The organism is Kocuria palustris, assembly GCF_007666205.1.
GTDB lineage: Bacteria > Actinomycetota > Actinomycetes > Actinomycetales > Micrococcaceae > Kocuria > Kocuria palustris_A.
Window position 1 is genome coordinate 338,166 of record NZ_VDOR01000001.1, and the last position, 55,549, is coordinate 393,714.

53 protein-coding genes and 2 pseudogenes (2 of these 55 only partly in view) are annotated in these 55,549 nt (G+C 72.1%); 37 read left to right on the forward strand and 18 right to left on the reverse strand.

Features of this window, described 5'->3' with window-relative positions; genetic code table 11:
- The 3 genes from FSY66_RS01530 to FSY66_RS01540 all read left to right on the forward strand — a co-directional run.
- Positions 1-1,595 carry the 3' portion of a glycoside hydrolase family 13 protein gene (locus FSY66_RS01530; protein ID WP_144790562.1) on the forward strand. Its footprint begins 136 nt before the window's first position, so 1,595 of the gene's 1,731 nt are visible here — the last part of the coding sequence; its start codon lies beyond the left edge, outside the window; the stop codon is at positions 1,593-1,595.
- Between the two features lie 52 nt (positions 1,596-1,647).
- Positions 1,648-2,010, forward strand: coding sequence for a 5-carboxymethyl-2-hydroxymuconate Delta-isomerase (locus tag FSY66_RS01535; RefSeq protein WP_144790564.1), 363 nt, complete (start codon positions 1,648-1,650; stop codon positions 2,008-2,010).
- Between the two features lie 74 nt (positions 2,011-2,084).
- Positions 2,085-3,569: an NYN domain-containing protein gene (locus FSY66_RS01540; protein WP_144790566.1), complete on the forward strand. Its 1,485-nt coding sequence runs from the start codon at positions 2,085-2,087 to the stop codon at positions 3,567-3,569.
- 74 nt (positions 3,570-3,643) lie between these two features.
- Here the strand turns inward: FSY66_RS01540 and FSY66_RS01545 are convergent, their stop codons facing one another.
- A complete protein-coding gene (locus tag FSY66_RS01545; RefSeq protein WP_144790568.1) occupies positions 3,644-3,979 on the reverse strand; it encodes a hypothetical protein in 336 nt (111 codons plus the stop codon).
- A 20-nt stretch (positions 3,980-3,999) separates the two neighbouring features.
- The gene (locus FSY66_RS01550; protein WP_144790570.1) at positions 4,000-4,569 is read right to left on the reverse strand and encodes a hypothetical protein; all 570 of its coding nucleotides are present in this window, start codon (positions 4,567-4,569) and stop codon (positions 4,000-4,002) included.
- 284 nt (positions 4,570-4,853) lie between these two features.
- Between FSY66_RS01550 and FSY66_RS01555 the strand changes: the two genes are divergently transcribed.
- Positions 4,854-5,786, forward strand: a complete 933-nt coding sequence (locus FSY66_RS01555) for a DUF2382 domain-containing protein (protein ID WP_144790572.1) — start codon at positions 4,854-4,856, stop codon at positions 5,784-5,786.
- Between the two features lie 295 nt (positions 5,787-6,081).
- Here the strand turns inward: FSY66_RS01555 and FSY66_RS01560 are convergent, their stop codons facing one another.
- Positions 6,082-7,515: an amino acid permease gene (locus FSY66_RS01560; RefSeq protein WP_260853322.1), complete on the reverse strand. Its 1,434-nt coding sequence runs from the start codon at positions 7,513-7,515 to the stop codon at positions 6,082-6,084.
- 151 nt (positions 7,516-7,666) lie between these two features.
- Here FSY66_RS01560 and FSY66_RS01565 point away from each other — a divergent pair, with 151 nt between their 5' ends.
- The 4 genes from FSY66_RS01565 (at position 7,667) to FSY66_RS01580 (ending at position 13,508) form a co-directional block, all read left to right on the forward strand.
- Positions 7,667-8,329: a TetR/AcrR family transcriptional regulator gene (locus FSY66_RS01565; protein WP_144790574.1), complete on the forward strand. Its 663-nt coding sequence runs from the start codon at positions 7,667-7,669 to the stop codon at positions 8,327-8,329.
- An 88-nt stretch (positions 8,330-8,417) separates the two neighbouring features.
- Positions 8,418-10,886, forward strand: a complete 2,469-nt coding sequence (locus tag FSY66_RS01570; protein WP_144790576.1) for an MMPL family transporter — start codon at positions 8,418-8,420, stop codon at positions 10,884-10,886.
- 304 nt (positions 10,887-11,190) lie between these two features.
- Complete coding sequence (locus FSY66_RS01575; protein ID WP_144790578.1) at positions 11,191-11,760, forward strand: Dps family protein; 570 nt, start codon at positions 11,191-11,193, stop codon at positions 11,758-11,760.
- Positions 11,761-12,005: 245 nt separating this feature from the next.
- Entirely contained in the window at positions 12,006-13,508 is a 1,503-nt protein-coding gene (locus FSY66_RS01580) for an MDR family MFS transporter (protein ID WP_260853323.1), read from the forward strand.
- Positions 13,509-13,532: 24 nt separating this feature from the next.
- Here the strand turns inward: FSY66_RS01580 and FSY66_RS01585 are convergent, their stop codons facing one another.
- Positions 13,533-16,406 (reverse strand): FAD-binding and (Fe-S)-binding domain-containing protein, encoded by a 2,874-nt coding sequence (locus FSY66_RS01585; protein ID WP_144790580.1) that lies wholly within the window; start codon positions 16,404-16,406, stop codon positions 13,533-13,535.
- A gap of 96 nt (positions 16,407-16,502) precedes the next feature.
- Here FSY66_RS01585 and FSY66_RS01590 point away from each other — a divergent pair, with 96 nt between their 5' ends.
- Both FSY66_RS01590 and FSY66_RS01595 read left to right on the forward strand, forming a co-directional pair.
- A complete protein-coding gene (locus FSY66_RS01590; RefSeq protein ID WP_186304345.1) occupies positions 16,503-16,808 on the forward strand; it encodes a hypothetical protein in 306 nt (101 codons plus the stop codon).
- 48 nt (positions 16,809-16,856) lie between these two features.
- Entirely contained in the window at positions 16,857-18,860 is a 2,004-nt protein-coding gene (locus FSY66_RS01595) for an alpha-amylase family protein (RefSeq protein WP_144790582.1), read from the forward strand.
- 39 nt (positions 18,861-18,899) lie between these two features.
- On the opposite strand, the gene FSY66_RS01600 is transcribed toward FSY66_RS01595, so the two are convergent.
- On the reverse strand, positions 18,900-20,165 hold the full coding sequence (locus FSY66_RS01600; RefSeq protein WP_144790584.1) for an MFS transporter: 1,266 nt from the start codon (positions 20,163-20,165) through the stop codon (positions 18,900-18,902).
- On the reverse strand, positions 20,166-20,648 hold the full coding sequence (locus FSY66_RS01605) for a DUF1801 domain-containing protein (RefSeq protein ID WP_260853326.1): 483 nt from the start codon (positions 20,646-20,648) through the stop codon (positions 20,166-20,168).
- 72 nt (positions 20,649-20,720) lie between these two features.
- Between FSY66_RS01605 and FSY66_RS01610 the strand changes: the two genes are divergently transcribed.
- Entirely contained in the window at positions 20,721-21,455 is a 735-nt protein-coding gene (locus FSY66_RS01610) for a Crp/Fnr family transcriptional regulator (RefSeq protein ID WP_260853327.1), read from the forward strand.
- 92 nt (positions 21,456-21,547) lie between these two features.
- On the forward strand, positions 21,548-22,189 hold the full coding sequence (locus tag FSY66_RS01615) for an SRPBCC domain-containing protein (RefSeq protein WP_144790590.1): 642 nt from the start codon (positions 21,548-21,550) through the stop codon (positions 22,187-22,189).
- 4 nt (positions 22,190-22,193) lie between these two features.
- Here the strand turns inward: FSY66_RS01615 and FSY66_RS01620 are convergent, their stop codons facing one another.
- The 4 genes from FSY66_RS01620 to FSY66_RS01635 are packed head-to-tail and all read right to left on the reverse strand — an operon-like array spanning position 22,194 to position 24,630.
- Positions 22,194-23,132: a patatin-like phospholipase family protein gene (locus tag FSY66_RS01620; RefSeq protein WP_260853329.1), complete on the reverse strand. Its 939-nt coding sequence runs from the start codon at positions 23,130-23,132 to the stop codon at positions 22,194-22,196.
- A gap of 10 nt (positions 23,133-23,142) precedes the next feature.
- Complete coding sequence (locus FSY66_RS01625; RefSeq protein ID WP_144790594.1) at positions 23,143-23,901, reverse strand: GntR family transcriptional regulator; 759 nt, start codon at positions 23,899-23,901, stop codon at positions 23,143-23,145.
- Between the two features lie 31 nt (positions 23,902-23,932).
- Complete coding sequence (locus FSY66_RS01630) at positions 23,933-24,403, reverse strand: PTS sugar transporter subunit IIA (RefSeq protein WP_144790596.1); 471 nt, start codon at positions 24,401-24,403, stop codon at positions 23,933-23,935.
- Positions 24,400-24,630, reverse strand: coding sequence for a PTS sugar transporter subunit IIB (locus tag FSY66_RS01635; RefSeq protein WP_144790598.1), 231 nt, complete (start codon positions 24,628-24,630; stop codon positions 24,400-24,402). The genes FSY66_RS01630 and FSY66_RS01635 overlap by 4 nt, the downstream gene beginning before the upstream one ends.
- 164 nt (positions 24,631-24,794) lie before the next feature.
- On the opposite strand from FSY66_RS01635, the gene FSY66_RS01640 reads away from it, so the two are divergent.
- From FSY66_RS01640 to FSY66_RS01675, 8 genes are all read left to right on the forward strand, one after another.
- Positions 24,795-26,060, forward strand: coding sequence for a PTS transporter subunit EIIC (locus tag FSY66_RS01640; RefSeq protein ID WP_144790600.1), 1,266 nt, complete (start codon positions 24,795-24,797; stop codon positions 26,058-26,060).
- On the forward strand, positions 26,061-26,840 hold the full coding sequence (nagB, locus tag FSY66_RS01645) for a glucosamine-6-phosphate deaminase (protein ID WP_144790602.1): 780 nt from the start codon (positions 26,061-26,063) through the stop codon (positions 26,838-26,840).
- A gap of 7 nt (positions 26,841-26,847) precedes the next feature.
- The gene (locus FSY66_RS01650; RefSeq protein ID WP_144790605.1) at positions 26,848-28,008 is read left to right on the forward strand and encodes an N-acetylglucosamine-6-phosphate deacetylase; all 1,161 of its coding nucleotides are present in this window, start codon (positions 26,848-26,850) and stop codon (positions 28,006-28,008) included.
- A 48-nt stretch (positions 28,009-28,056) separates the two neighbouring features.
- Positions 28,057-29,442 (forward strand): aminotransferase-like domain-containing protein, encoded by a 1,386-nt coding sequence (locus FSY66_RS01655; RefSeq protein WP_260853330.1) that lies wholly within the window; start codon positions 28,057-28,059, stop codon positions 29,440-29,442.
- Positions 29,382-29,732: a PH domain-containing protein gene (locus FSY66_RS01660; protein ID WP_260853331.1), complete on the forward strand. Its 351-nt coding sequence runs from the start codon at positions 29,382-29,384 to the stop codon at positions 29,730-29,732. Before FSY66_RS01655 ends, FSY66_RS01660 begins: the two co-directional genes overlap by 61 nt.
- 252 nt (positions 29,733-29,984) lie before the next feature.
- Positions 29,985-30,863: an excalibur calcium-binding domain-containing protein gene (locus FSY66_RS01665; RefSeq protein WP_144790609.1), complete on the forward strand. Its 879-nt coding sequence runs from the start codon at positions 29,985-29,987 to the stop codon at positions 30,861-30,863.
- A 201-nt stretch (positions 30,864-31,064) separates the two neighbouring features.
- Positions 31,065-31,781, forward strand: coding sequence for an excalibur calcium-binding domain-containing protein (locus FSY66_RS01670; RefSeq protein ID WP_144790611.1), 717 nt, complete (start codon positions 31,065-31,067; stop codon positions 31,779-31,781).
- 157 nt (positions 31,782-31,938) lie between these two features.
- Entirely contained in the window at positions 31,939-32,562 is a 624-nt protein-coding gene (locus FSY66_RS01675) for a class F sortase (protein WP_144790612.1), read from the forward strand.
- Positions 32,563-32,565: 3 nt separating this feature from the next.
- Here the strand turns inward: FSY66_RS01675 and FSY66_RS01680 are convergent, their stop codons facing one another.
- Both FSY66_RS01680 and FSY66_RS01685 read right to left on the reverse strand, forming a co-directional pair.
- Complete coding sequence (locus FSY66_RS01680; protein ID WP_144790613.1) at positions 32,566-33,087, reverse strand: GNAT family N-acetyltransferase; 522 nt, start codon at positions 33,085-33,087, stop codon at positions 32,566-32,568.
- Positions 33,080-33,772 (reverse strand): hypothetical protein, encoded by a 693-nt coding sequence (locus tag FSY66_RS01685; protein WP_260853334.1) that lies wholly within the window; start codon positions 33,770-33,772, stop codon positions 33,080-33,082. Before FSY66_RS01685 ends, FSY66_RS01680 begins: the two co-directional genes overlap by 8 nt.
- Positions 33,773-33,923: 151 nt before the next feature.
- Between FSY66_RS01685 and FSY66_RS01690 the strand changes: the two genes are divergently transcribed.
- Entirely contained in the window at positions 33,924-34,760 is an 837-nt protein-coding gene (locus tag FSY66_RS01690) for a CDP-alcohol phosphatidyltransferase family protein (protein ID WP_260853335.1), read from the forward strand.
- Positions 34,761-34,764: 4 nt separating this feature from the next.
- Positions 34,765-35,805 (forward strand): phosphatidate cytidylyltransferase, encoded by a 1,041-nt coding sequence (locus FSY66_RS01695; protein WP_144790614.1) that lies wholly within the window; start codon positions 34,765-34,767, stop codon positions 35,803-35,805.
- A gap of 107 nt (positions 35,806-35,912) precedes the next feature.
- Here FSY66_RS01695 and FSY66_RS01700 read toward each other — a convergent pair whose 3' ends face one another.
- A complete protein-coding gene (locus tag FSY66_RS01700) occupies positions 35,913-37,025 on the reverse strand; it encodes an LLM class flavin-dependent oxidoreductase (protein ID WP_144790616.1) in 1,113 nt (370 codons plus the stop codon).
- Positions 37,026-37,250: 225 nt separating this feature from the next.
- Between FSY66_RS01700 and FSY66_RS01705 the strand changes: the two genes are divergently transcribed.
- Genes FSY66_RS01705 through FSY66_RS01715 form a run of 3 tightly spaced genes read left to right on the forward strand, consistent with a single transcriptional unit; the run spans position 37,251 to position 40,161 of the window.
- Positions 37,251-38,165 (forward strand): ABC transporter permease, encoded by a 915-nt coding sequence (locus tag FSY66_RS01705; protein WP_144790618.1) that lies wholly within the window; start codon positions 37,251-37,253, stop codon positions 38,163-38,165.
- A gap of 35 nt (positions 38,166-38,200) precedes the next feature.
- Complete coding sequence (locus FSY66_RS01710; RefSeq protein WP_260853336.1) at positions 38,201-39,055, forward strand: ABC transporter ATP-binding protein; 855 nt, start codon at positions 38,201-38,203, stop codon at positions 39,053-39,055.
- 32 nt (positions 39,056-39,087) lie between these two features.
- Positions 39,088-40,161 carry a taurine ABC transporter substrate-binding protein gene (locus FSY66_RS01715; protein WP_144790620.1) on the forward strand — a complete coding sequence of 358 codons (1,074 nt, stop codon included), beginning with the start codon at positions 39,088-39,090 and terminating at the stop codon, positions 40,159-40,161.
- On the opposite strand, the gene FSY66_RS01720 is transcribed toward FSY66_RS01715, so the two are convergent.
- A complete protein-coding gene (locus FSY66_RS01720; RefSeq protein ID WP_144790622.1) occupies positions 40,110-41,159 on the reverse strand; it encodes an arsenic resistance protein in 1,050 nt (349 codons plus the stop codon). The genes FSY66_RS01715 and FSY66_RS01720 overlap by 52 nt on opposite strands.
- A gap of 94 nt (positions 41,160-41,253) precedes the next feature.
- Here FSY66_RS01720 and FSY66_RS01725 point away from each other — a divergent pair, with 94 nt between their 5' ends.
- From FSY66_RS01725 to FSY66_RS01735, 3 genes are all read left to right on the forward strand, one after another.
- Positions 41,254-41,580: a GNAT family N-acetyltransferase gene (locus FSY66_RS01725; RefSeq protein WP_186304346.1), complete on the forward strand. Its 327-nt coding sequence runs from the start codon at positions 41,254-41,256 to the stop codon at positions 41,578-41,580.
- 63 nt (positions 41,581-41,643) lie between these two features.
- Complete coding sequence (locus tag FSY66_RS01730; protein ID WP_144790626.1) at positions 41,644-42,666, forward strand: pirin family protein; 1,023 nt, start codon at positions 41,644-41,646, stop codon at positions 42,664-42,666.
- 64 nt (positions 42,667-42,730) lie between these two features.
- Positions 42,731-43,282, forward strand: coding sequence for a methylated-DNA--[protein]-cysteine S-methyltransferase (locus tag FSY66_RS01735; RefSeq protein WP_186304347.1), 552 nt, complete (start codon positions 42,731-42,733; stop codon positions 43,280-43,282).
- 15 nt (positions 43,283-43,297) lie between these two features.
- Here FSY66_RS01735 and FSY66_RS01740 read toward each other — a convergent pair whose 3' ends face one another.
- Positions 43,298-44,143 (reverse strand): PhzF family phenazine biosynthesis protein, encoded by an 846-nt coding sequence (locus FSY66_RS01740; protein WP_144790630.1) that lies wholly within the window; start codon positions 44,141-44,143, stop codon positions 43,298-43,300.
- A gap of 156 nt (positions 44,144-44,299) precedes the next feature.
- Here FSY66_RS01740 and FSY66_RS01745 point away from each other — a divergent pair, with 156 nt between their 5' ends.
- A complete protein-coding gene (locus FSY66_RS01745; RefSeq protein WP_144790632.1) occupies positions 44,300-45,301 on the forward strand; it encodes a zinc-dependent alcohol dehydrogenase family protein in 1,002 nt (333 codons plus the stop codon).
- Between the two features lie 102 nt (positions 45,302-45,403).
- Here the strand turns inward: FSY66_RS01745 and FSY66_RS01750 are convergent, their stop codons facing one another.
- Positions 45,404-46,033: a LysE family translocator gene (locus tag FSY66_RS01750; RefSeq protein WP_144790634.1), complete on the reverse strand. Its 630-nt coding sequence runs from the start codon at positions 46,031-46,033 to the stop codon at positions 45,404-45,406.
- Positions 46,034-46,145: 112 nt separating this feature from the next.
- Between FSY66_RS01750 and FSY66_RS01755 the strand changes: the two genes are divergently transcribed.
- Positions 46,146-46,595: an Lrp/AsnC family transcriptional regulator gene (locus FSY66_RS01755; RefSeq protein ID WP_144790636.1), complete on the forward strand. Its 450-nt coding sequence runs from the start codon at positions 46,146-46,148 to the stop codon at positions 46,593-46,595.
- A 75-nt stretch (positions 46,596-46,670) separates the two neighbouring features.
- Here FSY66_RS01755 and FSY66_RS01760 read toward each other — a convergent pair.
- Positions 46,671-47,444: pseudogene (locus FSY66_RS01760) on the reverse strand (LLM class flavin-dependent oxidoreductase); the annotation flags it as partial.
- A gap of 34 nt (positions 47,445-47,478) precedes the next feature.
- Between FSY66_RS01760 and FSY66_RS01765 the strand changes: the two are divergent.
- From FSY66_RS01765 to FSY66_RS01800, 6 genes and pseudogenes are all read left to right on the forward strand, one after another.
- Entirely contained in the window at positions 47,479-48,915 is a 1,437-nt protein-coding gene (locus tag FSY66_RS01765; RefSeq protein ID WP_144790640.1) for a recombinase family protein, read from the forward strand.
- 394 nt (positions 48,916-49,309) lie between these two features.
- Positions 49,310-49,558, forward strand: coding sequence for a helix-turn-helix domain-containing protein (locus FSY66_RS01775; protein ID WP_035123395.1), 249 nt, complete (start codon positions 49,310-49,312; stop codon positions 49,556-49,558).
- Between the two features lie 318 nt (positions 49,559-49,876).
- The gene (locus tag FSY66_RS01785) at positions 49,877-51,298 is read left to right on the forward strand and encodes a Rep family protein (protein ID WP_144790642.1); all 1,422 of its coding nucleotides are present in this window, start codon (positions 49,877-49,879) and stop codon (positions 51,296-51,298) included.
- Positions 51,295-51,885: a hypothetical protein gene (locus tag FSY66_RS01790; RefSeq protein ID WP_035123391.1), complete on the forward strand. Its 591-nt coding sequence runs from the start codon at positions 51,295-51,297 to the stop codon at positions 51,883-51,885. The genes FSY66_RS01785 and FSY66_RS01790 overlap by 4 nt, the downstream gene beginning before the upstream one ends.
- A pseudogene (locus tag FSY66_RS13080) lies at positions 51,882-52,343 on the forward strand (relaxase/mobilization nuclease domain-containing protein); the annotation flags it as partial. The gene FSY66_RS01790 and the pseudogene FSY66_RS13080, both read left to right, overlap by 4 nt.
- A 412-nt stretch (positions 52,344-52,755) precedes the next feature.
- Positions 52,756-53,643 carry a hypothetical protein gene (locus tag FSY66_RS01800; protein WP_396350865.1) on the forward strand — a complete coding sequence of 296 codons (888 nt, stop codon included), beginning with the start codon at positions 52,756-52,758 and terminating at the stop codon, positions 53,641-53,643.
- A gap of 370 nt (positions 53,644-54,013) precedes the next feature.
- Here FSY66_RS01800 and merA read toward each other — a convergent pair whose 3' ends face one another.
- Entirely contained in the window at positions 54,014-55,438 is a 1,425-nt protein-coding gene (gene merA / locus FSY66_RS01810; protein WP_061225165.1) for a mercury(II) reductase, read from the reverse strand.
- 106 nt (positions 55,439-55,544) lie between these two features.
- Here merA and FSY66_RS01815 point away from each other — a divergent pair, with 106 nt between their 5' ends.
- Positions 55,545-55,549 carry the start of a heavy metal-responsive transcriptional regulator gene (locus tag FSY66_RS01815; protein ID WP_042529932.1) on the forward strand. The gene runs 385 nt beyond the window's last position, so the window shows 5 of its 390 coding nt (coding positions 1-5); its start codon is at positions 55,545-55,547; its stop codon lies beyond the right edge, outside the window.

Sequence of the window (55,549 nt, forward strand, 5' to 3'; positions counted from 1 at the left end):
GCGGCGTGACGCGGCGCGCCGACCACCTGCGGGACCTGGGCGTGGACGCGGTGTGGCTGAGCCCCTTCTACCCCTCGGAGCTGGCCGACGGCGGCTACGACGTCGCGGACCACCGGGCCGTCGACCCGCGCCTGGGCACGCTCGAGGACTTCGACGAGCTCGTCGAGGCCCTGCACGAGCGGCGGATCAAGGTGGTCGTGGACATCGTGCCCAACCACAGCTCCGATCGGCACGAGTGGTTCCAGCAGGCTCTGGCCGCCGGGCCGGGCAGCCCCGAGCGGGCCCGCTACATCTTCCGGGAGGGCCGCGGCGAGCACGGCGAGCTGCCGCCTGCCGACTGGACCTCCATGTTCGGCGGCCCGGCCTGGACCCGGGTCACGGAGCCCGACGGCACGCCGGGCCAGTGGTACCTGCACCTGTTCGCGCGCGAGCAGCCCGACTTCGACTGGTCCCACCCGGACGTGCACCAGGAGTTCCTGACCACGCTGCGCTTCTGGTCGGACCGCGGGGTGGACGGCTTCCGGGTCGACGTCGCCCACGGCCTGGCCAAGGACCTGGGGGATCGGCTGCCCGATCAGGCCGAGCTGCCGGACGAGTTCGTCAGCCACGGAGCCCACCCGTTCTGGGACCGCGACGAGGTCCAGGACATCTACCGGGAATGGCGCGAGGTCCTCGACGAATACGATCCGCCGCGCTCGGCCGTGGCCGAGGCCTGGGTCCACCCCGACCGCCTGGCCCGCTACGCCAGCTCGGAGGGCCTCGGACAGGCGTTCAGCTTCGACCTGCTGGAGGTGCCCTTCGAGGCCGAGGAGTTCCGGCGAGCCATCCGCAAGAACCTCTCGGAGGCCGCCCGGTCCGGGGCCTCGAGCACGTGGGTGCTCTCCAACCACGACGTCGTCCGCCATGCCACCCGCTACGGGCTGGACCGCGCGGCGCTGAAGGAGGTCATCGGGCAGCTGCCGCGCAACGCGGCCGGCGGGGAGGACCTCAAGGTCGCCGCCGAGCAGTGGCTGCTGCTCGCGGACGGCGAGCGCATGCTGGACCGCGAGCTCGGGGAGCGCCGCGCCCGGGCGGCGGTCCTGCTGCTGCTGGCCCTGCCCGGCTCCGCCTATCTCTACCAGGGGGAGGAGCTCGGCCTGCACGAGGTCGTGGAGATCCCCGACGACCAGCGCCAGGACCCGTCCTTCTTCCGCAATCCCGGGGCGGACCGCGGCCGCGACGGGTGCCGCGTGCCCCTGCCGTGGGATGCGCACGAGCCGCACCTCGGCTTCGGCGGCCCGCCGCACCTGCCGCAGCCCGAGTGGTTCGCGCGGCGCGCTGCCGCCCAGGAGGCGCAGGACCCGGAGTCGTTCCTGAGCCTCTACCGGCGCGCTCTGAGCCTGCGCCGGCGGCTGCAGGGGGACGAGGTGCTCGAGTGGGGCGATCGCGACGACGGCGCCGTCGTGCATCTCGTGCGCCCCGGCGGCTGGGAGTCGGTGACGAACTTCGGCGCCGAGCCGGCCGAGCTGCCCGAGGGCGAGGTCCTGCTGGCCAGTCGCGAGCTCGAGGCCGGCCGCCTTCCGGGCGCGGCCACCGCCTGGCTGCGGCGGGGGTGAGCCCTCCGCCGCAGCTCTGGCGCCGTCCGGGCCCCGGTGGCATGCTCAGCCCATGCCGCATCTGATCATCGAGACCACCGTCGACATCGCCGCCCTGCCCGGCTTCGCGGCCCAGGAGCTGATCCGGGCGGGCATGGGCGCTCTGAAGGAGCTCGGCGAGTTCGACATGACCGCCGCCAAGGCGCGTGCGCGGGTCCTGGAGGACTACGCCGTGGACCACCCGCACGACGGCACCGGCTACGTCGCCGTCCAGCTGCGGATCCTGCCCGGGCGCTCCGAGGAGCTGAGGGCCCGCACGTCGGAGGCGATCCTCGAGGCCGTGGCGGGAGCCGTCCCGCAGGGGGCCGCGGGCACCGTCTCCGTGGAGATCGTGGAGATGGTGCGGGAGACCTACGTCAAGAAGCGGCTGGGCTGAGCCCTTCGAGGATCGGGCTCCGCCCGCCCGGCCGGTCGGGGGGAGCCGTCGCCGGCGCGTAGGGTGCTCGGGTGATGACCAACCCCCCGGAGGCACCTGTGGATCAGCGCCGCTCTGCCCTGTACATCGACTTCGACAACTTCTTCGGCGGCCTCCTGCGCTCCGACCCGCAGGCCGCCGTGCGCATCGCCGAGCGACCGCAGGTGTGGATCGAGGGGCTGACCAATCCGGAGGGCGCTCCCTCGCGCCGGTGGCTGCAGCTGCGCTGCTATCTCAACCCGGGCGGCAGCGTCCCCCACCCCACCGAGCCGGGGCAGCGGATCCGCTTCGACGCGTTCCGTCCGTACTTCACGCAGGCCGGCGTGGAGGTCGTGGACTGCCCGGCGCTGACCAAGCAGGCCAAGAACGGCGCCGACATCCGCATCGTCGTCGACGTCATGGCCTCGCTGAACCAGGGTGCCCTCTTCGAGGAGTTCGTGCTGGCCTCCTCCGACTCGGACTTCACCCCGCTCCTGCAGGTCCTGCGCGCCGCGGATCTGCGCACCTGCGTGATCGCCACCGGCTCGACCGCCATCGCCTACGAGGCCCTGGCCGACGAGTACCTCGACGAGCAGAGCATCTTCGATCTGCTGGCGGCCACGGAGGGCGCCGAGCAGGCCGAGGAGGAGGCCGACGCCGCCGACTCCGAGCCGGCCGATGACGAGGAGGAGGACTGGGAGGACGACGATCCCGCCGTCGTCGAGGACTCCGACGACTACGACGACGACGAGATCGACGAGTTCGACGACGAGGACGACGAGCCGCGTCTGCGCCCGGAGCGCGGCACGCGGCGGGGCCGCTCGCCGGAGGGGCCGCAGGACGCCGACTGGGAGGACTTCCGCTCCTTCGTGACCCGGGCCTACCGGCGCTCGACGACGCCGCTGACCTACACGCATCTGTCCCGCGTGGCCCTGGACGAGCTCGGGGACGGCCTCAAGTCCAGTCGGTGGTTCGGAGCCGGCTCGTTCAAGAAGGCCCTCGAGAAGGTCGGCCTGCCCCACGCGCGCTTCGACGACCGCTGCGTCTGGGACGACACCCGGCACAAGGCGCCGAAGGCCGGCTCGGGATCCTCGTCCGGCTCGCGCGGCGGGGGCCAGGAGACCGCGAGCTCGACGCTGGAGGCCAAGGCGCAGCACCAGGTGCGCGTCCCGGAGCCCGTGGGGCGGTTCTGCACGGTGGCCAAGGCGCCTCGGCTGTCGCGCAAGCAGTGGAACGCCGTGTTCACGGTGCTCGAGGAGTACTCGCGCACGGCGGAGAGCTTCAGCCTCTCCGAGGCCACCACGTGGTGCCAGCAGCGCGCCAAGCAGCTCGGCCACCACCAGATCTCGCGCGAGGACCTGCTCTACGCCATCCGCGGGTGCACGGATGCCGGCATCGACCTGGCCGGCGACGATCAGCCGAGCAGGGACGTGATGCGCAGCGCGGTGCACGCCTCCATCGTGGAGCAGGCCCGCCGCGTGGGATTCAACGCCAGCGCCAAGGACACGCGTGCGCTCGCGGACTGGATCGGCCTGGACTGAGGGGCCCCGCCGCGCGGGGCGGCGAGGCCGGGCCGGTGCTGCGCGATCGCGGAAGTCGGATCACCACGGCCGGATCACCACAGCCCGGTGCGGCCGAGGATCGGCAGGAGGACCACGAGCAGCGCGCCCGCGGCGGTGACGCCCAGCAGCACGCGCAGCGCGACCCGGTCCTTGGGCAGGGAGCTGCGCAGCGGCGGGTTCACGAGCAGGCCCGCGCCGGCGCCGAAGGCCAGCACGCAGGCCAGGAGCAGCAGCAGGTTCGCCGCAGGGCTCACCGCCGCGCCGATCCCGCAGGCCACGGCCGCCGCGAAGGCGATCGCGGCGGCTCCCGGCCGGGAGCGCGAGGCTCCCTGGCGGTCCGCTTCGCTCGCCCGTCCGCTCCGGTCGGCATTCATCGATGTGGAATCCATGCGGTGCTCCTTCCCAGTGGTCACAGCGTCTTGAGCAGCTCCTTCCAGGCGGCGCGCCTGCGCTCGACCTCCTCGGAGCTGCTGAGCTTGGTGTGCGTGGCGCTCAGCACGGCCTTCTCCGGTCCCTTGGCCTCGGCGGAGACCGCTGCGCGCGAGCCGTCCGCCAGGCCGATGCGCCAGTGGCGGCGCTTCTCGGTGCCGGTCGTCCGGGGGCCGTCGACGATCTGCGTGCCGTCGATCTCCGTGAGGTCCTCGGCCGCCGACTGCCAGCGGCGGAAGGCGTCGTCCATCGACCCGGGCAGCGTGCGGGTGGCCGAGACCTGGAACGAGCCGTCGTGGGCCTGGCCCTTCACCCGTCGGCCGGTGTGCTGCTCATAGGCCACGGCGACCGACTGGGCCCACCACTCCGGGTTCTCCACGTCGCCCCCCATGGCCGCCAGGGCGATCTCGGCGATCCCCGAGTGACCTGCGTCGGCGGCGCCGCCGTCCTCCAGGGTCCGCACCCACCGGTGCCACGGGAGGCCGGTGGCCCTCTCGATGACGGCCGCCTTCTCCGGACCGGAGCCCTGTCCCGCGTCACGAACTGTCATGTATCCAGGCTAGTCACGGGCCCGGGCCCCGCGACAGAGGGGGTACGTCCAGCTCTGTGATGCGTCTCTCGGTAAATGCTCAGCAAACTGCTGGATCACCTTGAGGCGATTCTCAAGGAAAGTTGATGCACAGGCATTCCATCCACGCATAGGGTTGACGATAGGCAAGCAGCCTCCAGATCTGTTCCTGGGCGTCCGACGATGGGCGCCCGTCGATCTGGGACCTGTCTCGGGCCCACAGCCCGGGGCAGGTACGTGCATGACACTTGAGTAAGGAGCACGGCATGGCCAAGAACATCAGCATCGAGGACCTCCAGCGCAGCACCGTCTTCGACCAGGACGGCGACAAGGTCGGCAAGGTCGGCCAGGTCTACCTGGACGACGCCACGGGCCAGCCGAACTGGGTCACGGTGAACACCGGCCTGTTCGGCGGCAACGAGACCTTCATCCCGCTGGACGAGGCCACCCAGGACGGCGACGACCTGCGCGTGCCCTACACCAAGGCGTTCATCAAGGACGCCCCGAACCTCGACGCCGACTCCCACGTGGACGAGCGCGAGGAGGAGGAGCTCTACCGCTACTACGGCCTCCAGGGCGGCGGCAACGACCGCGTCCGCGACGGCCGCGACCAGGCCGGTCGCAGCGAGACCGGCAACGCCGGTGTCGCAGGCACCGCAGGCACCGCGGCGGGTGCCGCCGGGGTCGCCGGCGCCGCCGATCGCCGTGGCGACCGCCGCGACGATCACCTGGACGCCGACGCGCAGCGCCGCGGCGATGCCCGCGACGGCGACGCCCGTCACCGCGACGGCGCCGCCGCAGGTGTCGCCGGCGATGACAACTCCGTGGTCCGCCACGAGGAGGAGGTCAACGTCGGCACCGAGCGCGTCCAGACCGGCCGTGCCCGCCTGCGCAAGCACATCGTGCACGACACCGAGACCGTGACGGTCCCCGTCGAGCGCGAGGAGGTCGAGCTCGTCCGCGAGCCGGTCGCCCCCGGCGAGGAGGGCGGCACCCTGTCCGACGAGGACGTCGAGGTGACCCTCTCCGAGGAGCGCCCGGTCGTCGAGAAGGACGTCGTCGCCAAGGAGCGCATCGGCCTGGACAAGAACGTCGTCCGCGACCAGGAGCGCGTCCAGACCGACGTGGCCCGCGAGGAGGTCGAGGTCGAGCGCGACGCCGACGCCCGCGGCACCGATGGTCGCAACGACCGTCGCTGAGACGGCTCGGGTCGGCTGAGCTGACCGTCGCCGGCCGCGTGTCCCTCCAGTCGCGCGGCTGAGCAGAAGGGGCGCTTCGCACCAATGGGTGGGCGGAGCGCCCCTTTCGCATGCCCGGGCTCGCGTGCACGGGCTCGGGTCCGGTCCGGGCCCGGACATCAGCCGGGCAGGGGGGGCGCCTCGCCCTGCCGCCGAGCGGGGCCGGCGGCGTCGCCGGCGAAGCGCACCGAGGCTCGCGGGCGCATGACGCCGCCCGGTCGACCCCGCGTCGGGCCCGACCGGACGGCTGCAGGTCTCAGGCGGCCGGGCCGGCTCCCTGCTCGGCCTCCGCGACCGCCGGGCGGCGCCGTGCGAGCACCGCGCCGATGATCATCAGGACCACCACCAGGGCGCCGGTGGCCAGCAGCTGGAAGCGCACGTCCGGCACGCCCATGCCGAGCACCACGATCACGGCGATGATCGCCAGGGCCACGTAGTCGACGAAGGGGAAGCCGCGGCCCTTGACGGGCATCGGGATGCCCTCGCGCTCGGCGCGCCGGCGCAGGATGAGGTGGGAGACGATCGTCGCGATCCACGTCACGATCAGCGTGGAGCCGACGATGTTGAGCAGGATCCCCAGCACGGCCTCGGCCCACAGGTAGTTCAGCAGCACGCCGATGAACCCGATGGCGACCGAGGCCAGCACGGCCGGGAGGGGGACGCGGCGGGAGTCGACGCGATGGAGGGCCGCGGGGGCCAGGCCGCGCTCGGCCAGCGAGTAGACCATGCGGGAGGCGCCGTAGAGGTTGGCGTTCAGCGAGGACAGCAGCGCGATCACGATGATCACGCCCAGCACGGCGCCCAGCCCCGGAAGGCCGGCGGCGTCCAGCGTGGCGACGAACGGCGAGGCCAGCAGCTCCTCGGAGTCCCACGGCAGCGCGATCACCATGAGCGCGACCGAGCCCATGTAGAAGATCAGGATGCGCCACACGATCGTGCGGACGGCGCGGCGGATGTTCTGCGCCGGGTTCTCGGTCTCGGCGGCGGCCACGGCCACGATCTCGATGCCTCCGAAGGCGAAGGCCACCACGAGCAGACCCGCCGCGACGCCGCCGATGCCCATGGGGAAGAACCCGCCGTGCTCGGTCAGGTTGCTCAGCCCGGGCGACGGGGCCGGCGTGCCGCCGAGCAGGAAGACGACGCCCACGATGAGGAAGGCCACGACCGCGCCGACCTTGATCATGGAGAACCAGAACTCGAACTCGCCGAACTTGCCGACCCCGAGCATGTTGACCGCGGTGAACACGACCATGAACACGAGGGCGAGGACCCACTGCGGGATGACGGGCCACAGGTCGCTGAGCAGCTGCGCCGCGGCCGTCGACTCCGCTGCGATCACCAGGCACAGCTGGAGCCACCAGAGCCAGCCGACCGTGAAGCCGGCCGCCGGGCCCAGGGCCCGGGACGTGTAGACGGAGAAGGCGCCGGAGGAGGGCCGGGCCGCGGTGAGCTCGCCCAGGCTGCGCATCACGACGATGACCACGAGCCCGGCGATGACGTAGGAGAGCAGGACGGCGGGCCCGGCGGTGGCGATGCCCGCGCCCGAGCCCACGAAGAGCCCGGCTCCGATCGCGGAGCCGAGGCTCATCATCACGAGGTGGCGGCCCTTCATCCCCGCCCCGAGGCTGGACGATCCGTCGGGTGCGGCGGCTGGCTGCTGCGGACCGGCAGCGCTGGCGGGTGAGCTCATGCAGGTGAACCTAACACCGGTCCGAGCCGGTTCCGGACCGCCGGGTGCACCGAGGTCATCGTCGACGGTCGCGGGGTGACTCATTGCACTGCGTGCAACATTGCACTCGGTGCAATGACCTCCGTACGCTGGCGTCGTGAACCTCGACTGCATGACTCCTCCGGCGGACAAGCGGGAGGCCACCAAGTGGCGCAACCGCCGGGCGATCATCGATGCCGCCGCCGAGCTCGCGAGCGAGCACGGGGCGGACGGGGTGACGGTGAAGGCGCTCGCGGAGCGGGCCGGGGTCTCGCGCCGGACCATCTTCAACCACTTCACGACGGTCGACGAGGCGGTCTTCGAGTCCTTCTCCGACCGGATCGGCTCCCTGTACGAGCAGATCGAGCAGCGGCTGGGCGACTCCCGCTTCCGGACGCTGTCGGAGGCCTGCACGGCCTTCGCCGCCGCCCTGCGCTCGGTCGACGTCCTCGGCGCGGTCCACTCCCTCCTGGGACCGGTCGAGCGGGAGGCCGAGGGGATCGCCTCCGACCCCTCGAAGCCCCCGAGCACGAGCGAGATCTGGAGCAGCCGCATCGTGGACGGCATCGTCCGCAGCTGCGCGGAATCGCTGCAGAGCCGGATCCGCGCGGCCGATCCGTTCGAGACCAGGCTGTTCGTCGAACTCGTCGTCACGGCCATGGCCACGAGCCTCGAGCACCGGGCGGAGACGACCGACCGCAGCCTCTCGCCGGCCAGCCGCCAGGAGTGGGACCTCCTGCTCTCCCGCGGGCTGCGCCACCTCGAAGCAGGCTTCGGGCAGCGCCCCGCCGCCTGAATCCCGCATCCGCCACGACCTCTCCGCACGCACCTCGCCGGCGCAGCCAGCCGCCGGCGCCCGGACCTCCTGAAGGGAGACCACTCCAGTGGCCAGACTCCTCTACCGCCTGGGACGCGGCGCAGCGACCCGCGCCTGGGCGGCCATCATCACCTGGATCGTCCTGCTCGGACTCGCCGGCGGGGCCTTCGCCGCGTTCAGCGGGACGCTGTCCGAGTCCTTCGAGATCCCCGGAACGGAGACGCAGCAGCTCGCGGACCGACTCTCCGAGGAGCTGCCCGAGGCCAATCAGGGCACGGGCACGATCGTGTTCAGCACCGACGACGGCTCGGAGTTCACCGAGCAGCAGAAGACCGAGATCGACGAGGCCCTGGACGCCGCGGCCGATGTCGACGGCATGGCCTCCGCGATGAACCCGTTCGAGGCGCAGTCGGAGCTCGACGGCCAGCGGGATCAGGTCGAGCAGGGCTCGGAGCAGCTGCCCCAGCTCATCGAGCTGCGCGACAGCGGCCGGCTCGACATGGCCGTGGCGGCCGGGCTGGTGCCCGAGGGCACCACCGAGGAGTCGGTGACCCAGCAGGAGCAGCAGCTCGAGGTCGGCCGGCAGACCGTGGACATGATGGGCGACTTCGGCTTCGTCTCCCCGGAGGATTCCACGGCGGTGGCCACGGTGAACTTCGAGGCCGACCAGATGTCGATCGAGCAGGAGACCAAGGACGGCCTGATGGCCGCCGTCGAGGACCACCCGGTCGACGGCGTCTCGGTCGACTACTCGACGGAGATCGCCCAGAACACCTCCATCCTGGGCATCGGCGAGGTCATCGGCGTGATCGTGGCGGTCATCGTCCTGCTGATCATGCTGCGCACCGCGGTGGCCGCCGCGCTGCCGGTGCTCACCGCGCTCGTGGGCGTGGCCTTCTCGACCATGCTGGCCCTGTCGCTGTCCGGGCAGGTGCAGATGAGCTCGGTGACTCCCGTGCTCGGCATCATGCTGGGCCTGGCCGTGGGCATCGACTACTCCCTCTTCCTGCTCAACCGCTACCGCACTGAGCTGCGCCGCGGCACCGAGGTCACGGAGGCCATCGGCCTGGCCACCGGAACCGCCGGCTCGGCCGTGAGCTTCGCGGGCATGACCGTGATGATCGCGCTGATCGCGCTGTCGGTCACGGGCATCCCGTTCCTGGCCCTCATGGGCGCGGTCGCCGCGTTCGCGGTCCTGGTCGCGGTGCTGATCACCCTGACGCTGACCCCCGCCCTGCTGGGTCTGGTGGGCACGCGCGTGCTGCCCAGGAAGCAGCGCGGCGTGGTCGTGGACGAGGCCGAGCAGGTCAGGACCCCCATGGCGGTGCGCCGACCGCTGCCGGTGCTCATCGCGGCCGTCGCGGCCCTGGCGATCCTGGCCATTCCCATGGGCTCGATGCGCCTCGGCCTGCCGGACGGCTCGGCCGAGCCGGCGGAGTCCACCCAGTACCGCGCCTACACGACGGTCGCCGAGGAGTTCGGCGCGGGCAAGAACGGCCCCATGACGGTCGTGGCGGATCTGCCCGAGGACGCCTCCGAGCAGGACGCGCAGGAGCTCCAGCTCACCGTGGGGCAGGAGATCTCCGAGCTCGACGGCGTGGCCTCCGTGGTCCCGACCCCGATCGACGTCGATTCGGGCATGGCGCTGCTGCAGGTCGAGCCGGAGACCGGCCCGTCGGACGCCGAGACCGAGACCCTGGTGGACGACATCCGCGGCCTGTCCGGGAACCTGGAGGCCGCCGACGACCCGACCATCGGCGTGGCGGGCACCACTGCGGCCAACATCGACGTCTCCCAGGTCCTCTCCGATGCGCTGCCGATCTACCTGGCCGTCGTCGTGGCGATCTCGCTGGTCCTGCTGATCCTGGTCTTCCGCTCGATCCTGGTGCCCGTGATCGCATCCCTGGGCTTCCTGCTGTCGCTGCTGGCGGCCCTCGGCGCGGTCGTCGCCGTGTACCAGTGGGGCTGGCTCGGCGGGGTCTTCAACGTGACCGAGCCCGGGCCGGTGCTCAGCTTCCTGCCCACGCTGATGGTCGGCATCCTGTTCGGCCTGGCGATGGACTACCAGCTGTTCCTGGTCACCGGCATGCGCGAGGCGCACGTCCGCGGTTACCCGGCCCGCACGGCCGTGGTCCGCGGCATGGTGGGCGGCCGCGCCGTGGTGACCGCAGCGGCGATCATCATGACCTCGGTGTTCGCGGGCTTCATCTTCTCGGAGATGGCGATGATCCGGCCCATGGGCTTCGGCCTGGCGACCGGCGTGCTGCTCGATGCCTTCCTGGTCCGCATGACGATCATCCCGGCGCTGATGACCCTGCTGGGCGAGAAGGCGTGGTGGATCCCGGGATGGCTCGATCGGATCCTGCCGAACGTGGACGTCGAGGGGGAGTCGCTGCAGGAGGGCAGGGCCCCGACCGAGGCCGCGTCCTCCCGCGACGAGCGCATGGCCCGCGAGGTCGTGGCGGCCGAGGAGGAGCAGGCGCTCGCCGGCTCGTCCGGCTCGGGGGCCTCCCGCGGCAGGCGCACAGCCGGGTGACAGATCGGGCATCGGCCCCCGGCGGCGCCGCGGGCCGATGCCCCTCCGCGTCCCGCTCCCGCCCGCCCGCTGGGCCGGCCCCGCTGCGCCGATCCGGCGGCGGGGCCGGGTCGTCAGGGCCTGCCCGCCGCTGCCTCGCCCGTCGCGAACACCCTGGACATCGGCTCCCGGCTCGGAGCACGCTGGAAGCATCCAGCACATCGGCCGCCCGTTCCGAGACGGGATCCGCCGGATCGATCGAGCGCCGGCACGGCGCCCTCGGATCGCCCGGAGCAGGCCGACCCGGAAGAGAAGGAGCAGAACCATGGCTGAGGCCTTCCCGAACAACGCCAAGTACACCCTGCCCGGTCTGACCCCGGAGCAGGGCAATCGCATCGCCACGATCCTGCAGGACCGCCTGTGGGCGCTGAACGACCTGCAGCTCGTGCTCAAGCACGCGCACTGGAACGTCGTGGGCCGCAACTTCATCGGCGTCCACGAGATGCTCGATCCGCAGGTCGACGAGGTCCGCGCGGCCGTCGACGACGTCGCCGAGCGCATCGCCGCCCTGGGCTACTCCCCGGACGGCCGGGCGGGCGCCCTGGTGCAGGGCCGCACGTGGGACGACTACTCCGTGGGCCGCGCCGGGGTGCTCGAGCACCTGGGCGCCCTGGACCTCGTCTACAGCGGCATCATCGAGGACCACCGCAAGGCCGTCGACGAGGTCGGCGAGCTCGACAAGGTCACCGAGGACATGCTGATCGGCCAGACCGGCAACCTCGAGGCCTTCCAGTGGTTCGTGCGCGCCCACCTGGAGGACGGCCAGGGCGATCTGGCCTCGCGCGGCGCCAACTCGGAGAACGACGCCGCCCAGCGCGCGGCGGGCAACGCCTGAGCGCGCTGACACCGCGGCTCGGCCGAGCCGGTCCGCACGCGCTCGGCCGCTGAGCGCACGGCCCCCGACGACCTCGGTCGTCGGGGGCCTCTGCATGCCCGGCTGCCCGATGCGTCGACGGGGCGATGCCGCTCACACTCCGGGCTCGGGGCCGGCCCCGGCATGTACCGTTCACCGGCATCCCCGTGCGCCGGATCGGTCAGGGGCGCTGCGCAGACCGTCCCGCACCCCTGGAGGAGCCCTCCGTGTCCCACCCCGCAGAGCAGTCCCCGGACGACCGGTCCTCCGGTGAGCGGCCCTCCGCAGATCGGCCCTCCGTCGTCGGCTCGGAGCTGGATCCGGCGCGCGTGCGCACCCTGCTGGGCGTGCTGATCACCGCCGCCTTCGTCGTGATCCTCAACGAGACCGTGCTCTCGGTGGCCCTGCCCGACCTGATGCACGAGCTGTCGATCCCGGCCACGACCGCGCAGTGGCTCACGACCGGCTTCATGCTCACGATGGCCGTCGTGATCCCGACCACCGGCTTCATCCTCCAGCGGCTGCCGCACCGGACCGTCTTCCTGGCGGCCATGGCGCTGTTCGTCCTGGGCACGGCCCTGGCCATGGCGGCCCCCGGGTTCCCGGTGCTCATGATCGGGCGGGTCGTCCAGGCCTGCGGCACGGCCCTGACGCTGCCCCTGCTGATGACGACGGTGCTCACCGTGATCCCGGAGCAGCGCCGCGGCACGGTCATGGGCCTGATCTCGGTCGTGATCTCGGTGGCCCCGGCGATCGGCCCCACGCTCTCGGGGCTCGTGCTCGGCGCGCTGGGCTGGCGCTGGCTGTTCCTGCTGATGCTGCCGATCGCCGTCGCCGCCCTGATCCTGGGCGCCGTGCTCATGCCGGCGATGAGCGAGCAGCGGAGGGTGAGCCTGGACCTGGTGTCCGTGCCGCTCTCGGCGCTGGGCTTCGGCGGCCTCGTCATGGGCCTGAGCACGATCGGCTCGGAGCAGCCCGCGGTGCCGCCGATCCCGTCGCTGCTGGCGGGTGTCGCGGCGCTGGTCCTGTTCGTCCTGCGGCAGCGGGTCCTCCAGCGCCAGGACCGGGCGCTGCTGGATCTGCGGCCCTTCGCCCGCCCCGTCTTCTCGATCTCCCTGGGGCTGATGATCGTCTCGATGGGCGGGCTGTTCGGCGTGATCATCCTCCTGCCGATCTTCCTGCAGGAGGTGCTGGGCCTGTCGACCACGGCCACGGGCCTGACGATGCTGCCGGGCGGGCTGCTCATGGGCCTGCTCTCGCCGTTCGTGGGCCGGCTCTACGACCGCTTCGGGGCCCGGGTCCTCGTGATCCCCGGCGCGCTGCTGCTGTGCCTGGGCATGCTCGTGATGAGCCGCCTGTCCGAGGACTCGACGCAGGCCGCGGTCATCGCGGGGCACATGGTGATCTCGGGCGGGCTGGCGCTGATGATCACCCCGCTCATGACCTCGGCGCTGGGCAGCCTGCCGCAGTCGCTGTACTCCCACGGCTCCGCGCTGCTCAACACGCTGCAGCAGGTGGCCGGCGCGGCCGGCGGCGCCCTGTTCATCACGCTCATGGCCATCGGCTCGCTCGCCGCGGCCGATCGGGGTGCGGCGGGGGCGGCGGCGATCGCCCACGGCGTCCACGTGGCGTTCCTGGTCGGCTTCGGCATCACGGTGCTGGCCGCCGTCATCTCGCTGTTCGTCCCGCGCCGCGCCGAGGGCACATCGGCGCGGCGCGAGATCCGCTGAGCCGACGCCCGCCGGGTCCCCGCGTCAGCGGGCGGCCGCCTCCAGGTGCTGGAGGATGTGCCGGTAGGGGCGGCCGGTGGCCTCGGTCATGCCCTGCTCGCACGTGCGGTTGAGCGAGGCGTAGGCGTCGTGCTCCCGGTGCTCCAGCTCGGCGGTCTCACGGCGCGTGGCGGAGGCGGTGAGCTCGGGATGCAGCATCCCGCGATCGCCCGCGTACGCGCAGCAGCGCCACTCCAGCGGGGTGACGACCTCGTCCGCGACGGCCTCGGCGATCCGGTGCAGGGAGTCGTTCAGCCCCAGCTGGGTCGACGAGCACGTGGGGTGCAGGGCCATGGATCCGAACCGGTGCTCGATCTCCAGGTGCGGCAGCAGCCGCTGCGCCGCGAACTCGACCGCGTCCACGAACCGCAGGCCCGCCCAGGGCGAGCCCTCGCCGGCCGCCTTGCGCATGGTCTCGAGCCCCTCGGTGCACGAGGAGGCATCGCAGATCACCGGCAGCCGCCCGTGATCCGAGGCCTCCCACAGCAGGGGCAGGGTGGTCCGGGTCATGCGCTCGAAGCCCGAGAGCATGCCCTTGGACTTCCACGGGGTGCCGCAGCAGGTCCCGGACATCCCGGCCGGGACCGCGATCCGGACCCCCGCCCGCTCGCACAGCGCCAGCAGCGCCTGCGCAGCGCTCGGGCCCTGCCCGTCGGGCGTGCCGAACATCGAGGAGACGCATGCCGCGTACAGGACGGCCTCCGGCTCGGACGGAGCCTGGGGAGCCGGGCGGGGTCCGCCGCCGGCGGGCAGGCCGTCGGTGTAGAGCGGCACCCTGTCCTCGCCCAGCACGCTCCGCGCGGCCCGAGTGGCCGTGCGCGGCAGGACCGCGGGCACGGCATCGGCCGCGGTGAGCGCCGTCGAGGCGGCCCGCACGCCCAGTCCCCAGCCGCGGGCGGCCGCATCCCAGCCGAGGTCCTCGAGCCGGGAGGCGCCCTCGGCGCGCAGCCGTCGGACGAGGTCGCCGGTGTCGATGTCCACGGGGCAGGCGGTCGAGCACATGCCGTCCGCGGCACATGTCTGCTCGCCCTCGTAGGCGTACTCGCGCAGCATGGCCTCGGCGCCGTCGTGATCGCCCCGGGCCAGGGCGTCCTGGATCTCGCGGCGCCCGGCGATGCGCTGCCGCGGGGTCAGCGTGAGGTCCTGCGACGGGCACACCGGCTCGCAGTAGCCGCACTCGACGCAGCGATCGACCTCCTGCTCGACCTGCGGCGCGGTCTTGAGGTCCTGGAGATAGCAGCGGGGGTCGTCGTTGAGGATCACGCCCGGGTTGAACAGCCCCCGCGGGTCCACGAGGGACTTGAGCTCGCGCATCACGTCGTAGAGCTCGTCGCCGTACTGGCGGCGCACGAAGGGTGCCATGATCCGCCCCGTCCCGTGCTCGGCCTTGAGCGAGCCGCCGGCGCCCAGGACCAGATCGGCCATCTCGTCGGTGAACCGCTCGTACCGGGTGAGCTTGGCGTCGTCGGCGAACTGCTCGTTGAGCATGAAGTGGACGTTGCCGTCCTTGGCGTGGCCGAAGATCACGGACTGCTCGTACTCGTGGGCCTCGAACAGCCGGTTGAGCTCGCGGCAGGTCTCGCCCAGGTGCTCGACCGGCACGACGATGTCCTCCAGCAGCGCGTTCGCCCCCTCCGGCCGGCTCCCGGCGACGGCGGCGTAGAGGCCCTTGCGCACGGTCCACAGCGCGGCGCGGGCCGCCGGGTCGTCGGTCAGGCCGGGATCGGCCGTCAGGTCGAGGCCCCGGAAGTGCTGCTCGGCCGCGCGGCGGCGCTGGGCGAGCTCGTCGGGGCTCGAGCCGTTGTACTCGACCAGCAGCGCGGCATGGTCGGCGACGTCGATGTCCATGATCTGGGCCGGCGCCTGGCCCGAGGCCTGGGCCACGCGCAGCGAGGTGGCGTCCATGAGCTCCACGGTGGCCGAGCCGAGGCCCACGAGATCGGGCACGGAGGACGTGGCCTCGAGCAGCGTCGGGAACACGAGCAGCCCGGTCGCGACCTCGGGGCGGATCTCGACGGTGCGCAGCACCGCCTCGGCCACGAAGCCCAGCGTGCCCTCCGAGCCGATCATCAGCCGCTGCAGGATCCGCACGGGCTCGGTCTCGTCCAGGAAGGCGTTGAGCCCGTAGCCCATGGTGTTCTTCATGGCGAAGAGGCGCTCGATCGTCGCGCGCGAGGCGCTGTTCTGCGTGACCCGGCGGCGCAGGCGCAGCAGGCCCTCGTGCAGCTCGGGCTCGGCCTCCCGGAGCCTCCGGTCCGCATCGGCGGCCGCGGTGTCCAGGACCGTCCCCGACGGGGTCACGATCACCATGGACTCGAGGGTGCGGTAGGTGTTCTGCTCCGTGCCGCAGTGCATGCCCGAGGAGTTGTCGGCGATCACCCCGCCGAGGGTGCAGGCGGACTCGCTCGCGGGGTCGGGGCCGAGCTTGCGGCCGTGGCGGGCCAGCACGGCATTGACCTCACGGACGGTGCTCCCGGGGCGCACGCGCACCCGGGCTCCGTCGTCCAGGACCTCGACGCCGCGGAAGTGCCGCCGGACGTCCACGAGGACCTGGTCGGTCACGGCCTGTCCCGACAGCGATGTGCCGCCCGAGCGCAGGGTCAGCCCGGCATCGTGGCGCTCGAGGATCCGCAGCAGCGAGCCGAGCTCGTCGGCCGAGTGCGGGCGGACCAGGGCGCGCGGCTGCAGGAGGTAGTGGGAGGCGTCGTGGGCGGCGGACCGGCGCTCGAGCTCCGAGTCCACGAGCCGGCCCGGCCAGGCGCCGAGGTCCTGCAGCAGGGGGTCCTGCGCAGCGGCATCCGGCCCGTGCCGTCGCGCGGAGGATGAGGATCTGACGGGCAGGGGCAGCGGCGTCTTCATGCGCCGATTGTCCCTCATGCGCAGGCTTCGCGCCGCAGTGCGTCACATGCGGGCGCCATGGGACGCCGAGGCCGCGTGCGGCCTACTCTGCCGCCCGTGACATCCTTCGCCCCGCTGCTCGTCCTCGGTCTGGTCCTGGGTCTGGCCGGATTCATCGTCCTGGTCCTCGTGGCCGTCCTCGTCGCGGTGATCGTCCGATCCGCCGGCGGCCCCCGCCGACGCCGACGTCGCAGAGGCGGCGCCGCAGGCGCCTGGGGCGACGGGGACAGCTGGGGCGATGGCGACAGCTGGGATGACGGGGACGGCTGGGGCGACGCCGACAGCGGCTTCGACGGCGGCGGGGACTCCGGCGGCGGGGGCGACGGCGGCGGTGGAGGAGACGGCGGCGGCGGGGGCGATTGAGACGACCGTCGCTTTGCCCCGCAGGCCCCGGCAGGGAAGCATGGAGCCATGGCCCCTGCACCGCGCGGATCCGCCGCGACCGCTTCCGCCGACCGCCCCGTCCTGACCGACCTCTCGAGCACCGTCGAGTCGGTCGATGCAGCTCGCGACCGCGCGGTCGAGGTGCTGCGCGAGCTCGTCTCCCAGCGCGTCGCGGCCCCGTGGCAGGCGGCGTCCTTCCTGGCGCGCTTCGACGAGCACTTCCCCGCGCTGCTCGAGCTGTTCCGCCGGACCTACGGGTCGGGGGAGAGGGCCGCGGCCGTCGTCGTCGAGCTGGCGGCGGATCTGGCCCGCTCGTGGGCCCGGCGCCCGGGCGAGCTGCGCGCCCTGGACGACACCCGCGGCGAGGACCCCGAATGGTTCCTGCGTCCCGATCAGGTGGGCGGGGTCTGCTACATCGACCGGTGGGCCGGCGATCTGGCCGGGCTGCGCTCGCGGATCCCGTACCTGCGCGAGCTGGGGCTGACCTATCTGCACGTCATGCCGCCGTTCGCGGTGCCCGAGGGCAACAGCGACGGCGGGTACGCGGTGTCGTCGTACCGCGAGCTGAAGCCCGAGCTCGGGACCATGGCCGAGCTGGCCGAGACCGCGGGAGAGCTGCGCGAGTCCGGGATCGGACTGGTCGTCGACTTCGTGCTCAACCACACCGCCTCCGACCACGAATGGGCGCGCCGCGCCCGGGCCGGGGAGCCGGAGTACGAGGACCTCTACTGGATCTTCCCCGACCGAGAGATGCCGGACGCGTTCGAGCGGACCACGCGCGAGATCTTCCCGGACGACCACCCGGGCTCCTTCACGCGGGTGGGAGCCGATGACCCCCGCTGGGTGTGGACGACGTTCCACGACTTCCAGTGGGACCTGAACTGGACCAATCCGCGCGTGCTGGCCCTGATGGCCCGGGAGATGCTGTTCCTGGCGAACCAGGGGGCGGAGGTGCTGCGCCTGGACGCGGTCGCGTTCCTGTGGAAGCAGCTCGGCACCCCGTGCGAGTCCCTGCCGCAGGCGCACTGGATCGTGCAGATGCTCAACCGCGTCTGCCGCATCGCCGCCCCGGCCACGATCTTCAAGTCCGAGGCGATCGTGCACCCGGATGAGGTGGTGCAGTACGTGCACCCCGACGAGTGCCAGATCTCCTACAACCCGCTGCAGATGGCGCTGACCTGGGAGGCGCTGGCCACCCGGCAGGCCACGCTGCTCGCCGACGCCCTGGCCGAGCGCCACGAGCTGCCGACCGGGACCGCCTGGGTCAACTACGTCCGCAGCCACGACGACATCGGCTGGACCTTCTCCGACGAGGATGCGGCCCGCCGCGGCATCGATCCCCAGGGCCACCGCCGCTTCCTCAACGACTTCTACACCGGCCGCTTCGAGGGCTCCTTCGCCGACGGCGTCGCGTTCCAGGCCAATCCGCGCACCGGCGATGCCCGGGTCTGCGGCACCACGGCCTCCCTGGCCGGCGTGACCACGGAGCCGGAGCTCGGCGTGCGCCGCGTGCTGCTGGCCCACGCGCTGGCCTTCTCCACGGGAGGGCTGCCGCTGCTCTACCTCGGCGACGAGCTGGCCCAGGCCAACGACGAGACCTGGGCCCAGGACCCGGTGCGCTCCGGCGATGCCCGATGGGCGAACCGGCCGAGCTTCCCCGAGGCCGCCTGGGAGGACCGCTTCGACGTCACGACCGTGCCCGGGCGGGTGTGCGCGGGGCTCAAGCACCTGCTGGCCGTGCGCGCCGCCGCCCCCGAGTTCGACGGCGCCGAGCTGATCGGCTTCGACGCGCACAGCGAGCATCTGGTGGCCTATCAGCGCCCGGGGCTCGATCCCCAGGGGCGGCCGTCGGTGATCCTGTGCCTGGTGAACGTCTCGGAGCACCCGCAGGCGGTGTCGGCGCAGACGCTGTCGGGCTTCGAGCCGGAGGCCGAGCCCCTGCTGGCCGACGGCAGCGCTCGCCTGGATCTGAGCCGCGGCCTCGAGATCGGCCCGCTCGAGACGCACTGGCTGCGCGTGCACTCGGCCTGAGGCATCCCGGGAGCTCGGGCCGGGGGCCGGCCCGGGCGCTCAGGCGCCGTGGGCCGCGAGCTCCTCGTCGACCGTTCGGCCGCGGCCGACCATGACGCCGGAGACGATCAGGCCCGCCGCTCCGGCCATGAGCATCAGCAGCGGTGCGGTCCAGCCGCCGGTGGCATCGCGCAGCACGCCCACCAGCAGCGGGCCCAGGGCGGCGAAGAGGTAGCCGACCGGCTGGGCGAAGCCCGACAGCCGCGCGGTCGTCTCGGGCGTGCCCGCCCGCACGACGATCAGCGTCAGCGCCAGCGGGAAGGTGAACTGCCCCAGTCCGAGCAGCAGCGCCCACAGGATGCTCAGCGAGGCCGGCGCGATCAGCAGCCCCGTCCAGCCGGCGAGCACCGCCAGCGACAGCCCTGCCGCCCACGCGGAGACCGAGGAGGAGCGCGTGGCCACGCGGGGCATGAGCAGGCCGCCGGGGATGCCGAAGAGGGTCACCACGCCCACGAGGGCCGCCGCGGCGGACGCGGAGATCCCGGCGTCGCGGTACATCTGGGCCAGCCAGCCGAAGGTCACATAGGCATTCGTGGACTGCAGGCCGAAGAACGCGCACAGGGCCACCGCGGTGCGCGAGCGCTGGATGGGCAGACCGGCCGCGCGGCGGCCCACGCCGTGATCGCGGCCGCGCACGCGCAGCCGCATGACGGCCCAGACGATCGCCGCGAGCAGCGCGAACAGCCCCCAGAGGCCCAGCGACCATCGCCACCCGTCGGCCCCCAGGGCCACGAGCGGCGGTGCGGCGAAGATCGGCAGCGCCGCGCCCAGGCCCAGCCCGACCGTGTAGATCGAGCTCACGCCCGCGGTGCGCCGGCCCGCGTACCTCTTGATGACGGCCGGCACCAGGACGTTGCCGATGCCCATGCCCGCCAGCGTGATCGCCGACAGGATCAGGAAGGCCGCGGCCGAGTCGACGACCGCCCGGGCCGTCGCGGCGGCCGCGACCACCAGCAGGCCGCCGCACACCGTGCCCACGAGCCCGAAGCGCCGCGCGATCCCCACGGCCGTCAGCCCCGCGAGCCCGAAGACGAACCCGGGCAGGGCCGTGAGCAGGCCGGCGACCGAGGGCGAGATCCCCAGGCCCTCCTGGATCTCGGCCAGCACCGGGCCGATCGCGGTGGCCGACGGGCGCAGGTTCACGGAGACCGCGGCCACGGCCAGCGCCACCAGGGCGAACGGCAGGACCACGGGCGCCGACGCGCTCCGGTCCCCGTGCGGGGGCGTCGGCGCCCCCGCGGCGTCGTCGGCGGACGGGCGCGCCACTCAGCAGACCTTCGGCTCGGAGGCCCAGGCATGGCCGACGAGCTCGCGGAGCACGTCGAGGTCGATGTCGGCCAGCTTGTTCACGTACACGCAGGACACGGCGGTGCGGTGCTTGCCGAGCCGCTCCAGCAGCTCCTCGGAGCGCGGATGGCCCTGCAGCCCGTACAGGCTCACGGCCGCCTTGCGCGGGCTGAACCCCAGGCGGAAGGTGTCGCCCTCGCGTCCGGTGGCGTAGCGGTAGTGGACGGCGCCGTAGCCGATCATCGACGGCCCCCACATGATCGCGGGCTCCTCGGTGACGGCGCCGAGGAGATCGAGCAGGGCCAGGCCGTCGTCGACGCGTCGCCGCGGGGTCAGGCCCGCGATGAACTCGCGCGGGTCGACGTCCGTGGGGCGGGTCCTGAGGTCCGGCGAGTTCACGCCCGTGTGCCCCGGGGTGACGACCGCGCTCTCGCCGGGCGACCTGCTCTCGGGTGTGCTCATGGCCCGAGGGTACGGGAGAATGGGGGCACCGCGCGGGCCTGCGCGGAGGAGCCGATCCCGGGAGGAGAGACATTGTCCGTTGGGTGCCGGTGCTGCCATGACGAGCACGCTCGGGTGGACGGCTCGGGCCGCGTCCGGATGGACGAGGACCACCGCCTGGCCTGCGTCAGCCGGGTCCCGATCTTCCGGGGCCTTCCGGAGGAGGACCGGCGGCGGATCGCGGCGCGCACGACCACTCGGCTGGTCCCCAGGGGCGAGGTGGTCCAGCAGCAGGGCAGCACGCCGTCCCTGCAGATCGTGCATGCCGGGCAGATCAAGCAGGTCCGGCTCGGCGAGGACGGATCGCAGCGGCTCCTGCGGATCCTGGGCCCGGGGGAGTTCATGGGCGAGCACTCGGTGCTCACCGGCAGGCCCGCCCCGCGCGAGGCCACCGCGATGACCGAGTCCCAGATCTGCTCGCTCTCGCGCCGCGACGTCCAGCAGTGGCTCGACGAGCGCCCGCAGCTCGCGATCGCGCTGCTCAATGCCGTGACCGCGCGGCTGGAGGACACCGAGACGCGCCTGGCCGAGTTCGTGGGCAGCACGGTGGGCCATCGGCTGGGGGAGTACCTCGCGGCCGCCGCCGGCGGCGAGGAGGGCCGCCCCTTCGACCTGCCCATGAGCAAGCGGGACTTGGCGCAGCTGCTCGGCACCACTCCGGAGACCCTCTCCCGGCGGCTGCGTGCGCTCTCCGACGCGGGACTGATCGAGGTCGGCCCGGGGCGCCGGATCGTCGTGAGGGACATCCCAGGGACCCTGCAAGGCTGACCCAGGAAGGCCTGCCACACTCTCGGACCTCCCGCCGGGACGCCCGCCTGCGGCGCCTCGGCTCCCGCCCCTGATCCGAGGATGGCCCTTCCGTGTCCCAGCGCCTGACCCCGCAGCTCGAGCTCGATGCCGTCGCGCGCTCGATCGACGTCATCGGGGAGCCGGAGCACGTGGCGCTCCGGCAGTCCCTGCGCCGCGGCTTCGCGGCCCCCGTGGAGGAGGTCTGGGCGGCGCTGACTCGAGCGGATCGGCTGGGCCAGTGGTTCGGGCGGGTCGACGGGACGCTCGAACCGGGCGGCGCCTACGCGATCGACGGCGATGCCGCGGGGACGGTGCTCGAGTGCACGACCCTCCGTCGCTTGGCGCTGACCTGGGAGTCCGGCGGATCCGCGAGCGACGTCGTCGTCGAGGTCGACGCCGGCGAGGAGCGCACCGACGTCCGCCTCCTGCATGCGGCCGACATCCCGCGCGAGCAGTGGGTGCGATACGGCGCCGGGGCCGGCGGGGTCGGCTGGGACCTCGCGCTGCTGAGCCTCCGCCGCCACCTCGAGGAGGGGGCGACCCAGCCCCTCGAATCCACCCCGTGGATCGGCTCGGAGGAGGCCCGGTCGTTCCTGGCCGACAGCGCGCGCCGCTGGGGCGATGTCTCGATCGAGGCCGGCTGCGAGGTGGGCGAGGCCCGTGCGGCGGCCGAGCGCACGCGCGCCTTCTACCTGGGGGAGACCGAGGGCTGATCCCTCACAGGCCCAGGAACTCCTTCCAGGCCGGCAGCTCGCGCTGGGCCTGCAGGTAGCCGGCCGCGTACGAGGCCTGGAGCCTGGGCAGGCGGCGCTCCCCGTTGGAGACCGGCATGTGATCCGGGACGAAGACCATGGCGTCGCCCGAGGCCTCGAGGTCGAAGACCTGCTCGCGCATGCGGTTGTAGTTCTCCGCCCTGCCCTCGAGCGCCTCCACGACGGCGGGCAGCTCGCGGAAGTGCCGGCGCGTGACCGCGCTGAAGCGCTCGGCGGCCTTGGTGAACGAGCGCTCGCGGCTCAGCACGATGAGGAACCTCGTGTAGCCGTCGGCCTGCGCCGCATCCAGCGGGATACCGCCCGACGGGCCGATCGCCCCGTCGTAGTAGAGGTCGCCGTCGCGCTCGACCGGCGGCATCACGACGGGCATGGACGACGACGCCCGGGCCAGGCGCATCAGGTCCTGCGCGGAGCGGACCGACTCCCGTCCGAGGTAGTGCATGGTGCCCTTCGAGGCGTTGAACGTCCCGATCCGGAACGACGCGGGGTTCGCCAGGTACGTCGCGTAGTCGTAGGGCAGCGCGCCCCCCGGCCTGGCGGCGTCCTCGTAGATGTACTGGGCATTGAACAGACCCTGGCCCCGGGCGAACGTGGACAGGCTCCCGAAGTCCGGGTCCTGCGAGAACTCCACGAACGAGCGACGCGCGCGCCAGGTGTCCCGCGACAGGTAGTGGGCGGTGTGGCTCGCCCCGGCGGAGATGCCGCAGACGTAGTCGATGTGGATCCCGGCGCCCAGCAGCGTGGTGACCGCGCCGGCGGTGTAGCTGCCGCGCATGCCGCCGCCCTCGAAGACGAGGGCGACGTCGGTGACATTGCTGGTCAGCGACTGCTCGGGGGCGCGGTTCTCGGCATCGGGCGGTGTCGTCGGGCGCTGCGGATCCACCTTCCCGAGCCTACTCATGTCCGCGGACAGCGGGTGAGCCGGGTGCGCGGTCCATGACCTCCATGGACAGCTGGTACCGATCGCCGCGGTAGACGGAGACGGAGTACTCGACGGGGATCTCGCCGACGGGGCCGCGGCTGAAGGACCGGCGGTGGAACACGAGCACGGGGGACCCCGGGGCCACGTCCAACAGCTCGGCATCCTCGGCGCTCGCGCCGAGGGCCTGGACGGTCTGCTCGGCGCGGGTGATCCCGGCGCCGGCCGCCTCGAGCATGCGGTAGAGCGAGGTCGACCAGTCGGCCTCGAGCCGGAGCAGGCCCTCGGGGACCCAGCTGTTGTCGACGCTGACGGGGGATCCGTCGCCCAGGCGCAGCCGACGGATCCGCAGGCTGCGCTCGGCGCCCAGATGAGCGGCCGCCTCGGCCGGGGAGTCCTCGATCCCGACGATCACCGGGACGGTCGACGGCGCGAGCCCTGCCATGCGCATGTCGTCGTGGAAGGAGGCGAGGTGCAGCCGGGAGCGGGCCGGGCCCGTGCCCACGAACGTCCCGCGGCCGTGCTCGCGCACGAGCAGGCCCTGGTTCACGAGCTCGGCGATGGCGCGGCGCACGGTGATGCGCGAGACCCCGTGCTCCTCCTCGAGGCGCCGCTCTCCCGGCAGCCGGTCGCCGGGGGAGAGCTCCTGGGTGATCAGGCGGGCCAGCTCCGCCCGCAGCCGCTCGTGCTTGGCCGTCGGAGCTGCCCCTCCGCGGGCGTCGGCGGTGCTCATCCTCGTTCCCTCGGGTGGTCGGCGGGGTGACTCACGAGCCCGGATGCAGGGCGAACAGGGGATCGAGCGAGCCGAGCTGCGAACCCGCCGCAGCGGGCCGGTCCAGGCGCTCGGGGCCGGCGTCCATGGCCACGACGGGCGTGCACAGGCTCAGCCCCGCCTCGCGCACCACCGCGGCATCCACGCGCAGCACGGGATCGCCGGGCTCCACGCGCTGCTTCTTCTCGACCAGGACCTCGAGGCCGCGGCCCTTCAGGCCCACGGTGTCCAGGCCGACATGGACCAGGACCCCGGTGCCGTCCTGGGCGATCAGAGCGATCGCGTGGGGCATGGCTTTCAGCACCGTGCCGGCGGCGGGGGCCAGCACCTCGATGGTGGCTGCGTCGTCGGCAGGCAGCAGGGCCAGGCCAGTGCCCACCATGCCCTGCGCGAAGACGGGATCCGGCACCTGGTCCAGGGGCAGGACCCGACCCGCGAACGGGGCGCGGATCTCGAGGCTCACAGCAGGTCCTGGATGTCCTCGGCCAGGTTCTCGGCCTCGGGCCCGACCACGACCTGCACGACCCCGCCCGAGACCATGACGCCGTGGGCTCCGGCGGCCTTCAGGGCGGCCTCGTCGATCACCGAGGAATCGGCCACCTCGGTGCGCAGGCGCGTGATGCAGCCTTCGATGTCCTCCACGTTCTGGGCGCCGCCGAGCGCTCGCAGGATGTCCTCGGGCTTCGACATGGTGTCCTCCTGGGGTTCGCCCGCGCGGCGGGCATCGGGGCGGAGCGGCCGGATGCGGCGATGACCGCTCTCAGGTCATTGACAGGTTCGCATGAGGTGCCGCACAGTGTCATGCATCACTGGTCATAACCAGTGGGACAGCACGATACGGAGCGAGGAAACCGATGTCCACGGCGAATCCGGCGGCTGCGGCCGGCGACCGGGCGGCCCAGAGCCGACCCGAGAAGAAGCCCTCCCGGGCCATGCAGGGTCTGCAGCGCTTCGGGCGCAGCCTCATGCTGCCGATCGCCGCGCTGCCCGCGGCCGGCATCCTGCTGCGTCTGGGCCAGGACGACATGATCGGCAGGTTCGAGGGCAGCGAGCTCCTTCAGACCATTGCGGCTGTCCTGGCCGGCGCCGGCAATGGGCTCTTCGAGAACCTCGGCTACCTCTTCGCCGTCGGACTGGCCTTCGGCTTCGCCAAGAAGGGCGACGGCTCGGCGGCCATGGCGGGTCTGGTGGGCTACCTCGTGCTGCTCGGGGTCTTCGATGCCATGGCGCCGATCGTGCTGGGGGCTCCGGAAGAGGGGGCCGAGCCGCCGGTCATCAACTACGGCGTCCTGGGCGGCATCCTGGTGGGCGTCATCGCCGCCAAGCTGTGGGAGCGCTACCACCGCATCAAGCTGCCCGACTGGCTCGGCTTCTTCGGCGGCCGGCGCTTCGTGCCGATCGTCGTGGCCGCCGTCTGCGTGGTCCTGGGCGTGCTCATGGCGCTCGTCTACCCGCTCTTCGATGCCGGGCTGACCTGGCTCAGCAGCGCGGTGGCCCAGAACGCCGTGATCGGCGGCGGCATCTACGGCGTGGTCAACCGCCTGCTGATCCCCCTGGGGCTGCATCACGTCCTCAACAACCCCCTGTGGTTCCAGCTCGGCGAGTACGAGGGCGTCCAGGGCGAGATCCCCCGCTTCCTCGCGGGCGATCCCACGGCGGGCATCTTCACCACGGGCTTCTTCCCGATCATGATGTTCGCCCTCCCGGCCGCCGCACTGGCGATCTACCACGAGGCCAAGCCGGAGAAGAAGAAGGTCACCGGCGGCATCATGATCTCGATGGCGCTCACGGCCTTCGTCACGGGCATCACCGAGCCGCTCGAGTTCGCCTTCATGTTCGTGGCCTGGCCGCTGTACCTGATCCACGCGGTGCTCACGGGCACGTCGATGGCACTGGTCAACGCCCTGGACATCCACATGGGCTTCAGCTTCTCGGCCGGGGCGATCGACTACCTGCTCAACTTCGGCATCGCCCAGAAGCCCCTGCTGCTGGCCCTGATCGGCATCGGCTACGCGGTCGTGTACTACGTCCTCTTCCGCTTCGTGATCCGGAAGTGGAACCTGCGCACGCCGGGGCGCGAGGACGAATCCGTGGACGCCGAGATGCAGGGGAAGGTCTGAGTGGTCCGGGTCGTCGTCGCAACGGAGGAGCAGGCCGGCCGGCTGGCGGCGGAGGCCGTGGCCGCCGTCGTCGATCGCCTCCCGCGGCCGGTCCTGGGGCTGGCCACGGGGTCCAGCCCCAGGCCCGTCTACCGCGCGATCGCCCAGCGGGTCCGCGACGGAGCGCTCAGCCTGGTGCATGCCCGGGCCTTCCTGCTCGACGAGTACCTGGGCCTTCCCGCCGATCACCCGCAGTCCTACCGGGCGGAGATCGAGCGGGAGCTGGTCGAGCGCACCGACCTGCCGTCGACGGCCGTGCAGTCCCTCGACGGGACGGCCGGGGACGTCGAGGCCGAGTGCGCCGCCTATGAGCGGGCCATCCACGACGCCGGCGGCGTGGACCTCCAGCTGCTGGGCATCGGCACGGACGGGCACATCGGCTTCAACGAGCCGGGGTCGCCGCTGGACTCGCGCACGCGCCGCATGCGGCTGGCGCAGCGGACGCGGGAGGACAACGCCCGCTTCTTCGACGACGACATCGACCGCGTCCCGACGCACTGCCTGACCCAGGGCATCGCCACGATCCTGCAGGCGCGCCATCTCGTCCTGCTGGCCTTCGGGGAGGCCAAGGCGGAAGCGGTCCGCCAGCTGGTCGAGGGCCCCGTGACTGAGCGCTGGCCGGCCACGGCGCTGCAGCGCCATCCGCACGTGACGGTGCTGATCGACGAGGCGGCCGCCTCTCGGCTGAGCGGAGCCGCATCGGCTCAGGACGACGGCTGGACGGACGGGGCGGCGCTCTGACATGCACATGTCTGCTGCGACGTCATCGGGGCCGCTCGACCGGATCCTGCACAGCACCGCCGTGGTCCTGCCCCGGGGGCCGGTCCGCGAGGCCTGGGCCGGTCTGCGCGGCGACAGGATCGTCGCCGTGGCCGAGGGTCCGGTGCCCGCGGACCAGCAGGGGGCGGTCGTCGACGAGCTGGGCGAGTGCCTGCTGAGCCCGGGCTTCGTGGACCTCCACGTCCACGGCGGCGGAGGCGGCGCGTTCACTGAAGGGGCCGACGGAGCGGCGGCCGCACTGGCGGCGCATCGTGCGGCCGGCACCACGAGCTCGATGGCCTCCCTGGTCACCGACACGATCGACCGGCTCGAGGAGCAGATCCGCGATCTCGTGCCTCTGGTCCGCTCCGGCGAGCTGGCGGGGATCCACCTCGAGGGCCCCTGGCTGGCCGAGTCCCGCTGCGGGGCCCACACCCCGGAGCTGCTGCGCGATCCCCGTCGCGAGGACCTCGAGCGGCTGCTGCGAGCGGGGGAGGGCGCCGTCCGCATGGTCACGCTGGCCCCCGAGCGCGACGGCGGCCTCCAGGCGATCCGCCTGCTGCGCGAGCACGGCGTGATCGCGGCGATCGGCCACACCGAGGCCGACGAGGACGTCGTCGACCGGGCGATCGAGGCCGGCGCGAGCGTCGCGACGCATCTGTTCAACGCCATGCCCTCGATCCACCACCGCACCCCGGGTCCGATCCCGCGCCTGCTGGGGGACCGGCGGACGGCCGTCGAGCTGATCGCCGACGGCATCCATGTTCAGCCCTCCGTCCTGCGCATGGCCGTTCAGGCCAGTGCGGGGCCGTGGGTCCTGATCACCGATGCCATGGCCGCGGCCGGCAGCCCCGACGGCCCCTACCGCCTGGGGCCCCTGGAGGTCGACGTCGTGGACGCCGTGGCCCGCATCCGCTCGACGGGCGCGATCGCCGGCTCCACGCTGACCCTGGACCGGGCCGTGCGCTTCGCGGTGCAGCAGGTGGGCCTCGAGCCGGCCGAGGCCGTGCGCGCGGCCTCGCAGACCCCCGCGGACCTGCTGGGCCGGGCCGATCTGGGGCGGATCGCCGTCGGGGCCCGGGCCGATCTCGTCGTCCTGGACGCGGACGGCGGCGTCACCCGGGTCCTGCGCGGCGGCGCCGAGCTCTGACGGCCCGCGCTCGGTCGTCGGCCCCGCCGCGAATGGGATGATCAGGCCATGACCGATCAGCCCTTCTCCGGATTCCCCGTCTCGCCCGTCTACGACGGGATGACCTCGACCGCTGTGCGCGATCTGCTCGACGTGCTCTCCGTCCCCGGCGTCATCTCGTTCGCCGGCGGAGCCCCGGCGGCCGAGTCCTTCGAGATCGACGACGTCCGGGCGTGCTTCGACTGGGTCTTCGCCCACCGCGGGGCCAAGGCGCTGCAGTACTCCTCGACGCCCGGAGAGCCCGAGCTGCGCGAGCAGGCCGCCCGCCGCGTCTCCCGTTGGCTGCCCACGACCGCCGATCAGATCCAGGTCACCACGGGGTCGCAGGAGGCCATCTACCTCGTGGGGCATGCGATGCTGCGCCCCGGGGACGTCGTGCTCGTCGAACGGCCCACGTATCTGGCCGCGGTCCAGGCCTTCGCCTCCTCCGGCGCCCGGATGATCGGGATCCCGTCCGACGACGACGGCGCCGAGCCCGAGGCGCTCGAGGCCCTGATCCGCGAGCACTCCCCGCGCTTCGTCTACCTCATCCCCACGTTCCAGAACCCGTCGGGCGTCTCCATGCCGGAGCAGCGCCGCCGGGAGATCGCCGACGTCCTGCTGCGCACCGGCGCCCCGCTGATCGAGGACGACCCGTACGGCGAGCTGCGCTTCGAGGGGCAGGCCGCCCCGCAGATCGCCGCGCTGCCGGGGATGGCCCGCCAGACGCTGCTGCTGAACTCGATGTCCAAGATCATGTCCCCGGGCATCCGCGTGGGCTGGATCCGCGGCGAGGGCCCGATCATGAACACGCTGTCGATCGCCAAGGAGGCCATGGGGCTGCACTCCTCGGTCGTGGACCAGCTGGCGGTGGCCCGCTACCTGGAGGCCTATGACGTCGACGCCCACGTGGCCGAGGTCGCCCAGCTGTACCGGGGCCGCCGCGACGCCATGGCCGCGGCGCTGCCGTCGATCCTCCCGGGGGGGTGCGACGATCACCCGGCCGGAGGGCGGCATGTTCCTGTGGGCCGCGCTCGGCGGCGGGATCGACACGACCGCCCTGCTGCCGTCGGCCGTGGAGGAGGGGGTGGCCTTCGTGCCGGGGGCGTCGTTCTACGCGCACGATCCGGACCGCACGACGATGCGGCTGTCCTATGTGACGAACCCGCCGGAGGTCATCGCCGAGGGCGTGCAGCGGCTCGGCCGCGCGCTCGAGCGCCGACGCGGCTGACGGGCCCGATCGCGCGGTCCGGCGAGGACGTCACGGCCCGGTCGACGCCGGATCGGCCCGTGAGAGCATGGGAGCCGCCCGCGGCCCCCGCCGCGGCTCGTCGCGATGCGCTAGGAGCAGTTCGGTGCCCGAGTTCACGTTCATGCGGGAGATCCAGGTCCCTCAGGACATCTTCCCCCTCCTGATCCAGGGGGAGCAGCCGGTCTGCGCATTCGCGACCTTCCGCGACGGCTCCGTGTTCACGAACAAGCGGCTGATCCTGCGCGATGTCCAGGGCATGACGGGCAGCAAGGTGCAGGTGCTGTCGCTGCCCTACTCGCAGATCGTCTCCTGGGCCTCGGAGAACGCCGGGACCTTCGACGCGGACTCCGAGCTGACGCTGAACACCCGCGCCGGCATCTTCAAGCTCAACCTCCGCGGCGGCATCGACGTCCGCGCGCTCGACAACCTGATCGCCCAGGTCGTCCTGGTCTGACGGTCCCTGTCCCCGGGTTCTCGGGGGCGGCGGTGTCCATCACGGGGTCGGCGCGGACGACGAGCCGCGGCGCAACGGCCTCGTCGGCATGTTTGCCATCGTTACCGAATGGTGATCGTCATAATGGCGATGTTTCACGATCGTAATCGAATGTGCAGTCGCAACGTGGTGTGCTTCAGTTACTGAGACCGGCGCAACAGCGCCGAGCCCCTCAGCTCACCGCCCACTCTCCGAGAAACCGGGAGCACTGCCATGAAGAAGACCACTGCCACCACCGCTCTGGCCGCCACCATCGGCCTCTCCGCCTGGACCATGACCGCCGCGCTCGCCGTGGCGCCCACCGAGGCTCCTGCCGAGCCGGCGCCCGTGACGGCGCCTGCCGAGGCCGCCCCGGCTCCGGCGCCCGCCGCCGAGCAGCCGGTCGCCGAGCAGGCACCCGCCCCGGCCGCCGAGGCGCCCGCGGCCGAGGGGGCGGCGCCTGAGGAGGTCGTCATCCCCGACTGGTCCCGGGACCTCGACAACTCCGTCTCCTGCGCCGACGCCGTGGGCACCCCCTACATGGACAACGTGCTCAAGCCGGGCCTGCCTCCGGTCCTGGACGCCGACGGCGACGGCATCATGTGCGAGTCGAACGGCGACGACGATGCGGCCCGCGCCGTCTCGCTGGATCCGTGGGAGGGGGCGGCTCCGCCGCTGCCGGCGGGCTACGTCTACCCCAACTGCGACACGGCCTACGACCTCGGCCTCGCCTACGCCGCCCCGGTCTCGCTGCCGTTCTTCGGCGCGCACCTGGATCCGGACGGCGACGGGATGGCCTGCGAGACCAACGGGGACGACGACGCGGCCTTCACCGGCGTGGTCCACGAGGCTCCGCTGGCGGTCGACACGCCGGCTCCGGCCCCTGTGGCCCCCGGTGCCGCGGCCCCGGCCGATCAGGCTCCCGCGGCTCAGGCCCCGGCCGCCGAGGCCCCCGCCGCTGCCGAGAAGTCCCAGGTCGAGGAAGTCCCGGTCGGCGGCGCCGACACCGGTGCCTCCGGGTCCCAGGGCCGCACCGCCCTGTTCGCCGGCGGCGGCGCCCTCGCGGCGCTGGTCGGGGCGGGCCTGCTGGCCCGTCGCGCGCGCCAGCACTGATCCGCAGGCGGACGACGAGGGGCTCCGGTGCGACGGATCCGTCCACGGCACCGGAGCCCCGCGCGTCATGGTGCATGTCACATTCTGCAATGGGAGTGGGGCGACGCGGTGTCGAGCCGCTCCAAGTGGTCAGATGAATGGTCATGTCATTCGCCCAGGTGAGGGCATGGCCATTCATCCGACTAACAGAAGGGCACCACCATGAAGAAGCTCGCAGCCGGCGCCGGCGCCACCGCCGTCGCCCTGGCAGGCCTGTCGGGTCTGAGCATCGCCCCGGCCGCCGCCGCCCCCGGCGTCTACGACAACTGCGCTGAGGTCTACGCCGATGGCAAGGCGAATATCACCAACGCTGACCCCGGGTACACCCCTGGACTGGATGGCAGTGACAACGATGGTGTGGGTTGCGAGAACCCCGGCGTCGGCCTCCCGGACCCGGTCTCTCCGCAGACCCCCGAGGTCAACACCCCGCAGGCACCGCAGGCGCCCCGGGCACCCGAGGCGCCTGTCACGGCCGATCCGGCCGCGCAGGAGCCGTGGACCTGGGACAACTGCTCCGAGGCCTTCGCCAACGGCGTCTCCAACATCCCGGCAGGCGCCCCCGGCTACGGCACCCACCTGGATCGCGACCTCGACGGCATCGGCTGCGAGCTCAACGGCGATGACGACGCCGCGTTCCCCACCCCGGTCGTCGCTGATGATGCCGATGACGCCTACGAGACCGACGGCGCCGCCGATCAGGTGAGCGCCGATCCGGCCGCCGAGGTGTCCCAGGTCACCCAGGTCCCGACCGGCGGTGCCGAGACCGGTGTGCCGGTCCAGGAGTCCTCGCCCCAGGCCGGCGTGATCGGCCTCTCGGCGCTGGCGCTGGGCGCCGCCGCCGGCGCGGGGCTGCTCGTCCGCCGCGCGGTGCGGGCCTGAGCCTCCTGCCGACAGGATGACCGGGGCGGCCCGTCCGTCGGCCCGGTCGCGCCCGGTCGCCGCGATGCCCGCCCCGGCGTCGCGGCGACCGGGCTTCAGGGAGGGGACGAGGCACTGGGCACACCGACATGACGCTCGAACGAAGAGGTGCAGGATCATGAAGACCGCCCCCTCCCGTCATCTCCTCGCCGCGCTCGGACTTGCGCTGCTGCTCAGCGGCTGCTCGGGCGGCGAGGCGCAGGGCGGGCCGAGCCCGGCCCCTTCTGCCCGCACCGGATCGTCCGCGGGAGCATCGGACTCGTCGTCGGGCGAAGCGCCTGTCGTCCTCCCCGAATCCGCCCCCGCGGCGGTGCGGATCCCGGCCATCGGCACGGACTCCGAGCTGCTGCACCTGGGGCTGCGGGACAACGGCTCGCTCGAGGTCCCCCCGACAGCCGCCGGCTCGCCGGCCTCCTGGTACGACAAGTCGCCCACTCCGGGCGAGCTCGGGCCGTCGGTCCTGCTCGGCCACGTCAACGAGGACGACGGGAGCGACGGCGTCTTCGCAGGGCTGCGCGATCTGCAGCCCGGCGACGAGATCGAGGTCGATCGCGAGGACGGCTCGACGGCGACCTTCGCCGTGGACTACGCAGAGGCCTACGCCAAGGACGACTTCGCCACCGAGAAGGTCTACGGCAACACCGACGACGCCCAGCTGCGCCTCATCACCTGCGACGGCTACGACCCCGCGACGGGGCTGTGGGACGACAACTACGTCGTCTACGCCACGCTGATCGGCTGAGCCTCAGTCTCCGAGCTCGATCAGCATCGTCCCCGCCGCGGCGCCGGGCGCGTCCCGGTACCCCAGGGACTCGTAGAGGTGGCGGGCCGGATTGCCCGCCCCGACGCTCAGCGACAGCGCCCGGAGGCCGCGCCGACGGGCCTCCTCATGCAGCTCGTGCAGCAGCAGCCGGCCCACCCGACGCTCCCGCCAGGCGGGCCGGACGTGGAGCGAGACCTCGGGGATGCCGGGCCCCGCGAAGCCGTACCCGGGGTCCTCCGGCGGCAGGAGCACAGCCCAGGCCGCACCGGCCCATTCCGTCGACGGCCGCGACGAGACCGGCATGGCGACGACGCCGAAGTCGCCGCGCCCCAGCTCCAGGCGCGCGTAGTGCGCGAACTCGGGGCGCTCGCGCACGTCGGCGTCCCGGAAGCGAGGACCCTGCCAGTTGAGGTTGCCGAGGGTCGCCTCGTGCAGGACAGCGGCGGCCTCGGCGGCCTCGAGGGGCCGCACCGTGATGCCGCTGATCCGCGCGCGCTCAGGCATGGGGCGCCCCGTCGTCGGCCCGAGGGCGCCGCTCGTCCGTCTCCCGGCCCACGGTGCGGAAGAACCAGGCGTAGAAGGCGCTCCACCCGGCCGCGAAGATCACCAGCTCCACGGTGCGGGGCTCGACCCCCAGCAGCCGCGGCAGTCCCGAGCCCGGGGCGCTGAGCCCGGACCGGCGCGCCAGGGCTGCGAGCCCGGAGACCATCGCGGTCACGGGCACGAAGCGGGACAGCCGCGCCGGCACGGTCCAGACCAGGAGCCTCCCGAGGGGCAGGTCGAGGACTCCGGCGGAGCGGGCGTAGAGCTTGTACGGGGTCCCGGTGAAGGGGCCGATCAGCAGGGCGGGGAAGCCGTGCGTGCGCATCTGGGCGTCGACCCGGGCGACCATCGACGGGCTGATCGCGGGAATGCGAGCAGCGAGCCCGGCCGAGCGGGCGGGCCCGGTGCGTGCGGACCAGCGGTGGACCGCCGCGCCGCCGAGCACGGCTCCGGCGGTCGCGGTGAGGGTCAGGGCCTGCCCCCGAGCCGGTCGGCGCAGCGCGATCGCGGAGGTCCAGGCATCGGGCACCACGAAGAAGACGGTGGCCTCGGCGAAGCCCCAGGCGAAGGCGACGCCGTGCTGCCGCAGCCCTCGAGGGCGGTTCCTGCATCGGTCCCCGCGGCAGGTCGGCAGCAGCGCGCTCATAGCGGCATCCTGCCACCCGGGTGCGGCGGCTGAGGGGAGCGCGGGACACATCGTGTCACGGCAGGCCTGTACACATGAGGCCACATGGGTTTGTCTTGGTGAACACAGGTCGGCGGCCCGGTCCGACCGACGACCCGTCACAGGAGACGCCATGAGCTCGTGCTCGGAGGAACCGCGGGACGCCGCCGCCAGGTCGACGCTCGATCGGATCGACGACGAGCGCACCATGCGCCGTGAGATCCCCCAGCGCAGCACGGCCTGGGCCCGGGGCCTGGCCGCTGCGACCGGGCGGGCCGGCATCACGCCGAACATGATCTCGTCCGCATCCGTGCTGATCGCCGCCGGGGGATGCGCCGCGCTCGTCGGATCGGGCTGGGCGGTCGAGGCGGGCGACGACGGCGTGCGCGCGGCCCTGCTGATCGTCGCCGCGCTCACGGCCCCGCTGCGGCTGCTCATGAACATGCTCGACGGCATGGTCGCCGTCGAAGGCGGCCGGCAGACCCCCGTCGGCGATCTCTTCAACGAGGTGCCGGACCGGGTCGCCGATGTGCTCCTGCTGGCCGGTGCCGGCTATGCGATCGCGTCCGTCCACGGCGGCCTCACGATCGGCTGGGTCGCAGCGGTCCTGGCGCTGCTGACCGCCTACGTCCGCTCGCTGGGCGCTGCGCAGGGGCTCTCGAACCACTTCGAGGGGCCCATGGCCAAGCCGCGGCGCATGTGGCTGCTGATGCTCGGCTGCCTGCTCTCCCTGCTGGAGCCGGTCGTGGTCGTCCCACTGGGACTCGAGAGGGGCGCGGTGCTCGGCGTGGTCCTCGCGGTGATCGCGGCCGGGTCGCTGGCCACGGTCGGCATCCGACTGCATCTGATCGGGCGCGAGCTCAAGGAGCGCGCGGCCTCGATGGCCGGCGTCGGTCCTTCCGGGCCGTCCGCTGCTCCATCCGCCGGGCCGGCCGCGGAGCACCCGCGGACGACGACCGGGGAGGGCTGAGCCCATGGGGCCCGCGACGACGCCCGCAGGGCTGCTCGGCCTCGACGGCCTTCCCCAGCAGATCGGGCTGATCGGCGGTGCCGCGGCATGGCTGCTGGCGGGATCCGTCGTCGTGCTGATCCTGGCCACGCTCGTCGTTCTGGCCCTGACGGCCCGGATGCCCGCGGCCAAGGCCGGGTTCAGCACGGAGCTGCGGCAGCGGACCTGGGCCTGGTGGTACATGATCGGCGTCCTGGGCATTGCGCTGCTGGGCGGGGAGACCGCGGTGATCCTGCTGTTCGCGGTGCTCTCCCTGCTCGGGCTGCGCGAGATGGCCTCGCTGCTGCCGGATCAGCGCGCGGACCGCGCGGTGCTGCTGTGGCTGGCGGTGATCACGCCGCTGCACTACTGGTTCCTGTGGGAGCACTGGTACGGGATGTCCGCGATCTTCATCCCGGTCTACGCGTTCCTCTTCCTGCCGGCGGTCTCGGCGCTGCAGGGGCGCACCGAGGGATTCCTGGCCCGCGCGGCGTCGATCCAGTGGGCGCTGATGGTCTGCGTCTACGCGGTCTCCTACGTGCCGGCCCTGCTCCAGCTGCCGGTGGCCCTGGAGCAGGGCAAGGCCGCGGCGGAGGGCTCGGCCCCCGGATCCGGCGGGTGGCAGGGCGCGGCGCTGCTGCTGTTCCTGGTGATCGTGGTCCAGGGCTCCGACGTGCTGCAGTACGTGTGGGGCAAGACGCTGGGGCGGCACCCGGTGGCGCCGTCGGTGAGCCCGAACAAGACGTGGGAGGGGCTGATCGGCGGGGTCCTCTCGGCCACGGCGCTGGGTGCGGCGCTGTGGTGGGCCACTCCCTTCGCGCCGTGGCAGGCGGGGCTGCTCGCGCTCGTGAGCTGCCTGCTGGGCTTCGCGGGAGGCCTGGTGATGTCGTCGATCAAGCGCGATCGCGGGGTCAAGGACTTCGGCGCCGTGATCCCCGGCCACGGCGGGATCATGGACCGCTTCGACTCCCTGGTCTTCGCGGCCCCGGTCTTCTTCCACCTGGTGCGCTTCTTCTTCTCCGCCTGACCCGCCCTCCCCGCTGCCGAGCGGGCGATCTCGAGCCCTGGGCGCCCCGACAGGCCTCGGATCGCTCGTTCGGCGGGAAGGCGGGGCGGGGTGTGTGGAGCGGGGGGTCAGGCGGGGTCCGGGGCCAGGACTCCGCGGCGGGCGAGCTCCGGGCGCAGGCCCTCGCCCACCCAGTAGGACTCCTCGAGGTGCGGGTAGCCGGAGAGGATGAAGTGCTCCACACCCACCGCGTGGTACTCCTCGATCAGGTCCGCGACCTCCTCGTGGCTGCCCACGAACGCCGTCCCGGCGCCGCCGCGCAGCAGGCCCACGCCCGCCCAGAGGCCGGGGTGGACCTCCAGCTCGCGGGCGCTCTCGGGCACGGTGTCGCCGTGCAGCTCGGTCATCCCCTTCTGCGCCGTGGACTCGGAGGCCGCCAGGTGCTTCTGGGACTTCCTCACCTCCTCGGGATCCATCTGCTCCAGGAAGCGCTGCGCCGTGGCCCAGGCGTCCTCGGAGCGGTCCCGCGTGATCACGTGCGCGCGGACGCCGAACTGCAGGGTGCGCCCCTCCTGCGCGGCCATCTCCCGCAGCCGCTCGATGCGCGCCCCGACCTTCTCCGGCTTCTCGCCCCAGGTCAGGTGGACGTCCGCTCGACGAGCGGCCACGGGCAGCGCCGCCTCCGAGCTGCCGCCGAAGTACAGCGGAGGCACGACCTCGGGCCGCTCGAACGCGGTGGCCCCGCGCACCTGGTAGTGCTCGCCGTCGAAGTCGACGTCCCGGCCGGTCCAGATCTCCGACACGATCCGCATGAACTCGTCGGTGCGCTCGTAGCGCTGATCGTGATCGAGCCAGTCGCCGAAGCGCCGCTGCTCGGCGGACTCGCCGCCGGTCACGATGTTGAACATGAGCCGCCCGCCGGAGACCTTCTGATAGGTCACGGCCATCTGGGCGGCCAGCGTGGGCGTGATGGTGCCCGGGCGGAACGCGACGAGGAACTTCAGCCGCGACGTGGCGCCGATCAGCGCGGCCGTGGCGATCCAGGCGTCCTCGCACCACGAGCCGGTGGGGGTCAGGACCGCGTGGAAGCCGTTGGCCTCCGCCGCGCGCGCCACCTGGGCCAGGTAGTCGAGGCTCGGCTCCCGGGGCGTGACCACGGCGCGGTCGTTCGAGTGCGGCCGATCGACCACGGATCGCCCGTCGCCGTTGGTGGGCAGGAACCAGTTCAGAGTCACGCTCATCGCGGAGGAAGCCTTCTCTCGATCCGTCGGGTGCTGCGGTCTGCCCGAATCTACGGCTCGGGCGGCGCGGGCAGGAGTTGTCCGACCCGTTCCGTAGGAATAGTTCACAGTCCGGCCCGTCGCGTGTGACGAGATGACGACGGGCACGAGAAAAACCCTACGGGATCGGTAGAGTTTCGGGCTCCGGCAGTCCTGCTTCCCCGCCCTCCCGAGAACGGATCGCCCATGTCCTCCCAGGCCACCGCAGCGGCCCCGACGACGACGCCCCCCGCATCGACGCAGCCGCCCGACGCATCCGCCGAGGGCCGACGCTCCTCGAGACGGACCCGCCGGCGCGGCCGCCTCCAGCGGGTCAGGACCACGCTGATCAGCCTGGTCGTGCTGATCCTGCTCTGGTGGTTCGTCACGGCGGCGGGCCTGGTCCAGCCGCTGTTCCTGCCCTCGCCCGGCGCGGTGTGGTCGGCCTTCGTCCAGGCCAACTCCTGCCGCCCGGTCACCGACGACGCCTCCCGGTGGGCCTGCGGCGAGCAGGGCTACTTCCTGTGGGAGCACCTGGCGCACAGCCTGCGCAGGATCGCGATCGGCGTGGGCGCGGGTGCCGTCGTCGGCGTGGCCCTGGGTGTGCTGCTCGGCGCGTTCCGCCCGGTGCGCGAGATCGTGGAGCCGTACCTGCACTTCCTGCGCGCGCTTCCCCCGCTGGGCTACATCGGCCTGCTGATCGTGTGGTTCGGCATCGGGGACACCTCCAAGATCTGGCTGCTCTTCCTGGCCGCCTTCCCCCCGATCGCCGTGGCCACCATGCAGGGGGTGCAGGGCGTGCAGGTCACCCGGGTCAATGCGGCCCGGTCGCTGGGCGCCACGCGCTGGCAGGTCATGCGCCACGTGACGATCCCCTCCGCCCTGCCCGACGTGATCGGCGGCATCCGCATCGCCACGGGCTTCACCTGGACCACCGTGGTGGCGGCCGAGCTGAACAACGGCATCCCCGGCATCGGCGGGCTCGCCTACGTCTCCGGAACGCAGCTGCAGACCCCGCTGACCATCGCCTGCATCATCGTCATCGGCCTGGCCGCCGTCGGGCTGGACGCCCTGATCGCGGCCCTGGGCCGCGTGGCGACTCCCTGGCAGGGACGCGCATGACCGGCCCCAGGAACCCCGGCTCCCAGGAGGATCCGATGACGGCACAGACGACGACGGCACAGATGGCCGGGCGGCCCCCGCGCGGCCGGGACACGGCCAAGATCCGGCTCGAGGCCGCGGCCAAGGACTACACGACCGACTCCGGGGACACCGTGCGGGCCCTGGCGCCCACCGACCTGGAGATCCGGGAGGGGGAGTTCGTGTGCATCGTCGGCCCCTCCGGCTGCGGCAAGTCGACCCTGATGGACATGGTGGCCGGCTTCCACGCCCCCTCCAGCGGAGCCGTCGTGGTGGACGGGGAGCCGGTGGAGGGCCCATCGGCGGCGCGCGGCGTCGTGTTCCAGCAGGCCAATCTCCTGCCGTGGAAGTCCGTGCGGGCCAACGTGGAGCTGGGGCCGCGGCTGCGGGGGGTCCCGGCGCAGGAGCGGCGGGAGGCCGCCGAGCGCGAGCTGGCGCTCGTGGGGCTGGAGGCCTTCGCCGACCGCAAGCCCTACGAGCTCTCCGGCGGCATGCAGCAGCGCGCCCAGATCGCCCGCGTGCTCGCCAACGATCCCGCCGTCATCCTCATGGACGAGCCCTTCGGCGCGCTGGACGCCCTGAGCCGCGAGCGCCTGCAGGTCGAGCTGCGCGGGATCTGGCGCCAGGACCGCAAGACGATCGTGTTCATCACGCACTCGATCGACGAGGCCGTCTACCTCGGCACGCGCGTGCTCGTGATGAGCCCGCGCCCCGGGCGGATCGCCCTGGACCTGCCGGTCGAGGTCGGACGCGACCACGACGACGTCTCCGTGCGCACCAGCCCCGAGTTCACCGCCCTGCGCGAGCGGATCGCCGCGGCGATCTACGGCGACGAGACCGCGCCGTCGGGCAGCGCCACGGTCGGCGAATGAGACACCACCCGCTCCGCCAGGAGGACCGCCCCATGACCACCGCATCCCGCAGGGCAGCGACCGGCCTGTCGCTCGCGGCAGCCACCGCGCTGCTGCTCACCGGCTGCACCGCGGCCCAGACCGAGCGTCGGCTCAATGCGGAGCACGGCGACGTGCTCGCCGAATGCCCCTGGGAGGCCGACGAGTCCGTCACGGGCACGGTCGACGTGGGGTTCCAGCTGCTGCCCAGCGGCGATCTGATCGTGCGCGACCAGCAGGTCCTGGAGGCCTGCATGCCGAACGCCGACATCCGCTGGACGCAGTACGCCTCCGGCGCGGAGGTCGTGCAGGGCTTCGGCGGCGACTCCCTCGACATCGCGACGGTGGGCTCCAGCCCGGCGGTGCGGGCCCAGTCCGCGCCCCTGGACCTGCCCGTCGAGGTGGTGTGGATCCAGGACGTGATCGGGGAGGCCGAGGCGCTGATCGGGGCCGAGGGGATCACCGAGCTCGAGGACCTGCGCGGCGGCACGGTCGGGGTCCCGTTCGGGTCCACGGCGCACTTCAGCCTCCTGGCGCTGCTCGAGCAGGAAGGGCTGTCCGACGACGTCACCGTCATCAACCTGTCGCCCGACGCGATGCTGGGCGCGTGGCAGTCCCAGGAGGTCGACGCCGTCTACATCTGGGACCCCACGCTCGGCGAGCTCGAGGCCGACGGCGGCACCCGGCTCGTCTCCAGCGCACGCGCCGCCGAGATCGGGTCGCCGACCTTCGACCTGTCCGTGGCCGGCACCGGCTTCACGCAGGAGAACCCCGAGTTCATGGAGCAGTGGACCCGGGCCCAGGACTGGGCCGTGCAGATGCTCCAGGACGATCCGCAGCGCGCCGCAGGGATCCTGGCGCTGCAGACGGGCTCGGATGCCGAGACCGTCCGCCGGCAGATCGACGGCACCGGCTACCTGCGCGCCCACGAGCAGCAGGAGCAGTTCTTCTCCGGTCCGCTGGCGGATGTCCTGATCGACACCGCGGACTTCCTGGACCAGCAGGGGGAGATCGATGCCCCCGCCGCGCCCGAGCACTACCGGGAGGGCGTCGAGTCCTCGGCCGTCGAGGAGGTCGCCGCCGGCTGAGCCGGGCCCCGGCGCTGCGGCAGCAGTTGCGGCACCGCTCGGACCAGCACCACCATCCCCACGAGCTCGACCATGGTCTGCGCCACGACCGCCAGCGGGACCAGCGGGGCCTGCTCCGAGATCGCGACCGCCAGCGGCAGTACGACGAGCGAGTTGCGCGCCGTCGCGCTGAAGACTGCGGCCCGGGCCGAGGCCGTCGGAAGCCGGGCGGCGCGCGACACCAGCACCGCGGCGGCCGTCATCGCCGCCAGGAACACGATGTAGACGGGCAGGGACAGCGCGATCTCCTCGAGCCGCCCCCGCACCGCCGTGATCTGGGAGCCGATCACGGTCACCAGCACGAGGATCAGGGCGGGGACCATGAGCGCCTGGCCCGCGCCCTCGACCCGCCGCGCGGCGCCGGCGATGCCGTCAGGCCCCCTGCTGGATCCGCGTCCGGCCCGTTGCGCGAGCGCCTGCACCGCCATCGCGGCCAGCAGCGGCACGAGCAGCATCCACACCAGGGCGCTGAGGAACGGACCGGGTTCGATCCGCAGGGGGACGTGGGGCCCGGCCAGCAGCCACAGCAGCGGCCCGAGCAGCACCATCTGGGCGAGCATCAGCAGCGGAGACGCGGCCGTGAGGCGCGCCCGGTCGCCTCCGGCCAGGCCGGCGAACACGATCACCCAGTCGATGCAGGGCACCAGCAGCACCACCAGGATGCCCAGCACGAGCTCGGGGTGCCCCGTCAGCGGCCGGGTGAGCAGCCATGCGACCGCCGGGACCACCAGAAAGTTCAGACCCAGCAGCACCAGCAGGAAACGGCGGTCGCGCAGTCCGTCGCCCAGCTGGGTCAGCGGGATCCCCAGGAACGTGCTCCACAGCAGCACCGCGATCAGCGGCGGCACGGCCGGCTCCCACGCGGACGTCACGGCGGGGAGCGCCAGGCCCAGTGCTGCCCCCAGGACCATGGCCGCCAGGTACAGCGGCACCTGGCGCCGCTCCAGCCACGCGACCATGGCGCCTCCTCTCCCGATCCTCGATGCCGTCCGGTTCAGTCTCCCGGCGGGTGCAGCAGCGGCACAAACCGGCACCGTCTCGCGTTGCACGGACATGACCGATGCACAGGAGCCCTCCGCGCAGCCGTCGCCCACCGCCGAGCTCGAGCTGCGCCACGACACCGCAGCCCATGCCTTCCAGGCCCTCGACGGCGGCCGCGTCGTCGGCGAGGCCCACTACACGCCGCGGGACCACGACGGCCGCGCCCAGCGGATCTTCGACCACACCCTCACGCAGCCCAGCCATCGCGGCCGCGGCGTGGCCGACCGCCTGGTCTCCTGGGCGATCGCCGAGACCGCGGCCGAGGGCATCGAGCCGCAGGCCACCTGCTGGTACGTGCAGGGGTGGTTGCGCGAGCACCCGGAGGCGCTGGTCGGCTGAGTCGGCGCCGCCGTCGACCGGATAGTTAGTGACACGTCACGTGAAGTGTGCTGGAATGAGCGCATGAGCAACGTGGAGCCCGTCCCGCTGGAGACCATCTGCACGACGCAGCCCGGCCACGAGATCCAGATCCTGCCGCCGCGCACCGTCCCCCTGGGCGGACCGCGCGCCATGGACGTGCGCCGCGTCCTGCCGCAGCGCAAGCGCTCGCTGATCGGCGCGTGGTGCTTCCTGGACAGCTACGGCCCCGACGACGTCGCGCAGACCGGGGGCATGGACGTGCCCCGCCATCCGCACACCGGGCTGGCGACCGTCTCGTGGCTGTTCACCGGGGAGATCGACCACCTCGACTCCGCGGGCAACCGCGTCGTCGTGCGCCCCGGGGAGATGAACCTCATGCTGGCCGGGCGCGGGACCACCCATCAGGAGATCTCGACGGCCGAGACCAGCATCCTGCACGGCGTCCAGCTGTGGTACGCGCTGCCCGAGTCCACGCGGCACATGGACCACGACTTCATCCATCACGTCCCGCAGCCCGTGCGCGGGGAGGGATCGCAGATCCGCGTCTTCATCGGGGAGTTCGCCGGCGACGACGCCCAGGTGGGCACTTCCACCCCGCCGCTGCTGGGCGCGGAGATCCTGCTCGAGCCCGGCGCCGTGCTGGAGCTCGATGTGCAGGAGGGGTTCGAGCACGGCGTCTACCTGGACTCCGGTGCCCTGAGCGTGGACGGGGTCGCGCTGGAGGCCGAGCATCTGGCCTACGTGGGCCCGGGGCGCGAGAGCCTCCGGCTGGAGGTCGACGACGACGCCGAGCCTGTGCGCCTGATCCTGCTGGGCGGCGAGCCGCTGGGCGAGGAGATCGTCATGTGGTGGAACTTCATCGGCCGCACGCACGATGAGGTCGCGGCCTACCGGGCGATCTACCAGCACGAGCTGGGCTTCGAGGGCGCTCCGTCGGAGGAGATCCTGGCCGCCGCAGGCCTGGGCCCGGACGACCCGCCGCGCTTCGGGCCCTACCCCGACGGCGAGCCCGATCCGCTGCCCGCGCCGCCGCTGCCGAACACCCGGCTGCGCCCGCGCGGCTGATCCGCCCGGCGACGCTGCCCCGACCCGGCGGAGGACCGCGGCATGCCAGGATCGGCGCATGCGCATGCCCCGCGAACCCGTCTGGAGCTGGATCGAGACGCCGATCGGCGACGGCCTGATCGTCGTCGGCCCGCATGGTGCCGTGCGCGCCGCGTTCTCCCGTCCCGACGGGACCGGCATGCCGAGCGAGGAGTCCGTCCTGGTGGAGGCGGGCGCCCGGCTCGGAGCGCCGCCCGCCCACGATCCGGCCGCGCTGGCCGAGATCGCGCAGCGGATCGAGGTGTGGTTCGACGGCGGCCTCCGGGACCTGGGCGTCCCCGTGGACCTCGGCGACGCGGAGGGCTTCCGCCGTGCGGTCTGGGAGCGGATCGCGCAGATCCCGTACGGGCAGACCCTGCCCTACGGGAGGCTGGCCGCCGCGGCCGGACGCCCCAGGGCCGCGCGGGCCGCGGGCACGCTGTGCTCGGAGGTCCGGGCGCCGCTCTTCCTGCCCGTGCATCGCGTCACCCGGGCCGACGGCAGCACCGGAGAGCCGGATCCGCGGTCCGCGGTGCGCCGGATGCTGATCGACCACGAGCAGGCGGTGCTCACCGGCGGCCCGTCGCCCTGGGCCTGAGCGTCCCCGGCGGCCTCAGAAGCTGACGATGCCCGTGATCGTCACCTCTGCGGCACCGCCGACCCACACGTCCTGCCCGTCCGAGCGCACGCGCACCCGCCCGCTGCGGCCCAGCGCCGTGCCCTGGGCCGCCGTGTACTCCTCCGGCGCCAGGCCGGCCCGGATCAGCCACGTCCCGAAGCCGGCCTGCAGGCTGCCCGTCACCGGGTCCTCGCGCATCCCCGTCTCCATGGGGACGAAGGCCCGGACCTCGACGTCCGCATCCCGTCCCGGCTCGTGGGGGCCGAAGACGCCCAGGCGCAGATCGTGCTGGGCGATCAGCGTCGGCTCGGGCTCGAGCGCCAGCACCTTCCGGGCGTCGGCGAGCACGAGCCCGAGCCACCCGGGTCCGTTGTCGACCCAGTTCGCCCCCTGGACGTCGCCGGGGCTCAGCCCGAGCGCCTGCCGGGCATGGGCCAGGGTCGCGGACTCGACCTCGCCGCCGCGGCGCAGGGGCGGGGCGGAGAAGGACAGGCCGTCGTCGTCGGACAGGACCGTGATCAGGCCCGCCCCGCACTCCTGGACGACGGTCCCGTCCGGGCGCGGCGCGCCGCCCGCCTCGAGCCAGGCGCGCGCCGAGCCCAGGGTGGGGTGCCCCGCGAACGGCAGCTCTTCCTGCGGGGTGAAGATCCGCACGCGGTAGTCGGCGTGCTCGTGCTCGGGGGAGAGCAGGAACGCCGTCTCGGAGAGGTTGGTCCAGTTCGCGAACCGGGCCATCTGCTCGTCCGTGAGCTCGTCGGCATTGTGCACCACGGCCAGCGGATTGCCGCCGTGGGGCGCGGCGGAGAAGACATCGACCTGGGAGAAGCGGAAATCGGTCATGCGGGGAGTCTGGCACCGGCCTCGGACGGCGCAGGGACCGGCCGCGCGATCCCGCTGAGAGCGGATCCGTCTTCTGCGGCGCGGGCCGCCGGTGGCACTCTGGGAGGACAAGCCCGCCGTGGAGCGCGCGGAGGGCCCGTCGAGAGGAGTCCGACCATGAAGCAGTTCATCGTCCCCGCCGGCGGCGGTCTGGAGAACCTGCGGCTCGACGACGTCGCCGAGCCCGGCGCGCCCGGCCCCGGCGAGATCCGCGTGGACGTCAGGGCCTCGAGCCTGAACTTCCACGACTACCTGGTGATCTCCGGCGGCACGCCCCCGGACGAGGACCGCGTGCCTCTCGCGGATGCCTCCGGCGTGGTCGCCGAGGTCGGCGAGGGCGTCGAGGAGTTCGCGGTCGGCGACCACGTGGTCTCCGTGTTCTTCCCGCACTGGCAGGCCGGCGACGATGTCGCCTCCTCCTTCGCGGGCTCGCCCGGCGACGGCGTGGACGGGTACGCCCGGGAGTCCGTCGTCCGCCCCGCGAACTGGTTCACTGCGGCCCCTCGCGGATGGACCCACCCCGAGGCCGCGACCATCACGACCGCGGGAGCCACCGCGTGGCGCTGCCTGGTGACCGAGGGCGATCTGCGTCCCGGTCAGACGGTCGCGCTGCTGGGCACCGGCGGCGTGTCGATCCTGGCGCTGCAGATCGCCAAGGCCATGGGGGCGCAGGTGGCGATCACGTCCTCCTCCGACGAGAAGCTCGCCCGGGCCCGGGAGCTCGGCGCCGATGTGACGGTCAACTACCAGGACGATCCGGAATGGGGTCGCACGATCAAGAAGGAGACCGGAGGTGCGGACATCGTCCTGGAGTCCGCCGGTGCTCAGACTCTCCCGCAGTCGCTGCGGGCCGTGAAGCCGGGCGGGACCATCGGCCTGATCGGGGTGGTCGCGGGCAATGCGGGGGAGATCCCCACGGCTCTGCTGATGGCCAAGCAGGTGCGCCTGCACGGCGTGCTGGTCGGCTCGCGGCGGATGCAGCAGGAGTTCGTGACCGCCCTGGACGGACTCGGCATCCGGCCGGTCCTGGACCGGACCCTCCCGCTGGATCAGCTGGCCGATGCCTGCCGCGCGATGGAGGGCCGGAGCCACCTGGGCAAGATCGCCCTGGAGTGGTGAGCCGGCGCTCCCGTCGACGATGAGGTCGACGACCTCGGCTTCCTGCGCCATGCGCAGCGGGTTCTCGCGGCGCATGTCCTGGTCGAGGCCCCCGGCGGCCGACTACAGGAGCATCGCGATCGCCTTCTCCGCTGCGAGCAGGACGCCGAGGACGATCATCACGATCCCGGAGACGATCCCGACGGCCTGCGCGGCCTTGGGCCGCTTGACGAGGACCGCAGCGGCGCCGTAGCCGACGGCGAAGTACAGGACCGCGCAGTTCGCGACGTGCAGCGCCCCGAGCAGGATCATCTGCGCGCCGACCGGCCACGACGCACCCGGCGTGGTGAACTGCGGGAGCAGCGCCAGGAACAGCAGGAACACCTTCGGGTTCAGCAGGCTGATGCCGACGCCCTTCGCGAACAGTCTCCGCCCTCCGGTCGGCGCGGCCTCGCCCGTGAGATCCGGTGCGGCGGGGTGCCGCAGTGTCCCGATGCCGAGCCAGATCAGGTACGCGGCCCCGGCGAGGGTGAGCGCGGTCATGGCGATGGGCGAGGCGGCGAGGACCGCGGCGACCCCGGCGGCCACGATCAGCGTCGCCGTCAGATGCCCGGTGAGCATGCCGGTCACCGCAGGCAGCACACCCTGCCGGTGCTTCACACCCGAGGCGATCGCGTACGCCCAGTCCACCCCGGGCGTGATCACGAACAGCATGGAGACGCCCCAGAAGGCGACCATCGATCCCGCATCCATCGGCGGTTCCTCCTGCAGGGGCTCGGCAATGAGGCAAGATTATTCGAGATCACGCGCAATATGATTCGCGAATTGTTGCCATGACCCCTGTTCAGCGGAAGGATCTTTCACCGTGGATGCACTTGACCGGAAGATCCTCTCCCTCCTCCAGCGGGACGGGCGAGCAACGGTGACCGACGTCGCCTCGAAGGTGGGGCTGAGTCCCTCGGCGTGCCACCGGCGATTCCGCGACCTGGAGGCGTCGGGGGTGATCCGGGGGTTCGGCGTCGACCTCGACCTCGACCAGCTGGGCATGCCCTTCGAAGCCCTGGTCTTCGTCACGATGCGCGCCGCCGATCACGCCACCTGGACGGCCTTCGAGGAGGCCGCGGCCGCGATCCCGAACGTCGTGCAGGCGCAGCGTCTGTTCGGCGAGCCCGACTATCAGCTCTACGTCGCAGCCCGCTCGAAGCAGCACTACCAGGAGCTCTACGACCATGAGCTCAGCCAGCTGCCCGGCGTCCAGCGGCTGACCTCGACGCTGATCATGAAGACCGTCGTCGCCCACCACGCGCCCGTCTGAGCGAAGCGAACGACGAGCCTGGTGCCGCGGTCGATCAGGCGGTCGCCGATGCGGCAGGCGGATGCGCGGGTCGGGTCACCCCAGGGCCGGCATGATCTCCCGCTGGATGACCTCGAGCGCCCGGGCGTTGTAGTCCACGCCGAGCTGGTTGGGGACGGTCACCAGCAGCAGGTCGGCCTCCGCGACGGCCGCGTCCTGGGCGAGCTCCTCGGCGATCCGGGACGGATCGCCCGTGTAGCTGCGCCCGAAGCGGGCGATGCCGCCGTCGATGTAACCCACCTGGTCGCGGCTGTCCGCCTGGGCGTGGACGCCGAAGTACCGGCGGGAGACGTCGTCGAAGACCGGCATGACGGAGCGGGAGACGGAGATCCGCGGCTCGCGCTGCCAGCCCGCATCCCGCCAGGAGCTGCGGAAGACCTCGATCTGCTCGGCCTGCAGGTCCGCCAGTGACTGACCGGTCTCCTCCGTGAGCAGGGTCGAGGACATGAGGTTCATGCCCTGCTGCGCGGCCCACGCCGCGGTGGCGCGGGAGCCGGCACCCCACCAGATCCGCTCCCGCAGCCCCGGGGCCTGCGGCTGGATCGGCAGGAGGTCCCGCGAGGCGCTCTGGCGCGGATCGGGGCGCGCCGCGCCGCCGCCGTCGACGGCCGCCAGAAAGTCCCGGGTGTGCCGACGAGCCATGCCTGCGGCGTCCTCGTCGGCGCGCGGGACGTGCCCGAAGGCCTCGTAGCCGGCGAGGGCCGGTTCCGGGGAGCCCCGGGAGATGCCGAGCTGCAGGCGCCCGTCGGCGATGAGATCCGCGACGGCCGCGTCCTCGGCCATGTGCAGCGGGTTCTCGTAGAGCATGTCGCGGTTGTGACACTCGTTCCGTAAGCTTGGTTGCATGGTCGAACTGGTAGCGCTGAGGAAGACGAACGAGGTGGCCGCGTACGTCCGCGCCTCCATGGACCGCAAGGGCGACCGCTGGACGGTCGATACGCAGCTGAGGAAGATCAGGGCGCTGGCCGAGGCCAAGGACTGGAACGTCGTCGAGGTCTACGAGGACAACGCCGTGTCGGCGACGAAGAAGCGCCGCGCTGGCACCCGCTGGGCCGAGATGCTGGACGACGCCCGCGCGGGCCGCTTCTCGATGGTGGTCGCCGTGGACATGGACTGGCTGCTGCGCAGCACGAAGGACCTCAACACCTTGATTGACCTGGGGCTGCGGGTCGTCACCGTGGACGGCGAGATCGACCTCTCGACGGCCGACGGTGAGTTCCGAGCGACGATGCTCGCGGCACTGGCCCGGTTCGAGGCCAGGCGTAAGGCGGAGCGTCAGATCAGGTCGAACGAGCGCCGACGCTTCGAGGGCATCCCGACGAGCGCCTGGAAGGCGTTCGGGTGGACGCGAGAGGGCGAGCTGATCCCGGAGGAGGCCGACGCCGTCCGGCGGGCCTTCGCCGCGTTCCTCGGCGAGCCGTCGCTGTCGATCCGGCGAATCCGCGAGGATCTGAACGGTGCCGGTCATCTCACCGCCCGCGGGTCGGAGTTCTCCGTCGATGCCGTGCGCTACCTCCTGGCGAACCCGCTCTACGCTGGCTACATCAAGCACTACGCGTCGGGCGAGCTGTACCCGGTGCAGGGCGACGCGTTCCCGCCCATCGTCGGCGAGCAAACGTGGCGGGCCGCGGTGGCGAAGCTGGAGGACAACGTGCGAAGGTCGGCGAGGCAGGGTAACCAGCCGAAGTACCTTCTGTCCACGATCGGGCTGTGCGGGAAGTGCGGCGCGACGCTCGTCTCCGGGACGAACAGTCGCAAGCAGCCGACGTACCGCTGCGGCGAGCAGTTCCATCTCACCCGCCAGCGCGAGCCCGTCGATGCGATGGTGACCGAGGCGGTGCTCACCCGCTTGTCCTCGGTGGATGTGCACAACCTCGTGATGCCGCAGGAGGACGATGGGCCAGATCACGAGGAGTTGCTGACGGAGCGGAACGCCCTGGTCGAGCGGGTGAAGGAGCTGAGCCCGCTGCTGCGTGACATCCATCAGCCGGTCCTGGAGATCACGGCGGCGATCAACGACGTGAAGGCCCGCATCGATGAGATCGACGCGGAGCTGCTCGACCGTTCGGTGTCGGTGGCGGCGAAGTTGCTCGCGGACGTGGACGAGCCGGTCGGCACCGCGGAGCGCCGCGAGGTGGTCGAGGCGAAGTGGAAGACGTTGGACGTGGACCGCCGCCGGATGCTCGTGGACGAGCTGGTGACGGTGGCCATCGAGCCCATCGCGCCCGGTCACGTGAAGTTCGACCCCGACCTCATTCGTATAGAGCCGCGTCGCGACTGACACGCGAGTCGACTCGTCAGTGGACTGGTGAGTCGACTCGTGGGAGAATGGTTGCAGACAAGAAGATCCCACCGGGGGCCAGACTTTGAAGCTGGCGGTACTACTCCCGGATGAGTAGCCGGTCAAACAGCCCAATTACCGTGGCGGGGAACCGGAAGCACACTCATGTTTGAGGACTTCCGATGTCTGTCGTTATCGACGCTCCCCGCGCATCTGCGCTGGACTGCCCTGGGCTCGACCAGGATTCGACCCCCGATCCGCAGGCTGATGGGCTCGATCCCGTCATCGCTGCCGCCCTCGCCGCCGGTCGCCGAGCTGGTGAGCGCCTGGCCCGCACGCCGCTGACTCCGCGCCAGCGGGCCGCGGTCGCCGCCGTGATGGGTGGTGATCGCTGATGAGCGCCAACTCCGCCGCCTTCGCCCACGTGAACGGCTTCCGCTGGCGTGTGGGCGACCCCACCCTCGCCGACAGCGAAGCGCACCTCTACGACCTCGGCGTGCTCCGCTCCGTGCTGGAGGAGGCCGTCGAGATGGCCGTCGCCGATGCCCGCGCCGACGGGGTGACCTGGGCCAAGATCGGCGACGCCCTCGGCGTCACGCATCAGGCCGTCATCAAGCGTTACCGCAAGGGTGGTGCCCGATGAACGCCGCCGAACGCACCAGCGCCACCGCTCCCGCTGACCTGACCAGCCCGACCGATGGGCCTGGCCTGGCATCCGCCGGAGGCGGGCTGCCCGTCGTCGTGATGCCCGTCCTCATCCGTGCTCCGCACTCCAAGAGTTCTGGAAGCCTCATCCGTTCCTACGGGCGCGGCAAGGGCTTGTCGATTGCCGCGCCATGCAACAACATGCCTGGTCAGCTGCCGGTTTCGCCTTCGCTCCACCGCGTGACCCCGCAGGATCATTTGGGGGTCAATAGGGGGTCATTTAAGGCGCCGCACGCTCCTTCCGACGTCCTGGGCGGTGGTCGCCGTGGCTAAGCAGGAGAACAACCCGACGAGCATCGGGCTCACGCAGTACCTCGATCCGTCGTACTGGACCTGGGTCGCCGAGGACGCGAACGGGGCCGCGCTGCTCCAGCAGGGAGCCGGGGCGATCCTCGCCTACGTGGTGCAGCGGCTCGAGGCGATCGGCTGTGAGGTCGTCGAGGCCTACGGCATCGTGCACGACAAGGACGAGCGCGAGGTCTGGAGCGACACCGAGAAGACCCTCGTGGTCGAGCCGAAGCCGGATCACCTGCACGCGGTGATCAAGTTCGCCAGCCGCGCGAAGAGCGCGCCTCTGGATCGGCTCGCGTTTGGCATCGGCGTCGAACCGCAGTACGTCGAGAAGCCCGGTCGCGGGCGGTACGCCTTCGACAACATGCTCTCGTACCTGACGCACGTGAAGTACGCGGACAAGCACCAGTACGCGCCTTCGGAGGTCGCCACGGTGCGCGGGCCGGACTACCTCGGCATCGACGCCCAGCGCCGGGAGACGTGGCTCAAGGGTCGCGCCCACGTGAAGAAGAAGGTCGTCGCCGAGAACTTCGAGGACATGCGCGAGCGCGTGCTCCAGGGCGAGATCACGCGCGATCAGATCATGCTTACCGATGAACTGTTCGACATCTACTCGCGGCATCAGCGGGAGATCGACGATGCCCTGTCCGCCTACGGTCAACGCCGCGCGTACCGGGCGGCGGCGAAGCTCCGCGCCGGTGAGTTCTCGACGCACGTGGTATTCGTGCACGGGGATGCCGGTATCGGCAAGACCCGGTTCGCCACGGACTTCATCACCGAGGCGATCAACGCGGCGAACGCCCACGGCGAGCGGTGGCAGGTCTACCGGGCCGCCACGGGGAACCCCCTCGATGACTGGCGCGGGGAGGAAGTGCTGCTGCTCGACGATCTGCGCGCCTCGGCGATGGACGCGAACGACTGGCTGCTGCTGCTCGATCCGTACAACGCCTCCCCGGCGAAGGCGCGCTATAAGAACAAGGGCGAGGTGGCCCCGCGTCTCATCGTCATCACGGCGACGATCGAGCCCGTCGAGTTCTTCTACTACGCCCGTCAGAAGGGCAACGTGGACGAGGCGCTGGACCAGTTCATCCGCCGCCTGGCCTCGGTCGTGAAGGTCTACCGTGCCGACGAGATCAACCGCTACCTCGTGCAGCACATCGGAAGGATCGAGCCCTACGAGTGGCATCAGTGCAGCGTTCCGGCCGCCGCGCACACGCCCGGCATGTACGGGAACGCGTACCACCGGAACGCCGGGTCGCGGGAACTGACCTACGGTCCGGAGACCTCGGCCGACCACGACGCGGACGGCGCGGTCGCGGAGCTGCTGAGCGGGCTCGCCGTGCGGAGTCCGGACGTGCCGCTGGCACTGATCGGAGGTGCCGCATGAGCACCGAACTGGACGCGCTCTTCCAGGGGGTCGAGGGGGCCGGAGGCCCCTCGCAAGCAGGCATGGAGGACACGAGCGTCAGCGATGTGTCCGACATGCCTACTGCTTGCCACTCTGGCGTACAGGTGGAGCAGCAGACCGACTCCCAGGTGAACACGGGTCGGGCTGATGCGGAGGCTGTGCGGCAGAGTCACGGCGGCGCGAAGCGTCGTCGTGGGGGCCGCGCGAAGCTCGATACCGACTTCGGAGAGGCCACGCTCGCGGCGCTTCGCACTCGTGCGAAGCGGCTCGGGCTGGCTCCGAGCACGTGGGTGCGGGCCGTCGTGCGCGATGCCCTCCACGCCTCTCGGAGCGAGGAGCTGGACGCCGCCGTGGCCGCGCACCTGCTCGGCGTCGAGGCGCGCGCGCAGGTGTCGGCGGACGCGCGCGAGCTGGCCGCGCAGATCCGCCCGCTGGCGATCAACGTCAACGACCTGGACCACCGAGCACGTGCCGGTGAGGCGGTGGCGCTGTCGTCGGAGGTGCCCGAGCTGATCGAGCTGCTGCGCGAGGTCCGCGCCCTGCTCGGTGATCGGACGGCGTCATGAGCACGACGCACTACAGCCCGAGCGCCAGCGCCGCCGACACGGAGCGCTATATCCGGGGCAAGGAGGACGAGCGGGGCGTCGCGATCACGTGCGATGTGCCGGGAGGCCCCGGCGCGTTCTCGGCGCGCGCTCGGGCGCTCACGCAGAACACGACGCGCGAGGTCGAGGCGCTGCACTACCGCCAGTCGTTCAGCGACGAGGAGTTCGACCCGAAGAACCCCGAACACGTGCAGCGGGTGAACGACCTGGGCTACCAGCTCGCCAAGAAGATGCACCCGGATTCCGACTGCCTCGTCGTCAGTCATGTGGATGGGCGGGGAAAGAAGCCGCACAACCATATTTTGGTTCTCAATCACAACAACCGCACGGGAAAGGCGCTCTCGGACTATCGCACGTTCCACGACCGCAAGGCCGGGAATCAGAAGGGCGTGCAGTCGGCGAACGACGAGCTGATGCGCGAGCACGGGCTCTCGGTCGTGAAGCGGCTGGAGCACGCGCCGAAGGACTGGGAGCTGCGCCGCGAAGACTTCGCCGAGGGGTCGCTCGACCGCGAGATGGGCGACCGGATGAGTGCGGCGCTGGCCGATCCCCGCGCGGTGGACAAGGCCGGTCTGGTCTCGGTGATCGAGGAGCAGAACCAGCAGCTCGGTGATGACGGGGATCGGGTGCCACGGATGCGGCTGCACAGCCCCGTCAGCAAGAAGGGCAAACGCGCCGGGCAGGAGACCTGGACGCTCTACATCGAGGACCGCCGCGGCGAGTCCGGGCGTGCCGAGCGCCGCAAGCGCACGAGCGCACTCTCGGCGGACTTCACCCCGGAGGGCGCGCAGGCGTTCTTCGACTACCACCAGCAGCAGAAGGAGCAGGAACATGAGCGCAGCACTCGACAGGCTGAAGCAGCAGAACGGGCCCGTGCAGTCGCCGCAACCGCTCGGCAGTCCGGAGACGATGGAGCTGTTGACCTCGATCCTCGCCGCCGTCGAGGCGCAGAATACGAGGATCGCCACGCTGACCGAGCAGCAGAAGAAGCTCGCGGGGTTCGTGAAGGTGGACAGCGAGGAGCAGGAGAAGCAGCTCTCCGCGATCTCGCATCAGCTGACCTCAACGTCGCCGCCGCCGGAGTCGAACGAGAACAGCGAACTGCTCGCCGGAATCGCGTCCACTCTCGCGGGTATGAGCGTGAACCTCAACGGGGAGAGTCTGAAGGGCTCAGCCTCTAAGTCCGAGGCTGCCGCCAAGCATCTCGATGAGAGCCGGGCTAAGTTCGAGCGGGCCGCGAACGGTGCGCAGAAGGCCTGGCGGGAGTCGATCACCCAAGCCAGCGCCGAGGCGACGAGTGCGATCAGCACGGCCCGGGATCAGGCTGTGCAGTCGATCGAGAGGGCCGCTGCCGACGCCGGGGCCGTGGCAACAGCCAAGATTGACGCCGCGAACGAGCGGACCGAAAAGATCATCGCCACAACGGCGAAGCTGGAGGCCCGTCAGCTTTGGTCTGTCGCCGCGTCGATGTGCCTCGCGCTGCTGCCGGTCGCAGTGATCGTCGCGGGTGTTTGGATGGCCGTCGCCGGGCTTATCACGGGCGCTCAGTGGGCCCTCGACGTGGACGGGAGCGTGTGGCTCGGGATCGGTCGCTGGCTCGTGGTCTCCATGGGCCTCGCCGGGGCCGGCTACGGACTCTTCGCGTCCGTCCGCTGGGTCGCCGGTCTCGTGGAGACCTGGAAGGGCCGCGGGATGCCGAGGTGGCCCCGTTGGCGGTGATGGCTGGATCCGATCGAGCTACCGGTTCCGATCAGCAGTCGAAGGATTTTCGCAGCAGCCAGTCCTGCGGCCTCGGTGCCGCCGCCGTAGCCTGACGAGCATCCCGGCCGTGACGGCCATCGCGACGGCGATCCCGGCACCGATGATCCAGGGATTGCCGAGGAGCCCTCCGACGCCTGCGAGTGCTCCGCCCGCCGCGATGAGCGGCAGGCCGCAGCAGAGCAGCAACGGAAGCGCGCAGCATGCCAGTAGGAGCAGCCCGGTCCCTGCGGCGACGATGGGACCGGCGCGCCGTTCGTCGCGGTCGTGATCGGCGCTCATCGTCTGCACCTCTTCCGGATGAGATCTCCCCGATTGCATGCGTTGCCGTTCATGCGCAGCACGAGAGCAGTGACGGGTCGGTGGTGAAGGACTTCGCGGCGATCCGGATGCCTTCGGTCATGGTCAGGTAGGGGGCCCAGGCGTCGGCGACTTCGGCGATGGTCTTGCCGAGCACGTGGACGCCTGCGGCGGCGAGTTCCCCGGCGTCCTTGGCGACGGCGGTGAGGCCGAGGATCTCGCTCGTATCGGCGTTCACGACGATCTTGATGAACCCGCGGGTGTCGCGGTTGATCACCGCCCGGGGCACATACTCCAGGGGCAGCACGCGGCAGTCGCAGCGGATCCCCGCGGCGACGACCTCCTTCTCGGTCATCCCGACCGCGCCGATCGCCGGTCCGGTGAACGTCACCCGCGGCAGATGGGAGTAGTCGACGGACCGGTCGGCGTCGGCGAACGCGTTCTCGGCAACGAGGGTGCCGTGGTGGGCCGCGACGTAGACGAACTCCGGGTGCCCGGTCACGTCGCCCGCGGCCCAGATCCGCGGGTTCGACGACTGCAGATGGTCGGAGACGACCACCTCGCCGGAGTCCCCGGTCTTCACCCCGACCGCATCGAGGTTCAAGCCGTCGGTGACGGGACGGCGTCCGAGGGCGACGAGCACCTGGTCGGCGCGGAACTCCTGCGAGCCGCCGGACACGTCCGCGGTAACCACGACCTGCCCGGTCGCCGCGTCCCGGGACACCCGGGTCGGCACCGCGCGGCGGACCACCCGGATGCCCTCGTCGGCGAACACCTCCTGCAGTGTCCGGGACACCTCCGGCTCCTCCTTCGACGCGAGCCGGGACCGCACCAGCACGGTGACCTGGGAGCCGAGGCGGGCGAACAGCTGCGCCTGCTCCAGGGCAACGTAGCCGCCGCCGAGCACCAGCATCGACTCGGGGACCTCGGTCAGGTCCATCGCCGTGGTCGAGGTCAGGTACCCGGCCTCGTCCAGGCCGTCGATCGGCGGAGCCCACGGCCGCGCACCGGTGGCGACCAGGTAGTGCTCGGCCTCGATCGTCTCGACCGCTCCGTCTGCGGCGGTGACCTCCAACACCGGCGCGTCCGGGGTGCCCGCGAACCCGGCGTCTCCCCGCCGGACGTGCCACCCGTATGAATCGGCGACGTCGGCGTACTTCTCGCCCCGCATCGTCTCGACCAACGCCTGCTTCCCGGCGATCAGCGCGGGCATGTCCACTGGGCCTGCCGTCGTCGCGATCCCCGGGAACCGGTCGGCGGCGTCGGCGGCGACGTGCCGTGCATCGGCGGCGGCGATGAGGGCCTTCGACGGCACGCAGCCCGTGTTCACGCAGGTGCCGCCGAGCGTGCCACGCTCGATCATCACCACCGACTTCCCGAGCATGGTCGCGCGAATCGCGGCGGCGAACGCTCCGCCGCCCGATCCGATGATGGCGAGATCGTACTTCGTAGGCATCGCTGCTCCCGTCAAGGCTTGGACTTCTGTTCCGTTTCAGCCATACTGGACCTTCCAGTGCAGGGGAAGGTCAAGCGTGGCCCCTGCCGAATGATCGGAGGCCGCAATGCG

Bases quoted from the DNA above. Each gene is read 5' to 3' on its own strand.
- FSY66_RS01535 (WP_144790564.1), top strand. From the start codon at position 1,648: ATGCCGCATCTGATCATCGAGACCACCGTCGACATCGCCGCCCTGCCC.
- FSY66_RS01540 (WP_144790566.1), top strand. From the start codon at position 2,085: ATGACCAACCCCCCGGAGGCACCTGTGGATCAGCGCCGCTCTGCCCTG.
- FSY66_RS01545 (WP_144790568.1), bottom strand. From the start codon at position 3,979: ATGGATTCCACATCGATGAATGCCGACCGGAGCGGACGGGCGAGCGAA.
- FSY66_RS01550 (WP_144790570.1), bottom strand. From the start codon at position 4,569: ATGACAGTTCGTGACGCGGGACAGGGCTCCGGTCCGGAGAAGGCGGCC.
- FSY66_RS01555 (WP_144790572.1), top strand. From the start codon at position 4,854: ATGGCCAAGAACATCAGCATCGAGGACCTCCAGCGCAGCACCGTCTTC.
- FSY66_RS01560 (WP_260853322.1), bottom strand. From the start codon at position 7,515: ATGAGCTCACCCGCCAGCGCTGCCGGTCCGCAGCAGCCAGCCGCCGCA.
- FSY66_RS01565 (WP_144790574.1), top strand. From the start codon at position 7,667: ATGACTCCTCCGGCGGACAAGCGGGAGGCCACCAAGTGGCGCAACCGC.
- FSY66_RS01575 (WP_144790578.1), top strand. From the start codon at position 11,191: ATGGCTGAGGCCTTCCCGAACAACGCCAAGTACACCCTGCCCGGTCTG.
- FSY66_RS01585 (WP_144790580.1), bottom strand. From the start codon at position 16,406: ATGAAGACGCCGCTGCCCCTGCCCGTCAGATCCTCATCCTCCGCGCGA.
- FSY66_RS01595 (WP_144790582.1), top strand. From the start codon at position 16,857: ATGGCCCCTGCACCGCGCGGATCCGCCGCGACCGCTTCCGCCGACCGC.
- FSY66_RS01605 (WP_260853326.1), bottom strand. From the start codon at position 20,648: ATGAGCACACCCGAGAGCAGGTCGCCCGGCGAGAGCGCGGTCGTCACC.
- FSY66_RS01625 (WP_144790594.1), bottom strand. From the start codon at position 23,901: ATGAGCACCGCCGACGCCCGCGGAGGGGCAGCTCCGACGGCCAAGCAC.
- FSY66_RS01635 (WP_144790598.1), bottom strand. From the start codon at position 24,630: ATGTCGAAGCCCGAGGACATCCTGCGAGCGCTCGGCGGCGCCCAGAAC.
- FSY66_RS01640 (WP_144790600.1), top strand. From the start codon at position 24,795: ATGTCCACGGCGAATCCGGCGGCTGCGGCCGGCGACCGGGCGGCCCAG.
- FSY66_RS01650 (WP_144790605.1), top strand. From the start codon at position 26,848: ATGTCTGCTGCGACGTCATCGGGGCCGCTCGACCGGATCCTGCACAGC.
- FSY66_RS01655 (WP_260853330.1), top strand. From the start codon at position 28,057: ATGACCGATCAGCCCTTCTCCGGATTCCCCGTCTCGCCCGTCTACGAC.
- FSY66_RS01665 (WP_144790609.1), top strand. From the start codon at position 29,985: ATGAAGAAGACCACTGCCACCACCGCTCTGGCCGCCACCATCGGCCTC.
- FSY66_RS01670 (WP_144790611.1), top strand. From the start codon at position 31,065: ATGAAGAAGCTCGCAGCCGGCGCCGGCGCCACCGCCGTCGCCCTGGCA.
- FSY66_RS01675 (WP_144790612.1), top strand. From the start codon at position 31,939: ATGAAGACCGCCCCCTCCCGTCATCTCCTCGCCGCGCTCGGACTTGCG.
- FSY66_RS01680 (WP_144790613.1), bottom strand. From the start codon at position 33,087: ATGCCTGAGCGCGCGCGGATCAGCGGCATCACGGTGCGGCCCCTCGAG.
- FSY66_RS01685 (WP_260853334.1), bottom strand. From the start codon at position 33,772: ATGAGCGCGCTGCTGCCGACCTGCCGCGGGGACCGATGCAGGAACCGC.
- FSY66_RS01690 (WP_260853335.1), top strand. From the start codon at position 33,924: ATGAGCTCGTGCTCGGAGGAACCGCGGGACGCCGCCGCCAGGTCGACG.
- FSY66_RS01695 (WP_144790614.1), top strand. From the start codon at position 34,765: ATGGGGCCCGCGACGACGCCCGCAGGGCTGCTCGGCCTCGACGGCCTT.
- FSY66_RS01700 (WP_144790616.1), bottom strand. From the start codon at position 37,025: ATGAGCGTGACTCTGAACTGGTTCCTGCCCACCAACGGCGACGGGCGA.
- FSY66_RS01705 (WP_144790618.1), top strand. From the start codon at position 37,251: ATGTCCTCCCAGGCCACCGCAGCGGCCCCGACGACGACGCCCCCCGCA.
- FSY66_RS01710 (WP_260853336.1), top strand. From the start codon at position 38,201: ATGACGGCACAGACGACGACGGCACAGATGGCCGGGCGGCCCCCGCGC.
- FSY66_RS01715 (WP_144790620.1), top strand. From the start codon at position 39,088: ATGACCACCGCATCCCGCAGGGCAGCGACCGGCCTGTCGCTCGCGGCA.
- FSY66_RS01720 (WP_144790622.1), bottom strand. From the start codon at position 41,159: ATGGTCGCGTGGCTGGAGCGGCGCCAGGTGCCGCTGTACCTGGCGGCC.
- FSY66_RS01725 (WP_186304346.1), top strand. From the start codon at position 41,254: ATGACCGATGCACAGGAGCCCTCCGCGCAGCCGTCGCCCACCGCCGAG.
- FSY66_RS01730 (WP_144790626.1), top strand. From the start codon at position 41,644: ATGAGCAACGTGGAGCCCGTCCCGCTGGAGACCATCTGCACGACGCAG.
- FSY66_RS01735 (WP_186304347.1), top strand. From the start codon at position 42,731: ATGCCCCGCGAACCCGTCTGGAGCTGGATCGAGACGCCGATCGGCGAC.
- FSY66_RS01740 (WP_144790630.1), bottom strand. From the start codon at position 44,143: ATGACCGATTTCCGCTTCTCCCAGGTCGATGTCTTCTCCGCCGCGCCC.
- FSY66_RS01745 (WP_144790632.1), top strand. From the start codon at position 44,300: ATGAAGCAGTTCATCGTCCCCGCCGGCGGCGGTCTGGAGAACCTGCGG.
- FSY66_RS01750 (WP_144790634.1), bottom strand. From the start codon at position 46,033: ATGGATGCGGGATCGATGGTCGCCTTCTGGGGCGTCTCCATGCTGTTC.
- FSY66_RS01765 (WP_144790640.1), top strand. From the start codon at position 47,479: ATGGTCGAACTGGTAGCGCTGAGGAAGACGAACGAGGTGGCCGCGTAC.
- FSY66_RS01775 (WP_035123395.1), top strand. From the start codon at position 49,310: ATGAGCGCCAACTCCGCCGCCTTCGCCCACGTGAACGGCTTCCGCTGG.
- FSY66_RS01790 (WP_035123391.1), top strand. From the start codon at position 51,295: ATGAGCACCGAACTGGACGCGCTCTTCCAGGGGGTCGAGGGGGCCGGA.
- FSY66_RS01800 (WP_396350865.1), top strand. From the start codon at position 52,756: ATGAGCGCAGCACTCGACAGGCTGAAGCAGCAGAACGGGCCCGTGCAG.
- merA (WP_061225165.1), bottom strand. From the start codon at position 55,438: ATGCCTACGAAGTACGATCTCGCCATCATCGGATCGGGCGGCGGAGCG.